Origin of the sequence: Neorhizobium fuzhouense (genome assembly GCF_042611105.1) — a bacterium.
In the GTDB taxonomy this organism is placed as follows: domain Bacteria; phylum Pseudomonadota; class Alphaproteobacteria; order Rhizobiales; family Rhizobiaceae; genus Neorhizobium; species Neorhizobium galegae_A.
The window spans coordinates 226,148-279,188 of the sequence record NZ_JBHFFP010000007.1 but is presented as its reverse complement, the minus strand read 5'-3'; the positions used below and the strand labels follow the sequence as shown (position 1 = coordinate 279,188).

The window sequence follows — 53,041 nt, the reverse complement described above, 5'->3', positions numbered from 1 at the left end:
CGCCGACAAGGCTTTCGATAGCAACACCATTGTGGCCGATCTCAACGAGCGTGGCGCGAAAATTGTCATCTCGCAACATCCACGTCGATCAGTGCCTCTCCAAATCGACACTGAGATTTACAAATGGCGACACCTGATTGAAAATTTCTTCTGCAAACTCAAAGAGTTCAAGCGCATCGCTATGAGAGCCTGTAAAACGGATCAGAGCTTTCAGGCCATGATCTATCTGGCAGCGGCTGTGATCAACTCACGATGAATCCCCACGGCCCCTAAGCCGCTCGGGTAAATCCTCCCCAAAACGTCAATATTAGCGACCTGCGCTGCGCACGCCCGCCTCATAGGCAAGCCGTGCCCAGCGCGTCATCTCGTCGGGATCGTCAAAGGCTTCCTCGGGAATTGACCAGTAGGGCATCAGCACCGGCTTGCCGGTCTTGCCCTCATAGGTCCACTGTCTTGCGCCGGCCTCTTTAAATTTTGGCGCGCTTTCAGCATCCGCCTTCAGCATCAACTCGCCCCGCAGGTCGATGGCGAAGATGACGCCGTGATGGTAGATGCCCTTGCCGCCGAACATGCGCCGAATGGTAATGGCACCGAGCCCGGAAAACAGATCTTCGATATCGGGCGTATCCATCCTAACCCCGCAAGAGGCCGCCGGCCGCCACCACAGCGTCCGGGGTATCCACATCAATGTGGGCGGCCTCCCCGATCTCCACGTCGATGATCGGCAGGCCGCAGGTTTCAATCACGTGGCGGGCACCGACATCGCCCTGAAGCAGCATCAGCTCGCCGAAGGTGGCGCGCGGCAGGATGACCGGATTGCCGCGCTTGCCGCCGGCGACCGCCCGCACAATGGCGCGCCCTTCCGCCTTGCGGAACGCGTCCTGCAGCGTCTGCAGATCGTGCGCGGAAACCGCCGGCATGTCGGCGAGAAGCACCATCACGCCCGACACGTCCGACAGCGCGGATGAGGCAAGGCCGGCCTTGATCGAGCTTGCCATGCCGCTTGCGTAATCGGGATTGTCCACCAGCGTGAGGTCAAGCCCGCTCAGCGCCTGCGAAACATCGGTGCCTCGATGACCGGTGACAACGACGAGAGGTTCAGGCACCTGCTCCTCTCCCCGATTGTCCGGTTGCCCATCGGCATCATGAGAAGCCGCAGCGGCAAGCGCCCGCTCGGCCACGCGGCGCACCAGCGGCACGCCATCGAATTCGGCCAGCAGCTTGTGGCCGGCGTCACCCATCCGGCTCGCGCGGCCAGCGGCAAGCAGCAGGGTTCCGATGACCAGCGCCCTGCCCTTGGTGGCGGCAAGCTCTCGGGGCTGCGGGCGGCCTGGAATTTCCATCAGCAATCCTCCCACTCCAAGCCCCGTCAGGTCCTGCGCCCGCGGGCGCTCGCCCGACAGGATCCGGTTCAGCACCCAGTCAAAGCCATTTTCCTTGGGCGAGCGGGCGCATCCCGGCGCGCCGATCAGCGCCACATCGCCCTGATAGCCGAGCACCAGAAGATTGCCCGGATCGACCGGCAGGCCCACCTGCTCCACTTTGGCGCCTGCAAGCCGCATGGCCTCAGGCAGCACGTCCTCGCCATCGCAGACGGCAGAGGCGCCGAACAGGATGACCATGTGGGGCGCGCCGTTCTCCGGCCTGGTCAGCGCTCTGCGCACCGCTGCCGCCACCGCATCTGCCCGATGCGGCACGCGCTCCTCGCGGATGATGACGCTGCCGGAGGGCGCAAGCCTACGCGACAGGAGGTCTTTGGTCTTGTCCAGCACGGAGGTTTTCAGCACCGGCAGTTCCGTCTGGATCAGCGTGACGGCAAAGGGCCGGTAGGGCGCGATCGACACGGCCTTACCCTTCGCAGCCACGGATTTAGCAGCCTCCACCTTGTCGCCCGCCACGGCAAGCGGAATGATTTTCACCGTTGCCACCATATCGCCGGCTGCAACCGGGGCCCGGTCGGCCAGACAGGCGAGCGTGATGGCCGGATCGACCCGGTTGAACCGGTCGATCAGGTCGCGATCAGCGCGAAACAACCCGTTTCGTAGCGCGTAGATATTCACCCGGCCCGTGCTTGCCGCCGAAAGCCGAACGTCGCTGCTCTTAAGACAGGCCGCAAGCTGTCCGGCGGCCACATCCTCCGTCAGGTCGCCCGGCTGAAGCCGTGCCACCACCACCTCGGACAAGCCCGCCTGCTTGAGGAGCGCGATATCCTGCGCCGAAAGGATCGTCCCTTTTGACACGCGGCCGCCCGGATGGCCGACGCTGTGGGCGAGGATCGCCTCTTGCGCTTCATCAATCGGCACCGACCCGAAGATCATGCCGCACCGCCCGACAGCGACCGGCGCCGGAACGCCGCGACGATCTGCGCCAGGATCGCGAGCGCAATTTCTTCCGGGCTCGAGGCGCCGATATCGAGCCCGATCGGCGCGTGGATCTTGTCGATCTGCTCCTGCGTCAACCCGCTCTCCAGAAGCCGCTCGACGCGGCGCCCATGGGTCTTGCGGCTGCCAAGCGCGCCCACATAGAAACAGTCGCAGCGCAGTGCTTCCGCCAAGGCAAAATCATCGATCTTCGGGTCGTGGGTCACGGCCGCCACCGCCGTATAGGGGTCAAGCACCCGCTCCTTCAGCACATCCTCCGGCCAATCGGCGACGAGATCGACGCCCTCAAAGCGCTCCGGCGTGGCAAAGGCCGTGCGCGGATCGATGATGGTGAGGTCATAGCCGACAACCGGCGCCAGCCGCGCCAACCCTTGCGTGATATGCACCGCCCCGATCGCGACGATCCGCGGCGGCGGCAGGTGCACGTTGAAGAACAGCGGCCGGCCGTCGATGTCGATGAGCCCGGATTTTCCGCTGCGGAACGCCTTTTCCGCTGCCTCGGCCAGCTGTGCCGGCACCGGCTGCCCTTCCACCAGAACCTCTGTCTCGCCGGATGCCGTATCGGTAATCAGGATGACGGCCTTGCGGGAGCGTCGCGCGGCATTGACGTCTGCCAGATGATCGAGCCGCATCAGTTGAGTTTCTCCACATAGACGCGGATGCGCCCGCCGCACGAGAGGCCGACCCGCCAGGCCGTTTCATCCGCGACGCCGAAGTCCAGCATCTTTGGTGCGCCCGAAGTGATGACGTCCAGCGCTTCGGTGATGACCGCACCCTCGACGCAGCCGCCGGAGACGGATCCTTCGAAATTGCCGTCGCCGTCGATCACCAGATGGCTGCCTGCCGGGCGTGGGGCCGAACCCCAGGTTTCCATCACGGTGGCAATGGCGACCGAGCGGCCCTCGCGGGCCCAGGTTTCTGCGGTAACAAGCGGATCCAGCATGATGCTCATGCGACAGCCCTTTCCTTGAAACGGCGGTAGTTCGCGCCGGCCGTCGCCTTGCCCGACAGCGCCTGCGCCAGATCCGCCAGCGAATTCAGATTATGCACGGGGCGAAACTCGTCCACATGCGGCAGCATGGCCCGCACACCGCGGGCGCGGGGCTCGAAACCCTCAAAGCGCAACAGCGGGTTGAGCCAGATCAACCGGCGACACGAGCGGTGCAGCCGATCGATCTCGATCTCCAGCTCCGTTACGCCGTCCCGCTCCAGCCCGTCGGTGATCAGGAGGACGACGGCGCCGCCCCCCAGGACCCGGCGGCCCCAGAGACGGTTGAAGGTTTTCAGCGTCTCGCCGATGCGCGTTCCGCCCGACCAGTCGTTGACGGACCGGGTGCAGGCATCGAGCGCCTCGTCCGGATCCCTTTGACGTAAGCTGCGCGTGACATTGGTCAAGCGGGTGCCGAACAGAAAGACATGCGTGCGCCGCCGTTTTTCCATCAGCGCATGGGCAAAATGCAGAAAGATGCGGCTGTACTGGCTCATCGAGCCGGAAATATCGGCAAGCACCACCAGCGGTGGCTCCTGCCTCTGCAGCCGGCGGAATTTCGGCAGCATGATGTCGCCGCCGCTGCGCATCGCCTGCCGCAGCGTGGCGCGCGGATCGATGCGGCCGGGATGGTTTGCCGCCTGGAACCGGCGTGTCACGACCTCGTCGAGCGGCAGCACGAGCTTTGCCATTTCGAGGCGCGCAGCCGCCAGTTCCGCGGCCGACATCTGGGCGAAATCGGTGCGCCGCAAGACTTCCGAGGCGGACGCGGTAAAACGCGCATCGGCCTCCACCTGCGGCGGCGCCTGCGGCTTTTGCGGGCGTGCCTGTTCTGCGACCAGGCTATCGCCCACCCGCGATGCAGCCGGCTTCGGCTTCTCCGGCTCGCGCTGCTCGGCGATTTTCGGCGACATCATCTGGATCATCTTTTCAACGAGATCGCGCTTGCGGAAGAACAGGCGGAACGCCTCATCGAACACGGCCATGTCCTCGCGCCGCTTGACGAAGACGGCGGCAAGCGCTGCCCGAAATTCTTCTCGCGCGCCAATACCCACGGCCTCTGCCGCCGCCACCGCATCAAGCGTTGCTTGCGGCGAGGTCTTGAGGCCGGCGCGACGCAGAACCCGGGAGAAATAGAGAATGTTTTCGGCAAGCCGTCCCTCCGGGTCGGTGCCGCTGCCTTCTCGCAAATCTTCGCCGTGGCCTGTCATCATCGCCCTATCCCGCCGCCAGCAGGTCCGCTTTCACTTCGGCGAGAAGCGCACCACCCTCGCCGCCGCGGATACGGGCGATATCGTCCTGGTATTTGAGGAGCGTGCCGAGCGTGTCGGAAATCGTCTCCGGATCGAGCGCCAGCCGGTCAAGCTCGGTCAGTGCCGTTGCCCAGTCAATGGTTTCGGCAATGCCGGGGTTCTTGAAGAGATCCACCGTACGCAGCTTCTGCACATAGGCCACCACCTGGCGCGACAGCGCTTCACCGGCCTGCGGTACCTTGCGCTTCAGGATCGCCAGTTCCTGCGCGGCATCGGGATAATCCACCCAGTGATAGAGGCAGCGCCGCTTCAGCGCATCATGGATTTCGCGCGTGCGGTTGGTGGTGATGATGACGATCGGCGGCTCGGCGGCCCTGATCGTGCCAAGCTCCGGGATCGTCACCTGAAAATCGGAGAGCACTTCCAGAAGGAAGGCCTCAAAAGCCTCGTCGGTGCGGTCCAGTTCGTCGATGAGGAAGACGGGCGCCGCTTCGCCCTGCCGCGCCAGAGCCTGCAGCACCGGCCGGCGGATCAGGTGGCGTTCGGAATAGAGATTGGCTTCCAGCCGCTCGCGGTCTTCAAGGCCTGCCGCCTCCGAAAGCCGGATATCGAGCATCTGCGCCGGATAGTTCCATTCATAGACGGCCGAGGCGACATCCAGCCCCTCATAGCATTGCAGGCGGATCAGCGGGCGGTTGAGGCCTTTTGCCAGCGCCTTGGCGATCTCGGTCTTGCCGACGCCCGCCTCGCCTTCCAGAAACAGCGGCCGCTGCATGCGAAGCGCCAGGAAGATCACCGTCGCAAGACCCCGCCCGGCAAGATAATCCTGTTCTCTGAGCAAGGTAATGGTTTCATCGATCGATGCCGGAGGCCGGCGCGCATCCTGATCTGTCATGACTCCCCCCCGTTTCGGTGAGACTACAGCGCGTGAAATGCGCGGTCCAGATAAATGAGGGGCGGATTGGGCGGACCGAAATGCATGGCCACCACCTGCCCGAACAGAACCAGATGGGTCGCCATCCGGCGGATTTCGAGGAGCGTGCAATCGAAGGAGACGAGCGCGTCGGATAGCACCGGCGCGCCGGTTTCTAGCACCGTCCACTCCGCCAGCGCAAACCGCTCCTCCACCGGCAGCCGATCAAAGCCCGCAAGCGCCTTGGCAAGAGCCTGATGATGCCCCGCCAGCGCATTCAGCGCAAAGATGCCGCTCTGTTCGAAGAGCGCATTGCTGGCATTGCCGGCATTGAGGCACACAAGAACCATGGCTGGATCGTCCGACACCGAACAGACAGCCGTTGCCGTCACGCCGCGCCGGACGCCCTGCCACTCGGTCGTGACGGCCTGCACGTGGCCGGCATAGCGCGCCATGCCGTTGCGATAGAGAGCCGGATCGACGGGTTGCCGCAGGGAGTGCGCGTGTTCTGGTGTGTCGGAAACAGTCACGCGGTTCCTCCCCCGTCCTTGCGGACCTCGACAGCCGCCCCGGCTGCCTTCACCCTTTCCATATGGGAAGGCGGCCTGTGCTTGTCCACGCCGTGGCGCAATTTGGCCCCGTCTCTGCGTCTGCCGCGCAATTTGCTTTGACGGGCGCCAAAGGCCGGCTAAATGTGCGCCATGAGCGCTCATTCGATCCCATCCGTCCCCCGCCACGGTGCAGTTCTTGCCGCCGCTATCGCTGTTTGTCTGGCGGCCGCGCCGGTGTCTGCCGCGACCATCGGGGTGGTCGCCCCGACCGTCGGCCCCTATGCCATGCTTGGCCAGCAGATCCTTCGGGGCGCAAAGGCCGCCGCCGCAGCGGGCGACACCCTTGTTCCGATTGCCGAAAGCTGCGAACAGGGCGCCGGCAAGGCGATCGCCGACAAACTGAAGCAGGCGGGCGCCACCGCTGCCATCGGCTTTCTCTGCGTCGAAACGCTGTCGGAATCGCTGCCGCAGCTGAAAGAGGCGGGCATTGCGGCGATAACCGTTTCGGTCCGCTCCAAAATCCTGATGGAGGATGCCACGCGCTACGGCTGGCCCTTCTTCCGGCTCGCCCCCGTCGACGGCGAGGAGGCGAGCAGGCTTGCCGAGATCGTGCTGTCGAAATTCCAGAACAAGTCCATTGCGCTCGTCGATGACGGCACGATCTATGGCCGGGAACTCACCGGTGCGATCCGCCAGAAGCTGGAAGCCGGCGGCATCAAGCCCGCCTTTGCCGACACGTTCCGCCCCGGTCAGGAGCAGCAGCTGGCGCTGGTGCGTCGCCTCGTCAAGGCGGGCGTCTCGCATGTGGTGGTCGGCGGAGACCGGGCCGATGTGTCCGTCATGGCGCGCGATGCGGCTGCCGAGAAGGCAGCCCTCACCTTTATCGGCGGCGATGTGATGCGCGCGGCAGACCGACCCGTCCCGCTCGCCGACGGCGTCCTTGCGGTGGCGCTTGCCGATTACGCGACCCTGCCCGCAGCCAGCGCGGCCGTGGCGGCCCTTCGCGCCACGGGAAGCGAATCCGATGGCTACACCCTGCCTGCCTATGCGGCCGTTCAGTTGGCAAGGGCCGCAAGCGTCAAGGCTGCCAGCGGCAAGACCTCAATCGTGCAGGTGCTCCCCGGTCTTGCGGTCGATACGGTGCTGGGTCCCCTGACATTCGGTGCCGATCACGAACTGGCCGAGAACCCGTTTCGCCTGCAGGAATGGCGCGGCGGCGCCTTTCAGCCGGCAAACGTCGAGCGGAAATGACGGTATTCCCATCGATCCGGTCATTGTGCCACCTAAGGCGGAATGTTAAGCGGAGCCGAAATCGGCCGCCGGGCGCCTGATCCTTTCACCGGAAGGACGGGCCTTTGCGGCAAGCCTTTCTGCCCGGCGCCTGTGGCTCCTTAAACGGATCCCGGCGCCGTCCCTGACCCGCCGAAGGAACCCGTTGATGTCCCAGTCCCTGCCCATCCGCATTGCTCCATCCATCCTTGCTGCCGATTTTTCCAAGCTCGGCCAGGAGGTGCGCGATGTCGTGAACGCCGGCGCCGACTGGGTGCATCTCGATGTGATGGACGGCCATTTCGTGCCGAACATTTCCTTCGGCCCCGATGTGATCAAGGCGCTTCGCCCGCACACCACCGCCTTTTTCGATTGCCATTTGATGATTACGCCGGCCGATCCCTATCTGGAAGCCTTTGCCAAGGCCGGCTGCGACAGCATCACCGTGCATGCGGAGGCCGGTGTTCACCTGCACCGCTCGCTGCAGACCATACGCTCGCTCGGCAAGAAGGTCGGCGTCACGCTCAATCCGGCAACGCCGCTGTCGGTGATTGAAAACGTGCTCGACGATGTCGACCTCATTCTCATCATGAGCGTCAATCCGGGCTTTGGCGGCCAGAAATTCATTCCGGCTATGTTCGACAAGATCCGCGCCGCCCGTGCGCTGATCGCCAGCCGTCCGATCGAGCTTGAAGTGGATGGCGGCATCACGACGGAGACCATCGGCGATGCGGCCCGGGCCGGCGCCAATGTCTTTGTCGCAGGCTCGGCCATCTACAAGGGTGGCGATACCGAGGCCTATCGCACCAATGTAACGGCCTTGCGCCACAATGCCGAGGCAGGCGCGGCCTGACGCTGTTGTCTCGCGCTGGCCCGCCTGGCGTGCCACCCGAAGACTTCTCAGTGCGTCCTGCGTTGAGATTGCGGGTGGTTCTTGCTAAAGCGAGCCAAATTTTGCTGTCTCCTTGAGGAAATCCGCCGATGATCCCGCGTTATTCCCGGCCTGAAATGGTCGCCATCTGGTCGCCCGAAACGAAATTCCGCATCTGGTTCGAGATCGAGGCACATGCCTGCGATGCTCTGGCGGAGCTTGGCGTGATCCCGAAGGATGCGGCGAAAACCATTTGGGAAAAGGGCGGCGCTGCCGAATTCAACGTGGCGCGCATCGACGAGATCGAGGCCGTCACCAAGCATGACGTGATTGCGTTTCTGACGCATCTTGCCGAGTTCGTCGGCCCCGACAGCCGGTTCGTCCACCAGGGAATGACTTCGTCGGACGTGCTCGACACCACGTTCAACATCCAGCTGGTGCGCGCGAGCGATATCCTCATCGCCGGCATGGACCGGCTGCTGTCGGCGCTGAAGACCCGGGCCTTCGAGCACAAGGACACGGTGCGCATCGGCCGCAGCCACGGCATCCATGCCGAGCCGGTAACCATGGGCCTGACCTTTGCCCGCTTCTACGCCGAAATGCAGCGCAATCGCGCCCGGCTTGTTGCCGCCCGCGCCGAGATTGCCACCGGTGCCATTTCCGGCGCCGTCGGCACGTTTGCCAATATCGATCCGCGCGTCGAAGAACATGTCTGCGAAAAGCTCGGCCTGACGCCGGAGCCGGTCTCCACGCAGGTCATTCCGCGTGACCGTCATGCCATGTTCTTTGCGACGCTCGGCGTGATTGCCTCGTCGATTGAAAACGTCGCCATCGAAATCCGCCACATGCAGCGCACGGAAGTTCTGGAAGCGGAAGAGTTCTTCTCGCCCGGCCAGAAGGGTTCGTCGGCCATGCCGCACAAGCGCAATCCGGTGCTCACCGAAAACCTCACCGGCCTTGCCCGCCTTGTGCGCATGTCCGTCGTGCCCGCCCTGGAAAACGTCGCCCTCTGGCACGAGCGCGATATCTCCCATTCGAGCGTCGAGCGCGCCATCGGCCCGGATACCACCGTGACGCTCGATTTCGCGCTGCATCGTCTCGCCGGCGTCATCGAGAAGCTGGTGATCTATCCTGAGAACATGATGAAGAACCTCAACAAGTTCCGCGGACTTGTTCACTCCCAGCGTGTACTTTTGGCTCTCACGCAAGCCGGTGTGTCGCGCGAAGACAGCTATCGTCTCGTGCAGCGCAATGCTATGAAGGTGTGGGAACAGGGCAAGGACTTTCTGGAGGAACTGCTCGCCGACCAGGAGGTGCGCGCCGCCTTGTCGGAAGAGGTCATCCGCGAAAAGTTCGACCTTGGCTATCACACGAAACATGTCGACACGATTTTCCGGCGCGTTTTCGGCTGAGGCCTCTCCAATATGATTCAGATCGTCAGCCGGTGCGGGTAACTGCGCCGGCTGATTGCGTTTTATCGCTCTCTTGACGGGACGGCCAAACGTCTGTTGTCGCCCGCGCCGTGCCCGAGGAACCGGTGAGGTTCCTGCGCGATAGCCTCGCATCTTCAGGCGAAATAGGACGCGTTGCTTCGTGATTTTGCGCACCTTGCATGCGCTCTTCTCTTGACGAGGAACCCGGCCGCTAGCAGATAAGGGGGCATGAAGGCTTCCGACGCAGATATTCTCATCATTCCCGGCTACACCAATTCAGGCCCTGCCCACTGGCAGACGCGCTGGGAGGGCAAGTTGCAGACCGCGCGCCGGGTCGAGCAGGCCGAATGGTCGAAACCGGTGCGCGAAGACTGGGTGGCGCGCGTGGCCGACGAGGTGAACGCCTCGTCGCGGCCGGTTGTGCTGGTTGCCCATTCGCTGGGCGTTGCCGCGGCCATCCATGCCATTCCGCAATTTCGCCAGAAGGTCGCCGGCGCCTTTCTGGTCGCACCGCCCGATGTCGCAAATCCCGGCATTCGCCCCAAGCATCTGATGACGTTCGGACCCTATCCGCGCGATCCCCTGCCGTTTCCCTCGCTGACGATTGCCAGCCGCAACGATCCCTTCGGTTCTTACGAGCATGCCGACGATATCACCAATGCCTGGGGTTCCCTGCTGATCGATGCCGGCGAGGCCGGCCATATCAACGCCGAATCTGGTCATGGCCCATGGCCGGAAGGGACGATGGTCTTTGCCAAGTTCTTGTCGGGGCTGAAGCCTTAGACAACGATAAAATAAGGCGAGATTTTAGCAAATTGTTCGCCTCACGTCGCGCAAGTCCGCTAAGCTCATGCCCGAGCGTTGATCAGACTGCGGGGGAAGTGCGCTGGTGAAGCCCGACGACGATGTTCATGTCCTGTCTGCGAAGCGGACCGCTGACGATGTGCCCGCATCTCTGGCGGACATCGTTCACCGGATGCCGTTTCCGACCGTGCTCATCGACAGGGCGAGCAGTCGTCTGTTGCATGCCAATGGGGCTTTCGAGGCGGCGTGGCAGCGCCCCTCGGCGGCCCCTGATGCGTTGACCCTTTCGGCCCTGCTGGATCCAAGGGATCGCCCTGCGCTAGAACTGATGCTGGCGCAGGCCGGTTTGCCGCAAGCCGTCGTGCCCTCCGGTGTCGAGCTTCGCCTGCCGATGGCCGATGGCGTATTGAAATGGGCGCTTGCCACCTGCGCCCGACCGGAGACGGAGACCGCAGACGGAGCGCTCATCCTTCTGCAGCTTTGTGACATCACCCGGCAAAAACGCGCCGAGGAGGATATTGCGGCGCGCGAAACCCGCTGGAACAGTGCCCTTGTCAGCTCCGTTTCCGGTGTGTGGGATCACAACTATGGCATCGGGCAGAAATACTATTCCCCGACCTGGCGGCTGATCCGCGGCATGGCGCCGGACGATCCGCTGCCGCCGAGCAAGGAAGCCTGGCTGACGCTCCTGCATCCGGACGATGTCGATTTCACGCTGCATGCGATGGAGCGCCAGGAGGCGGGAGACCCGGAATACCAGATGTTCCAGTACCGCGAGCGCCATGCGGACGGCCACTGGATCTGGATCGAATGTCGCGGCGCCTGCATCGAACGGGCGCCGGACGGACGGGCGCTGCGCGTGGTCGGTACCGATACGGACGTGACGGACCGCAAACATGCCGAACATGGTCGCGCGCAGATGTCGCGGCGGCTCGAAATGGCGCTCGCCATTTCTGGCATCGGCGTTTACGAGGCCGACCTGGTGACCGGGGACGTCTACTGGGATGAGCGCATGTACGACATCTACGGGCTTGATCCGGCAATGCCGGTGGCTGTCGGCCAGACCTGGGAAAACTTCCTGCATCCTTCGGATCGCGAGCGTGTGCTGAACAATGTCGCGGTCAACACACAGCAGAACGAGCGTTACTGGGATCAGTACCGCATCATCACCGCAAGCGGCGGTGAACGGGTGATCCGCAGCTGCTCGATGACCTTTGTCGATACCGACGGGCACCTGAAGATGGTCGGCGCCAACTGGGACATCAGCAAGGACGTGACGCTCCACCAGGAACTGGAGCGGGCAAGGCTTCTCGCCGAAGCCCGCAACCGCGAACTGGAATCGGCCCGTGTCAATATCGAACACAATGCGATGCATGACTATCTGACCGGTCTGCCCAACCGTCGCTATCTCGATGCCGTGCTGGTGGAGCAGGCCCGCACCTGCGGGCGCGAGGGGCGCTCGCTTGCGGTCCTGCATATCGATCTGGACGGCTTCAAGCAGATCAACGACACGCTGGGCCACAATGCCGGCGATTCGATCCTGCGCCATGCGGCGCTGGTGTTGCGCGACAATGCCGGGCCTGACCAGTTCGTGGCGCGCATCGGCGGAGACGAATTCGTGATCCTGACACCGGCGACCGGCGGCACGCGAAAGCTGTCCAGCCTTGCCAACCGGATCATCCGGCAAATGCGCAAGCCCGTGGTGCATGAGGGGCGCGAATGCCGTTTCGGCGCCAGCATCGGCATCGCCTGGACCCAAGGCATGGCGGTCGAGCCCAAGCAATTGCTGATCAATGCCGACATGGCGCTCTACCGCGCCAAGAATGCCGGGCGCAACCGCTACGAATTCTACTCGCAGGAGACCCACCTGGAGATCGTGCGGGCCAAGCGCACGGCGGATGATATCCTGGCCGCCATCGAGGAGGGCCAGTTCCAGGCGGCCTATCAGCTGCAGTTCGATGCTGTAACGCTTGAAGTCTGCGGCGCCGAAACGCTCGCCCGCTGGCAGCACCCCCGCCATGGCCTGCTGACACCCGACAGCTTTCTGTCGATCGCCGAAGACATCGATGTGGTGGCCGCAATCGACGGCATCATCCTCGACCAGGCGCTGCAGGATTTTGTGAAATGGGAGGCACAGGGTGTCCCGGTCCCAAAGATCTCGGCCAATGTGTCCTACCGCCGGCTGCTCGATCCGGCCCTCTTGCGCAAGCTGAGGAGAAAGAACATCCCGACCGGATCGCTCTCCTTCGAGCTTCTGGAATCCGCCTTCCTTGATGACTGCGGCGACGACGTGCTGCAGACGCTGGAGCAGTTGAAATCGCTCGGCATCGAGATCGAGATCGACGATTTCGGCTCGGGCCATGCCTCCATCGTCAGCCTGCTGCGGCTCAACCCGGCCGCCCTGAAGATCGACCGCCAGCTTGTCCGGCAGCTGCCGCAATCGGCAAGCCAGAGAAAACTGGCCCGTTCCATCGTCGAGATCGGCAAATCCCTCAACATCAAGGTCATCGCCGAAGGCGTCGAGACCATGGATCATGCGCGAATCCTGCGGGAACTTGGCTGCGATGTCCTGCAGGGTTTTGCGCTTGCGCGGCCGATGCCGTTCGAGGAGATCGGGCCGTTCATCCGGGCCGGGAGCTGGCACGCCATCTGCTGCTGACGTACCAGAGCATTTCGTCGGTTTCGTTTGCCGGGTCAGGCCCCGCGAAAGAGCGGATCAGTCCGCGCGCATGTCCTCCAGCACTTCGGCAAGCATCTGGTTCAGCCGGCCGGCCAGGTCCACCTCGTCAAAACGCACTTCGGCGGCGGCAAATTCGTCGCGCAACCGGTTGAGCAGGTGCTGGTCGTTCGGGTTCTCCACGGCCCAGATGGCGAATTCCTCGGCATAGGCGATGGGATTGTCCTTGCCCAGCAATTGCCCCGCCCATAGGCCCAGCAGCTTGTTGCGCCGTGCTTCAGCCCGAAACTGAAGCGTCTGCTCGAAGGCATACCTGTTTTCGAGCGCGCGCGCCCTGTCACGTAATGTAATCATTCCCCGTCCCCGCTGAGATACGCTATGATCGTGGCGCTCCGGCCAGACGATGCGAAACTGCCCGAGAAAATTTGCCAAAGCGTGTAGGGTCACGGTGAACGATTCCTTCCCCCCTGGCTTCATCCCGCACAATGTGCCCCCGGCCCGCATTGTGAAACGGACCGTTTTCCGTTATGGGACCGCTCAAACGCCATCCACGGCGTCACACAGACGCCCAACCAGACGAGATAAGAACCCATGAACCGTCGCCGCCGTATCTACGAAGGCAAGGCCAAGATCCTGTATGAGGGCCCGGAACCGGGCACGCTCATCCAGTTCTTCAAGGACGATGCGACCGCCTTCAACAAGAAGAAGCACGACATCATCGATGGCAAGGGTGTGCTCAACAACCGGATTTCGGAATATATCTTCACGCACCTGAACAAGATCGGCATTCCCACCCATTTCATCCGCCGGATGAACATGCGCGAGCAGCTGATCAAGGAAGTGGAGATGATTCCGCTCGAGATCGTCGTGCGCAATGTCGCCGCCGGCTCCCTGTCGGAGCGGCTGGGCATCGAGGAAGGCGTGGTCCTGCCGCGCTCGATCATCGAATTCTACTACAAGTCGGATGCGCTCAACGATCCGATGGTGTCGGAAGAGCACATCACCGCCTTCGGCTGGGCAAACCCCGCCGAGCTTGACGACATCATGGCGCTCGCCATCCGCGTCAACGATTTCCTGTCGGGCCTCTTCCTCGGCGTCGGCATCCAGCTCGTCGATTTCAAGATCGAATGCGGCCGCCTCTTCGAAGGCGACATGATGCGCATCATCCTTGCCGACGAGATCTCGCCCGACAGCTGCCGTCTCTGGGACATCGAGACCAAGGAGCGCATGGACAAGGACCGCTTCCGCCGCGACATGGGCGGACTTGTCGAAGCCTATTCCGAGGTGGCTCGCCGTCTCGGCATCATCAACGAAAACGAACCGATCCGTGGCACCGGCCCGGTTCTCGTCCAGTAAAGCCGTCAGGAGCAGTCAGTGATCAAGGCACGCGTAACCGTCACGTTGAAGAATGGCGTTCTGGATCCGCAGGGCAAGGCCATCGAAGGGGCGCTCGGCAGCCTCGGCTTCGAAGGCGTCCACCAGATCCGCCAGGGCAAGGTGTTCGACCTCGAACTCGACACGTCCGACCGCGTCAAGGCGGAAGAGGACCTGAAGGCCATGTGCGAAAAGCTGCTGGCCAATACGGTCATCGAGAACTATTCTATCGCTCTGCTCTAGGGAGCATCAGCGGAGACATTTCGCATGGCCGATATTTCCAACGACCTCATGTACGAGCTTTTGAAGCGAATGCATGCGGATATTGCGGATGTGAAACTGGGCCAGCGCGAAATAAAGGCCGAAGTGAACGCGATGCGGGGCGCAATCGTGGCCCTGCATCAGGATATCCATAACCTTCACACGACTTTGGCGCGACACGAGTTGCGTCTCGACCGTATCGAAAACCGTCTCGAACTTCGAGAACTGGCAGAAGCACAAGCAAGGTTTGAGCCCCACCCATGAAGTCCGCCGTCGTCCAGCTCCCCGGCCTCAACCGTGACCGGGACATGATTGCCGCCCTCACCCGCATTTCCGGCCAGGCGCCGGTCACCGTCTGGCAGACCGAGACGGAAATCCCGGATGTCGATCTCATCGTCATTCCCGGCGGCTTTTCCTATGGTGATTACCTGCGCTGCGGCGCGATTGCCGCGCGCATGCCGGTGATGCAGGCCATCCGCGAAAAGGCAGAAAAGGGCGTCAAGGTTCTGGGCGTCTGCAACGGCTTCCAGATCCTCGTCGAAGCCGGCATGCTGCCGGGCGCCCTGATGCGCAATTCGTCGCTGAAATTCGTCTGCAAGCAGGTCAAGCTCGAGGTGGTGAATGCCGAGACGGATTTCACCCGCGCCTATGCTCCGGGCCAGATCATCCGCTGCCCCGTTGCCCACCATGACGGTAATTATTTCGTCGAGGCCGAGACGCTGAAGGCGATGAACGACCGCAGTCAGGTGGTCTTCCGTTATGCCGAAGGCACCAACCCGAACGGGTCGATGCTGGATATTGCCGGCGTCGTCAACGAGGCGGGCAATGTGCTTGGCATGATGCCGCATCCGGAAAACCTGATCGAGGCCGCCCATGGCGGCACGGACGGTCGCGGCATCTTTGCCTCGGCTCTCGACGTCATCGCCGCCTGAAGCAGCAGCCGGGCGCCCTTAAAAAATCCGCCAGACGCCCTGGGGCCGGACATCCTTTTGACATGTCCGACGCACAGGGTTTTGTCACACGCGACACGCCGTTGGACCGGGTCCGGTTTGCGGCGCGTCCATCCGCACTTTTCTTCAACCGGACCCGATCCCCGATGAAAACCAGAACAGCCTTTGCCCTTCTAGCCACAGCCCTTGTCACCCTGTCCGGCTGCAAGCCGGAACGTCCGGCACCCGTTGCGGTGAACCGGGGCGCCCTGCCGACCATGGAGCGCGTGGCGATTGCCGCCAATGGCTGCTGGTTCAAGTCCGCCGACCCGGCCTTTGCCGCCTATCGGATGGCGCCGGAACTCAATTCGTTTTCGGGCCGCCCGCGCATTCTGGCCGTGCCGAAGCACAGCCCCGAATCGCGCCCGCTTCTCGTCGTACAGGCCGAAGGCAATCCGGCGCGCGTCGATGCCTTCGGGCCGATGGTGGACGGCGCCCATGGCGCACGCATCCGGCGTGACGTGCAGCGCTGGGCCGCCGGCGGCAAGGGCTGCTGAGGCCGCGCGAGCACCTGCCCCTTGCGCCGATTCGGCATCGGCGCCTGTTGATCGGCGGACGCAGTCCGTATCGCTTTGCCAAACCGGCACGGATGGCGCAGAAGCGCCATCTCCGGTCACTGAAAAGTTCCGCCTTACGTTCCGATCTTGCAACACCCTGCCCCATTCTTGCCTCGAAAGGATGCAGCCGGCGCTTGTTGCTTGCTTTTCCTTAAAACCCGGCAATACCTTCCGTCCGGTGCTTCGGTTTGCCGTTGCGCCGCTGATCTTAACGGAGTTGCCCCCATGGCCCCTAATGCGGTTGTCCGGCTTGCGATGGTGCTCGCTGTTTCCACGAGCGCGCTTGTGTCTTCTATTACCTCTTCGCTTGCTGAGGAACCGATCTTCGACGAAGCCCGCTTCGGCTCGCTGGTTGCGATCGACAAGACCTATACGAATGACGAAAAGGGCGCCTTCATCAACGGCATGCTGTTCTTTGATCCCTGGGATCATGACAACACACCCGGCTGGCGCAAACTCATCCGCCCGCGCATCCATGTCGGCGCTGATATTTCCACGGCCGGCGAAGCAAACCAGGTCTATGCCGGTTTTTCCTGGACGGCCAATCTTGGCGAACGTTTCTTCCTCGAAGCCGGCTTCGGCGGCAGCCTGAACGATGGCAAGCTTGATCCGGATGGCGGTCGCGGCCCGTTTGTCGGCTGCCACACGCTGTTTCACGAATATGTCGCCGCCGGCGTCAATCTGGACAAGAACTGGCGCGTCATCGCCATGGCCGAGCATTCCTCCCATGCCAATCTCTGCGGCGACACCAATAACGGCCTGTCGCGCGGCGGCGTGATGCTGGGCTACAAGTTCTAAGGCCGAGACACCGGTAACGGTTTGAAAATGAGTTGGGCGTGACCGGAAATTTCCTGTCGCGCCCATGTGTCTTCTAGGCTAAAGAGACGCCAGTCTGGACCGCCACTAGAGAAGACGATGACCATTTCCAATACGATCGCGATCACGCCCGACCTCATTGCCGCCCATGGCCTGAAGCCCGATGAATATCAGCGGATCCTCGATCTGATCGGCCGCGAGCCGAGCTATACCGAGCTTGGCATCTTCTCGGCGATGTGGAACGAGCACTGCTCGTACAAGTCTTCCAAGAAGTGGCTGCGCACCCTGCCCACAAAGGGACCGCGCGTCGTTCAGGGGCCGGGCGAAAACGCCGGTGTCGTCGATATCGATGATGGTGACGTCGTGGTCTTCAAGATGGAGAGCCACAATCACCCCTCCTATATCGAGCCGTACCAGGGGGCTGCCACCGGCGTCGGCGGCATCCTGCGCGATGTCTTCACCATGGGCGCACGTCCGATTGCCGCGATGAACGCACTGCGCTTCGGCGCGCCCGATCACGCAAAGACGAAGCATCTCGTCTCCGGCGTCGTCTCCGGCGTCGGCGGCTATGGCAATTCCTTCGGCGTGCCGACGGTTGGCGGCGAGGTCGAGTTCGATGCGCGCTACAACGGCAATATTCTCGTCAACGCCTTTGCCGCAGGCCTTGCCAAGGCCGATGGCATCTTCCTGTCGGAAGCCAAGGGCGTCGGCCTGCCGGTCGTCTATCTCGGCGCAAAGACCGGCCGTGACGGCGTCGGCGGCGCCACCATGGCCTCTGCCGAATTCGACGGGCAGATCGAGGAGAAGCGCCCGACCGTGCAGGTCGGCGACCCCTTTACCGAAAAATGCCTGCTGGAAGCCTGCCTCGAGCTGATGGCCACAGGTGCCGTCATCGCCATCCAGGACATGGGGGCCGCGGGGCTCACCTGTTCGGCGGTCGAAATGGGCGCCAAGGGCGATCTCGGCATCGAGCTGCAGCTCGACCGCGTGCCGGTGCGCGAAGACCGCATGACCGCCTATGAAATGATGCTGTCGGAAAGCCAGGAGCGCATGCTCATGGTTCTGGAACCCTCCAAGGAAGAGATCGCCAAGGCGATCTTTGTCAAATGGGGTCTCGACTTTGCCATCGTCGGCAAGACCACCGACGACCTGCGCTTCCGCGTCATCCATCAGGGTGAGGAAGTGGCAAACCTGCCGATCAAGGAACTGGGCGACGAAGCGCCGGAATATGATCGCCCCTGGCGCGCCTCCGACAAGCGTGCAGCTCTGCCGGCCGAACAGGTCGCAGAGCCTGCGGATTACAATGCCGCTCTGCTGTCTCTGGTCGGCTCGCCGAACCAGTCGAGCCGCCGCTGGGTCTACGAACAGTATGATACGCTGATCCAGGGCAATTCGCTGCAGCTTCCGGGCGGCGATGCCGGCGTGGTGCGCATCGAGACGCATCCGACCAAGGCGCTCGCATTCTCCTCCGACGTCACGCCGCGCTATGTCGAGGCCGATCCGGTGGAAGGCGGCAAGCAGGCGGTCGCCGAATGCTGGCGCAACATCACGGCAACCGGCGCCGAGCCGCTGGCTGCAACGGACAACCTGAATTTCGGCAATCCGGAAAAGCCGGAGATCATGGGCCAGCTGGTCGGCGCCATCCAGGGCATCGGCGAAGCCTGCCGCGTACTCGACTTCCCGATCGTTTCGGGCAATGTCTCGCTCTACAACGAAACCAATGGCGTCGCGATCCTGCCGACCCCGACCATTGCCGGCGTCGGCCTCCTGCCCGACTGGTCGGCCATGGCGCGGATCGGCACGGCACGGGACGGCGACGTGCTGATCATGATCGGTATCGACGGCAGCCATCTCGGTTCCTCGATCTACCTGCGCGATCTCCTCGGCTCGACCGCTGGCCCCGCGCCGGTGGTCGATCTGGCGGCCGAACGTCGTCACGGCGATTTCGTGCGTGCAGCCATCCGCAACGGCCAGGTCACCGCCTGCCACGATCTTTCGTCCGGCGGCCTTGCTCTGGCGCTTGCCGAAATGGCCATGGCTTCTCAGAAGGGCGCACGTCTGTCGCTGAATGATTGCCGCGGTCTGCCGCATGCTCTGCTCTTCGGCGAAGACCAGGCGCGCTATGTGATTGCCGTTCCGGCCGATCTCGCCAATTTCGTCCGTGCCAGTGCCGAATCGGCCGGCGTTCCCTTCCGCACCCTCGGTCCGGTCGGCGGCGAAGCGCTCATCATTGATGACATCGTCAACGTCACCGTGACCGTGCTGGTCAATGCCCATGAAAGCTGGTTCCCGACCTTCATGGCATGATCATGCCAGCTTGACCTCTCTCATCCGGCACTGTCATCGGTGCCGGACAGGATCCTGCCATCTCACGACTGAGCGTTAAACTCTTCAGGATTTATGGGGCAGGTGCTTTGACAATTGCGTGCTTTTTGGCACTCTTCTGGAAAGGCATGAACAGACTGCAATGGAAGGAACCAGCTGATGGCGATGCGACCCGGGGAAATCGAAGACATGATCAAGGCCGGCATTCCGGGTGCCCGGGTCACCATCCGGGACCTGGCCGGTGATGGCGATCATTATGCCGCCGAAGTGGTGGCGGAAGCCTTTCGCGGCAAGACCCGCGTGCAGCAGCACCAGATGGTCTACGAGGCGTTGAAGGGCAATATGGGCGGCGTTCTGCACGCGCTTGCGCTGCAGACATCGGCGCCGGCCGAGTAAACCACTGTCACAATCGGCGGCTAAAGCACGGTGATCGGACGGAATTGATCACGTCACCGTCAATGCGGTGCTGGAATTTCCATGCGTGCGTGTTATCTAAGGCCCTGAGACACTCCGGACCTTTACTCCGGACAGACAAGGATAGAAACGATGAGCGGCATTTCGGACTTGATTGACAGTGAAGTGAAGGGCAACGATGTCGTTGTCTTCATGAAGGGCACCCCGCAGTTCCCGCAGTGTGGCTTTTCCGGGCAGGTTGTGCAGATCCTCGATTACCTCGGCGTGGACTACAAGGGCATCAACGTCCTTGCAGATCCGGAAATCCGCCAGGGCATCAAGGATTATTCCAACTGGCCGACGATTCCGCAGCTTTACATCAAGGGTGAATTCGTCGGCGGCTGCGATATCGTGCGCGAGATGTTCCAGTCCGGCGAGCTTCAGTCCCACTTCCAGGAACAGGGTATCGCCGTTCGCGGCGCCGCCTGACGGCCCCTCCGGTCTGTGTCAGACCAAATTCGATCATGATCGAGGCGCCGCATCAAGCGGCGCCTTTCGTATTTTCAGGATATTCGTGTGACCCCCGACATCAACAATCCGCTTGCCCGCCTCAAAGGCATGGGCAAGGTCGAATTTATCGCGCTCATGGCCATGCTGATGGCGCTCAATGCGCTCGCCATCGATATCATGCTGCCGGCTCTTCAGGAAATCGGCGCTGCCCTTCAGGTCGAGGATGAGAACGCCCGCCAGTATATCGTCTCGTCTTATCTCTTCGGCTTCGGTTTTGCGCAGCTGCTCTATGGCCCGCTGTCTGACCGGCTCGGGCGCCGCCTGCCGATGATCGTCGGCCTGGTGATTTACATCATCTGCTCGTTTGCCATCGTTGCCACGCCGTCCTTTGCGTTGCTGCTGGCGCTGCGCTTCATCCAGGGCGCTGGAGCGGCCTCCACGCGCGTCATCACGGTCTCGATCGTCCGCGACGTGTTTGGCGGGCGCGCCATGGCGGAAGTCATGTCGCTTATCATGATGGTGTTCATGATCGTGCCGATCATCGCGCCGGGCACCGGCCAGCTGATCATGCTGGGTGGCGATTGGCACATGATCTTCCTGTTCATCGGTGTCATGGCCATCCTGCTTCTCATCTGGATGTGCATGCGCCTGCCGGAAACGCTGGCGAAGGAAGACGTGCGCCCACTGACGTTGACCTCTGTTGTCGCCGGCTTCCGCATCGTCCTCACCAACCGCGTGGCGCTCTGCTACACGATTTCGGCCACGTTCATCTTCGGCGCCCTGTTCGGTTTCATCAACTCCGCCCAACAGGTCTATGTCGGCATCTATCAGCTGGGGCACTGGTTCCCGGTGGCCTTTGCAGCCGTTGCTGCCTTCATGTCGCTTGCCTCCTTCATCAACTCGCGCATCGTCGGCCGCTTCGGCATGCGCAAGCTCTCGCATGCCTCCCTGCTCTGCTTCATCCTCGTCACGTTCGTATGGATGCTGGTGCAGATCTTCGGCCCGCAGCCGATGCCGTTCCTGCTGTTTCTGAGCTTCTTCGGTTGTGCCATGTTCATGTTCGGCTGGATTGGCGCCAACTTCAATTCGCTTGCCATGGAGCCGCTCGGCCATGTCGCCGGCACTGCGTCCTCCGTCCTCGGCTTCATGAGTACGGTCGGCGGGGCAGCAATCGGCGCCGTCATCGGTCAGGCCTTCAACGGAACGGCGCTGCCGATGGTTCTCGGCTTCTTCACCGTGTCGATCATCGGGCTGGTCTTTGTGCTGATCGCTGAAAAGGGCAAGCTCTTCCAGGCCCACAATCCTCGCGCCTGAGGCGCCAGACGCTGTTGAAAAAAAGGCCCCGATGCATCGCGCCGGGGCCTTTTTCTTTGGGATGAGAAAGCTTTATGCGATGATTTCATCGCGGAGGTGGTGCCAGCTGTCGCGATCGCTTGCCACCAGCAGCCCACCTTTCAGGTCCGTCGGACGATAGGTGCTCCCATCGAATTTTGCCGCATGGGCGCCCGCTTCCTGCGCAATCAGCGTGCCGGCCAGATGATCCCACGGCATCAGCTTGTTGTAGAGGGCAAAATCCACATGCCCGCCGACAAGCGTGCGGTATTCCTGCGCGGCGCAGCGATAGCAGGCAAACATCCTGACCTTGGCGAGATTGGAGAGGATTTTCCGACGCTCCTCGCCGAAGAAGAAGCCGGTGGAGGCAAAGCCGATCATCGCTTCGATCGGCTTTGGTGCGGCAACGGAGAGGCGGATCGTCTCGCCGTCCGGCCGCCGCCGGAAAGCGCCGGACCCCTTCTCCGCCAGAACCCAGTCATCGCCCATCGGATCGTAGATGATGCCGGCAATCGTCTCGCCCTTGTGGACGACCGAGGCCATCACGCCGAAGGCGGGAACGCCCGAGGCGAAGTTGAACGTACCGTCAACCGGATCGACAATGATGGCAAGCGGCGCATCGGCAAGGCGCGGCAGGAGCGCGGGATCGGCAGCCACCGATTCCTCGCCGACGAAGAGCGCATCGGGAGCGAGCGTCTGAAGCTCGGCGCGGATCATCCGTTCCGCCTCGACATCGGCTTCCGTCACAAGGTCGCTTGCCTCGCTCTTGGCGCGAATATCCTCGGCATTGAGGCGGCGAAACCGCGGCAGGATTTCGGCCTTGGCGGCGCGACGCAACACGTCGGCAAGCGCCATCACATCAATCGACATCAGCAACCTCACTCTTTGGCACGGGGACAAGCGCGGAAAAATCAAACAGGGCAGGATCGAGTAGATGCGAGGGATTGACGTGGGACAGCGCGCGCAGCATGCGGTCCTTGCGCCCCGGCATCTGCGTTTCCATCGTCGTCAGCATCGCCTTCATCGCATTGCGCTGCAGCCCATCCTGGGAGCCGCAGAGATCGCAGGGAATGATCGGGAACTGCAGGGCGCTTGAAAACTTTTCGAGATCCTCTTCGGCGCAATAGGCAAGCGGCCGCAGCACCATCAGGTCGCCGTCATCATTCAGAAGCTTTGCCGGCATTGCGGCGAGCCGCCCTCCATGAAAGAGATTCATGAAGAAGGTTTCGAGAATATCGTCGCGGTGGTGGCCGAGGACCAGCGCCTCGCAGCCTTCCTCGCGCGCAACCCGGTAGAGGTTGCCGCGGCGCAGCCGCGAACAGAGCGAGCAATAGGTGGCGCCCTGCGGCACCTTTTCCTTCACCACGGAATAGGTGTCGCGATATTCGATGCGATGGGCGACGCCGATCGAGGTGAGATAATCCGGCAGCACATGTTTGGGAAAATTTGGCTGGCCCTGATCGAGATTGCAGGCCACAAGCTCCACCGGCAACAGGCCGCGCCATTTCAGATCCATCAGCAGCGCCAGCAGCGAATAGGAATCTTTTCCGCCGGAGAGCCCGATCAGCCAGCGCTTCTGGCCGTTCAGCATGCTAAAATCATCGAGCGCCTGGCGAACCTGACGCAGCAGGCGCTTGCGCAGTTTGTTGAACGCCGTCGTCTGCGGCGCGTGCGCATAGATCCCGTTCAGGAAGCCGTCTGCCTGCGGCAGGACGTCCTCGCTCTCGTCGATTGCCGCTGAAAGCGTCACGTCCGTCTCCCGTCCGATTGCCGCACTGCCTCAGCCGAAGCGGCATTGCATAAGTTGTCGGTGTGGCGCGCCATAGAGGGCGGCTCGGCGGCGCATAGTCGCTGACCTGCCAAAGCCCGGCGCGCCCTCAAAACCGACCAGCAGCCCAACCGCAGTTTCTTGCCGTCCATTCGCGGCGAAAAATACCGCAACGACACCGGTCAAAAACCCGCGCGCAAGAACTTTGCCGCGCGCGGGAAAACAGGACGGTTAGCCGGCCAGCGTCTGCGCCACCGCGGCAATGGCCGCATCGGCCTTTTCGCCGTCCGGGCCACCGGCCTGGGCCATGTCGGCGCGTCCACCGCCGCCCTTACCGCCGAGCGCCACGGAGGCGACGCGCACCAGATCGACGGCGCTGAAGCGCTCCGTCAGATCGGTCGTCACGCCCACCACGGCGCTGGCCTTGTTGTCGGCGCCAACACCAATGAGCAGCACGACACCCGAGCCGAGCCCAGTCTTTGCCTCATCGACCAGCCCCTTCAGATCCTTGGCATCGATTCCGGCCAGAGTCTTGCCGAGGAATTTGATGCCGCCGAGATCCTGGACCTCATCGGCGGAGGCACCCTGCGCGCCGCCCATGGCGAGCTTGCGGCGTGCGTCCGCCAGTTCCTTTTCGAGCTTCTTGCGCTCGTCCAGCAGGCTTTCGACGCGCGAGACGACCTCGCCCGGCTGAACCTTGAGCGCGCTTGCCAGTGCCTTCACCCGTTCGTCCTGCTCGGCAAGATAGTCGCGCGCGCCTTCGGCGGTCACCGCTTCCAGGCGGCGCACGCCGGAGCCGACTGCGCTTTCGCCCAGAATGCGCACCAGCCCGATATCGCCGGTCTTTGCCACATGCGTGCCGCCGCAGAGTTCAACCGAATAAGGCTTGCCGGCCTTCTGGCCCTCAATTCCGGTGCCCATGGCGACGACCCGGACCTCATCGCCGTATTTTTCGCCAAACAGCGCCATGGCGCCCTCGGCAATCGCATCGTCGACGCTCATCAGGCGCGTCGTCACCGGCGCATTCTGCAGGATGATGGCATTGGCCATGTCTTCGACCGTCTGCAACTCCTCGGCCGACATCGGCTTCGGATGCGACACGTCGAAACGCAGCCGGTCCGGCGAAACGAGCGAACCCTTTTGCGCCACATGGGTGCCGAGCACTTCGCGCAGCGCCTCGTGCAGCAGATGCGTGGCCGAATGGTTGGCACGCAGTTTCGAGCGACGGGCGTGATCGACGGTCAGGACGACCGGCTCGCCAGCCTTCAGTGCGCCTTCAGCGACGATGGCGGAATGGACGAACAGGCCCTCGCCTTTCTTCTGCGTATCGGTGACGGTAAGCTTTGCGCCGTCCGTCGAGATGACGCCGGTATCGCCCATCTGGCCGCCCGATTCGCCGTAGAACGGCGTCTGGTTGACGACGATCTGCACGGTGTCTCCGGCCTCTGCCCGCTCGATCACGGCGCCGTCGCGCACGATCGCCTGCACGACGCCTTCGGCGGTTTCGGTGTCATAGCCCAGGAATTCGGTCGCGCCGTGCTTTTCCTTGAGTTCGAACCAGACGGATTCGGTGGCCTTGTCGCCGGAGCCGGACCAACTGGCGCGGGCTTCGGCCTTCTGGCGCTGCATGGCATCGTTGAAGCCGGTGAGATCCACGCCGATACCACGGGCGCGCAGTGCGTCCTGCGTGAGGTCGAGCGGGAAACCATAGGTGTCATAGAGCTTGAAGGCGGTTTCGCCATCCAGGCTGTCGCCCTTGTCGAGGTCCGACGTTGCATCGGACAGGAGCGTCAGGCCGCGCGCGAGTGTCGCGCGGAAGCGGGTTTCCTCGAGCTTCAGCGTCTCGGAAATCAGGCTTTCGGCGCGCAGCAGTTCCGGATAGGCGCGGCTCATCTCGCCAACCAGTGCCGGAAGCAGCGTCCACATCAGCGGTTCGCGCGCACCGAGCAGCTGCATGTGGCGCATGGCGCGACGCATGATGCGGCGCAGCACATAGCCACGACCTTCGTTAGACGGAAGCACGCCATCGGCAATCAGGAAAGCGGAGGAGCGCAGGTGATCGGCGATAACCCGGAAGCTTGCCGCCACATCGCCTTCCGCCTTCACGCCGACCACCTCTTCGGTCGCAGCAATCAGCGTGCGGAAGAGGTCCGTGTCGAAGACGCTGTGGACGCCCTGCAGGATGCAGGCCATGCGCTCGAGGCCCATGCCGGTATCGATCGACGGGCGCGGCAGCGGCGACCGCTCGCCGGGCGCCGACTGGTCGAACTGCATGAAGACGAGGTTCCAGAATTCCAGGAACCGGTCGCCATCCTCTTCCGGGGAACCGGGAGGACCGCCCCAGACGCTCTCGCCCTGGTCGATGAAGATTTCCGAGCACGGACCGCAGGGCCCGGTATCGCCCATCTGCCAGAAATTGTCGGAGGTCGGGATGCGGATGATCTTGTCGTCGGAAAAACCGGCGATCTTCTTCCAAAGAGCCGCCGCCTCGTCGTCCTCGGCATAGACCGTCACCAGCAGCCGGTCCTTGGGCAGATCAAAGCCCTTGGTCACCAGGTTCCAGGCCAGTTCGATGGCGTTTTCCTTAAAATAGTCGCCGAAGGAAAAGTTGCCGAGCATTTCAAAGAAGGTCAGGTGGCGGGCGGTATAGCCGACATTGTCGAGGTCGTTGTGCTTGCCGCCGGCGCGCACGCATTTCTGCGAGGTGGTGGCCGTTGAATAGGGACGGCTTTCAAGACCGGTAAAGACGTTCTTGAACTGCACCATGCCGGCATTGGTGAACATCAGCGTCGGGTCGTTGCGCGGCACGAGCGGGCTCGAGGAGACCACCTCGTGACCGTTCTTGCGAAAATAGTCGAGGAAGGTCGACCGGATCTCATTCACGCCACTCATGCCATGCCCTTCTAAGCCGCCCCAGCAGCCTTTCCGCTAAAAAATCCATTGGCTTTTATCGTCGGAACGGAACCCTGTCCAGCACGACGAAAAACGGCCGTGCATCTTTGCCACATGCACGGCCGCCATCCAGTTATCAATCGTCAGGCCATGCGCCCTTCAGGGGCTCAGGCGTCCGGCTCCGTGTCACCGTCATCGGCTTCCGGGCCGCCGTTCTGCAGGAAGCGGTCGGCAATCAGGCCGGCGTTCTGGCGCAGCGACATCTCGATCTCGCGGGCCAGTTCCGGATTATCGCGCAGGAAGCTCTTGGCGTTTTCACGCCCCTGGCCAAGGCGCTGGCTGTTGTAGGAGAACCAGGCGCCCGACTTTTCGACAATGCCGGCCTTGACGCCGAGATCGACCAGCTCGCCGGTCTTCGATACGCCTTCGCCATACATGATGTCGAATTCCACCTGCTTGAAGGGCGGCGCCATCTTGTTCTTGACCACTTTCACGCGGGTCTGGTTGCCCACGACCTCTTCGCGCTCCTTCACCGCGCCGATGCGGCGGATGTCGAGACGCACGGAGGCGTAGAATTTCAGCGCGTTGCCGCCTGTCGTGGTTTCCGGCGAGCCGAACATCACGCCGATCTTCATGCGGATCTGGTTGATGAAGATGACCATGCAGTTGGACCGCGAAATGGAGGCGGTGAGCTTGCGCAGCGCCTGGCTCATCAGGCGGGCCTGAAGACCCGGCAGGCTGTCGCCCATCTCGCCTTCGATTTCGGCGCGCGGCGTCAAGGCCGCAACCGAATCGACGACCAGGACGTCGACGGCGCCCGAGCGCACCAGCGTATCGGTGATTTCCAGCGCCTGCTCACCTGTGTCCGGCTGTGAGATCAGGAGGTTCTGCAGGTCAACGCCCAGCTTGCGGGCATAGACCGGGTCGAGCGCATGTTCGGCATCGACAAAGGCGCAGATGCCGCCCTTCTTCTGCGCTTCTGCAATCGTCTGCAGCGCAAGCGTCGTCTTGCCCGAGCTTTCCGGCCCATAGATCTCTACGATACGCCCCTTCGGCAGGCCGCCGATGCCGAGCGCGATATCGAGGCTCAGAGAGCCCGTCGACACGGTTTCAATCTCGACCACGCTCTCGTTTGCGCCAAGCTTCATGATCGAGCCTTTCCCGAAGGAACGTTCGATCTGCGACAGTGCCGCTTCCAGCGCCTTGCTCTTGTCCACTGTTTTATCCTCTACGAGCCGCAATGAATTCTGTGCCATCCGATCCACCTTTAGGTTAAAGCAGCCGCGCTCGCAATGAAGCAGCTCTTGATCGGTATGTACACTTTTTGTTCTCACATTGCAAGAGGGATCATCCTCTTGTTAATGCACCGTAATCCGGTGCGTGTTCTTTTTGTGTTCCGTGCGCCTAAAAACTCGCCTGCGGAACCGCCTCAGGCCGGTTATCGGGCGATCAATCCTCCCGGTCGAGCATCTCGCGCACGGCCACAGCAAGCTGCTTCAGCGAGAAGGGCTTTGGCAGGAAACCGAACTTGGCGTCGGCCGGAAGGTTTCTCGCAAAGGCATCCTCCGCATAGCCCGACACGAAGATGAACTTGAGGTCGGGATAGGTCTTGCGCAGTTCCCGCAGGAGCGAGGGGCCATCCATTTCGGGCATGACGACGTCGGACACGACGATATCCACCTTGCCGCCCAGTTCCTCCATGATGTCGAGCGCCTCGGTTCCGGAGCCCGCCTCATGCACGGTGTAGCCCCGTGTTTCGAGCATGCGCTTGCCGCCGCGGCGCACGGCCTCCTCGTCTTCGACGAGAAGCACGACCGCGGAATTGCCGGTGAGATCGACATCGTCGGCGGCGGCCTTGGCAGAGGTTGCCGCTTCGACGCGGGCAGCAGCCGGCGCCTCGGCCGGCGCGTGGCCCGTCCGTTCCGCCACGGGTTCCGGAATATGGCGCGGCAGGAAGACGCGGAAGGTCGTGCCTTTGCCCAGCTCCGATTCGGGATAGATGTAGCCGCCGGACTGCTTGACGATGCCATAGACCATGGAGAGGCCAAGCCCCGTGCCCTTGCCCACTTCCTTCGTCGTGAAGAAGGGTTCGAAGATCTTGTCCATGATGTCCGGCGCAATGCCCGTGCCATTGTCGGATACTTCCACCATGACGAAATCGTCAGACGGCAGGCGTGCGCTCGGGAAAACCGCGGCTTCGGCGGCCGTCACGTTGCGGGTGCGGATGCGGATCTGCCCGCCCTGCGGCATGGCATCGCGCGCATTGACGCAGAGGTTGATCAGCACCTGCTCGAACTGCGAGAGGTCTGTGCGCACCGGCCAGAGATCGCGGCCGTAATCCACGTCCAGCTTCACATTGGTTCCGGAAATCAACCGGTCCACCAGCATGCGCAGGTCGCCCACCACGTCGGTGAGGTTCAGCACCGCCGGCCGCATGGTCTGCTTGCGCGAGAAGGCCAGCAGCTGGCGCACCAGAACCGCGGCGCGGTTGGCATTGCGCTTGATTTCCATGAGGTCGGCAAAGCTTGCGTCGGAGGGCCGCGCCTGCAGCAGAAGGTGGTCGGAGGAGAGCAGGATCGCCGTCAGAACATTGTTGAAGTCATGGGCAATACCGCCGGCAAGCGTGCCCACCGCATTCATCTTCTGCGTCTGCGCCATCTGGGTCTCGAGCGCCTTCTGCTCGGTCGTCTCCACGGCATAGACGATGGCCACTTCTTCCGGCGCCTCGTCGCTTTCGTCGATCACGGCATTGACGTAGAAGCGCACGTGGCGCGTCTCGTCGCCGGGATAGCGGCAATCGATCGGGGCGATATCGCCCTGGCGATCCTTGGCATCGGCAAGCGCGCGCTCCAGTTCGGTGCGCGCACTTTCATGCACGATCACGTCGAGCTTTGCCCCGGCCTCCACGTCATCGCGTGACACCACGCCGGCAAAGAGGCGCAGGAACGGCGCATTGATGCGCAGGATCTTGCCGTCGCCGTCGATGGAGGCGATCGCCATCGGCGTATTGTTGAAGAAGCGGGTAAAGCGCATGGCGGACGCCGACTGGTCGCCGCCCTCGCCCTTGGATCTGGCCAAAACGATGGTGCGGCTTTCGCCCGGCGCGCCGTCGCGCATGGACGATACGCTGTGCACGAGGCGCACCGGCAGGCTCTGGCCGTTGCTGCGGCGCAGATCGAGATCCAGCGTTTCCGTGCGCTTCTGGCCGGGCCCTGCCTGCACGGATTGGATAAGCGCCATGCCCTCGCCCGCCACCATGTCGGAGATCGCCATGGAGCCGGGCACGAATTTTGTAAGATCAAGGCCCAGCCATTCGGCAAGTGTGGCGTTGAGGTAAAACACCTCGCCCTTCTTGCCGGCGGAAAAGAAGCCGGCGGGGGCGTGGTCGAGATAGTCGATGGCGTTCTGCAACTCGCGGAAAAACCGCTCCTGCTCCTCGCGTTCGGAGGTAATGTCGGCAATCTGCCAGACATCGAGCGGGATCGGCAAAAGCGGCGAGACGAGGATGCGGGCCTTCAGCCGATACCAGTGCGCCCCGGAGCCGTTCGCCGTGCCGCGTCCGAGCGGTTTTAGCAGACGAAACTCCTCGTGTCCCTCGCGTCCGTCGCGCAGTGCCGCGGTCAGGCGGTAGAGCGCCTCGGTCGCCTCGCGGTTTTTCGATAGAAGCGCTTCCAGCGATTGCGCATTGCTCGCCTTGGTCGCGCCCGTCAGCTTGCCATAGGCGGCATTGGCATAAAGAATACGCCCCCGCTCGTCGGTGATCAGAATGCCATCGGCATGGCCTGCCAGATAGCTGGCGGCAAATTCGTCGGAGCGGGATTTCGGCATCACCTCGACGAGACCGATCATCGAGGAGACGATGAAAAAGATCCCGACCATGGCCAGCACGCCGAGCACGCCCAGCACGATCTCGTTGTCCATGGCTTCCTTGAAGACGACGAAGGCGATGGCGACGCCCACCAGAACCAGTGCCAGCAGCAGAAGCCTGAGCACAGTTCCGCCGCGCGTTCCCCGGTCTACCAAAGGCGCGTCATAACTGCCGATCGGTCGCGACTTCGTCATTCCACCTCGCATTTCGACCGGTTACTGAACACTCGCGGCCATGGAATCGGTCCATTCCTCTTCCATAGCAACTTGCGGACCCTGCAAAAAGCGCCCGGCGCCAGAAACCCGTTGACGACATTCATATTCCTATTGCCGATTACCCGCATCCGTCCATATCTGCCATAATGGACGACGCAAGGCAGTGCGTGCGGCCGATGGCCGGCACACCTTGTTTCAGCCCGCATGCTTGCCGCGGGCTTGCCGGCTGGCTAGCGTGCGACCAAACGACAGGCGTCGAAGCGCGTTGGCAGATCCGGCCAAAGCCGGACCAGCAGAGACGAAAGCGCGAAGGAGCAGCAGAGACATGGAATTGATGAGCGGTGTAAATCCCTACAACCTCATGCTTGCCGTGGCAGCCGTCGGCCTTGGCCTTGTCTTGCTGGTGGTCGTGCTGTGGCTCCTGCGCCGGCGCAGCGGCCCGTCGCCCTTCCTGCGCGGCGGCAAGAATCGCCAGCCGCGCCTGCAGGTGCTGGATGCGGCCGCTGTCGATGCGCGCCGCCGTATCGTGCTCGTGCGCCGCGACGACGTGGAACATCTGGTGATGATCGGCGGGCCGACGGATGTGGTGATCGAAAGCGGCATCCGCCCGCTTGCCGAACAGCAGGCGCTGCGCGCCCCGCAAGCCCTTGATGAGCCTTCGGACCCGCGGCTGGAGGCCACTTCCCGCCAGCCGATGATTGCCGCCCCGCCGCGCCAGCTTGCAAGCCAGCGCGCAGAACCTGCACCGCAAAGCGCTGCAACGGCGCGACCGGAACCGGCAAAACCCCAGGAGGAGGTGCGCGCCGCACCTCGCGCGCTTAACACGGGTGTAGCAAGCGAAGCGCAGGCGGACCGCGAGGAGAGAGTGAGCGATCGCGACCGCGCGCGTGCCGCGCCCTCCGCCAAAGCCGCTTCGGAACCGGCCGCGCCCGTGATGGCGACCGCCGGCGTTGCGGCCGCAGCCTCGCCTGCAAGCGCCCCCGTCGCCGGCGGCACTGCACCTGCCGGTCTCGATGCGGCAAGCGATGCGCTGGACGCTGCCCGTCGCCGCGTGTTTCAGCCGACGCCGGAGAGGGAGCCGGTTGTCACGCCCGAACCGGCCCGTGCGCCGTCCGCCGCTGCGATTGCGCCAGCGGCTTCGGCAAATCCCCAGCCCTTGTCCGCCCCATCGGTACCGGCCAGCACTGCGGCAAAGCCCGTTTCGCCGACGTCTCCAGCCGAACGTCCGCTCGGCAGCGCCTTTGACCGCATTCTGGAAGAGGAAATGGCCAATGGCCTGGCCGCCGGTCCGGATGACCGCGCCAACCCGCCCGCCCCCGGAACGCCGCCGATGACGGCCAGGCGCGATCCGGCCATGGCGCGCGTGACAGGTGCGACGCCGGACCCCTCGCTGCAAACCGAGATCGCCCGCATTTTCGGCGAAATGTCCCTCACGCGCGACAACCGATAGGCCCCATTCGGCCAAAAAACGGCTTGGATGTTTGACGTGCGCTGATCAGTCCGGCGTCAGCGCCGCAGACACGCTCTCAGACGCCACACCACAAGAGACAAAAAAAGAGGCACGCAAAAAATGCGTGCCTGGAAATCTAAGTCCCTGATACCCCAAAAGGGGCAGGATGTCTCACTCGTCGCGATAGACCTTTTCGCGGCGCTCGTGACGTTCCTGTGCCTCAATGGACAGCGTGGCGATCGGCCTTGCGTCGAGGCGCTTCAAGCCGATCGGCTCGCCGGTCTCTTCACAGTAACCATAGGTGCCGTCATCGATCCGCTGCAGAGCCGCATCGATCTTGGAGATCAGCTTTCTCTGGCGGTCGCGAGCACGAAGCTCGATGGCACGGTCGGTTTCTGACGAGGCTCGGTCTGCAAGATCGGGATGATTGGCGCTTTCTTCAGCAAGGTGGCCGAGCGTTTCCCGCGCTTCACGGAGGATATCATTTTTCCAGGCAATGAGCTTGGCTCGGAAGTATGCCTTTTGATTGGCATTCATGAATTCGTCTTCTTCCGAGAGGACGTAGCTGCTAAGGTCGATCTTCTCACTCAACGCGATTCTCCTGAAGAACAGCTCTCACGCCGGGTCTATACTCCATTCCTCTATGCTGATTCAAGCCTTGTGGTCGCGCATAAGGCATTTTTAAAATTGACACAAAAATCGGCTAAATGGCTATTCCTTATGCGTTTTTGAGAAGGGTGCCAGAAGCCGGCGCCAGCCGGGTCACGGGTTGGCGCGTCCGCTGTGCCGTGCGACGGAACAGTTGACGCCGCCGCGCATGGCAGGATACTCGATCATCTTGAGCAACGATCCGATGGTCCCCCGCCGGCCCATCCGATCCCCAGCGCGGACTGCCCATGATCATTGTTTCACCACCGCCCTCCCGGATTTACCTGATGCGCCATGCCCGTTCCGGCTGGCCGGAACCGGGCGGACGCGATTTCGATCGCACGCTGGACGACCATGGCTATGCGGAGGCCGAACTGGTCGCCTCGCTTGCCGCCGACAAGCGCTACCGGCCGGATCTCCTGATCTCCTCGACGGCCGTGCGATGCCAGGAAACGGCCGATGCCATGCACCGGGCCTTCGGCGGTGAGATCGACCTGGTGATGATCGACGAGCTCTATAACGGCCCGCTGGAGACCTATCTGTCGGTGCTGTCGGCCCAGACGGAGCAGCAGTCGGTGATGCTGATCGGCCATAACCCCACCATGGAGGAATTGCTGGAGGCGATGATCGGCCCGGACCGCGCCAGCGCCGTCATTCCGAGCGGCTATCCGACGGCAGGCCTTGCGGTACTCGATCATGGCGGGCCGGTCGCAGCCCTTGCCGGCAGCTGGTCGCTGCGCGATTTCCTGACGGCCTGAAGGCGCCGGTTTCCCGCAGGAACGGTTGCCCGCGGCGCGCCTATGGGCAGCGCCGTGAGCCAAGCATCCCCTTTATCCGCGGGCCGGGATGCCTATATGCGAAATACGAAGCATCAACGGGTTCCTGCCTTGGCCACATCCCTCACCTCTTTTCGCGACGACGCGCTGATTGCGCTGGACAATCTTGCCGACCGGGCAAGCGGCCTCGTTCATCCGACGGTCCGGCTCGGCGTCACCGGCCTGTCGCGGGCAGGCAAGACGGTGTTCATTTCCTCGCTCGTGCACAATCTGCTGCACGGCGGTCGCCTGCCGCTATTTGAGGCGGCCCGCTCCGGCAGATTGTCATCTGTGCGTCTGGAGCCGCAGCCGGACGATGCCATTCCGCGCTTCCAGTACGAAGATCACATCCAGGCGCTGGTGCGCGAGCGCATCTGGCCCGATTCGACCCGTGCCATTTCTGAGCTGCGCCTGACACTGCAGTTCCAGAGCGCGTCCGGCTGGGGCCGTTTCTTTTCCGCCGGAAAACTCTCGATCGATCTCGTCGATTATCCCGGTGAGTGGCTTCTCGACCTGCCGCTGCTCGGCCAGGATTACCGCACGTTTTCCAACAAGACCGTGGAGCTGGCGCGTGGCGGCATTCGTCACGAACTGGCAAAGGACTGGATGGCGCTGGCTGAAAGCGTCGATCCGGCAGCGCCCGCCGACGAGATGACGGCGCGGCGTCTGGCGGAGGCCTTTGCCGCCTATTTGAAGGCCTGCAAGTCCGACGAACGCTCGCTGTCGACGCTTCCCCCCGGCCGTTTCCTGATGCCGGGCGATCTCGATGGCTCGCCGGCGCTCACCTTTACGCCGCTTCCCAACCTCGGTGAAACCCGCTTCGAGAAGGGCACGCTCGGCGCCATGATGGAACGCCGTTTCGAGGCCTATAAGTCCGTGGTGGTGAAACCGTTCTTCCGCGAACACTTTGCCCGTCTCGACCGGCAGATCGTGCTCATCGACGCGCTGCAGGCGTTGAACCGCGGACCCGAAGCCGTGCAGGATCTGGAACGGGCGCTGTCGGATGTGCTGGCCTGCTTCCGGCCCGGCAGCAATTCCCTTCTGTCGTCACTGCTCGGAAGGCGGATCGACAAGGTGCTGGTCGCCGCCACCAAGGCCGATCACCTGCATCACGAAAGCCATGACCGGCTGGAGGCCCTGACGCGTCGGCTGGTCGACCGGGCGGTTGAGCGCATCGGCATGGCCGGCGCCGGGATTGATGTGATGGCCATCGCCTCGGTGCGAGCAACCCGCGAGGCGACCGTGCGTCAGGATGGCGAGGTGTTGCCGGTGATCACGGGAACGCCGATGGCCGGGGAGAAAATCAATGGGGAGATTTTTGACGGCAACCGCAAAACCGCGATCTTTCCCGGTGACTTGCCGGTCAAACCGGATTCATTTTTCAAGGAACCTCCGGAAAATCCTGAAGAGGGCGCGCCGCCGCCGATCAATATCGTGCGGTTTCGCCCGCCCTCCGTCGAGGAAAACACGGGCGGCATCCAGCTGTCCGTGCCACATATCCGTCTCGATCGCGCCCTGCAGTTCCTGATCGGAGACAGGCTTGCATGAGAAGAGACCGGCAAGCCCCTGATTGTGTGAATAAAGCCGCAAGGACCCGCCGATGAGCGACCCATTGTCCCCCGTCCCGCCGCGGCGCCCCGGCGCCTTCGTTCTGCCGGAAGACAGGCCACAGACGCCTCGCGCGCCGCGCAGTTTCGACGACGGATTTACCGTAACGCCCGACGAGGAGGATCCGTTCGTGACGCCGCAGGCGCTCGATGCTGTGGAACTCGAGGTCGCGGTGCCACGCAAACGCCGATTCTCCTGGGGCAAGCTTGCGCTTGGCGCGCTTGGCACCTTCCTGTCGCTCGCCTTCTGGCTCTGGGCCGATCAGGTGGTGCGCGATCTGTTTTCGCGGGCCGATTGGCTGGGCTATACGGCCGTTGCGGTGCTTGCCGTGGCCGTGCTGGCGCTTGCCGTCGTCGTGGCGCGCGAAATCTTTGGCCTCATGCGGCTTTCGGCGGTGCAATCGCTGAAGGCGGAGGCGCAGGAGGCACTGAAGGCGCCGGGCGCCAAGGCTGCCCGCGCGCTGGTGGCGCGGCTGGAAACGGTGCTGTCCCACCGGGCGGAAACCGCGCGTGGACGCGCTGCGCTGAAGGCAACGGAAGACGATATCATCGACGGGCCGCAGCTGATCGAGTTTGCCGAGCGCGAGCTTTTGGGGCCGCTCGATATCCGTGCCCGCGCACTGATCCTCGGCGCCTCCAAGCGGACATCGGTGGTCACCGCCATCAGTCCCCGCGCGGTGGTGGATCTCGCCTATGTCCTCTTCGAAGTCACCCGCCTCGTGCGCGCCATGGCCGAGCTTTACGGCGGACGCCCGGGCACGATCGGCCTGCTGCGCCTGTTGCGTGACGTCGTTGCGCATCTTGCCGTCACCGGATCGATTGCCGTCGGCGACGGTATTGCCCAGCAGGTGCTGGGGCATGGACTTGCGGCAAAACTGTCGAGCCGGCTTGGCGAAGGCGTCATCAACGGGCTGCTCACGGCGCGAATCGGCATCGCCGCCATGGATCTCTGCCGACCCCTGCCCTTCAGCGCGCTGAAGCGTCCCGGCATCGGCGATTTCCTCTCCGATATCACCGCGACCGGCAATCGCTCCTGAACAGGCCGGCGCAAGGCTGGCCGGCACACACCGCAGCCTGCCCGCAAATACCATAAATAAACCGCTCGTTAACCATTCGCGATATAAAATCACCTTGTTCAGGACGCTGCTCGCCCAAGGAAAGTTTTATGGTCTCGCGCATCTCTTCCCTCAAAGGTGGGTTTTTTGCCGCCATCTCCGTCGCCCTTCTGGCGACGATGAACACGGCCGCCGCGGGCCCGCGCGACAAGGCCTTTTTCGAAAGTGCCGCAGGCGCCTGGAAAGGTCCGGGTGAAATCGTCGCTGGCAAGTACAAGGGCACCAAGTTCACCTGCAATCTGACGGGCGAGCCTTCCACCGACAGCGATGCCGGCTTGAAACTCGACGGCATCTGCCGCGTGGGCGTCTTCAAGCAGCCGATGTCGGCGGTCATCTCCCAGACGGGCGGCAGCTATACCGGCAAGTTTCTCGATGGTGCCGATGGCAAGGGTCTCGACATCGTGTCCGGCGCCATCAATGGCGACAAGATCGTGCTTGGCATCAACCGCGCCAAGCTCAACGGCGCCATGGTTGCCCGCATGCAGGACAGCAATTCGATGAACATCACCATTTCGGTGAAGGTGGAAGAGACCATGGTGCCGGTGATCGGCCTGTCGCTGACGCGCGACATGGATCAACTGGCCGTCGGCTCCATCGAATAGTAGCCAAACACCAAGACGCTGCGCGCGGAAAAAATGCGCTCAGCGCCACCAGTCGTTGCTGTCGTCCGCCACCTCTATTCCCGTCGCATCGGAGAGTGCCGCCCATGCGGCAACGGTCTTGCCGTCAACCGTCATGGTCGCTGCAATGTCGGACAGCGGCAGGAGAACGAAGGCGCGTTCCACCATGCGGGGATGCGGCACGTCCAGCCCCTCCACATGGATTTCCCGGTCGCCGTAAGTAAGCACGTCGATATCGATGGTGCGCGGCCCCCAGCGCTCGATGCGCACCCGCTTCATCCCCCGCTCGATCGACAGACAGAGATCAAGGAGGGCCTCCGGCGCAAGCTGCGTTTCGATGAGCGCACAGCTATTGAAAAAGTCCGCCTGATCGGTCTTGCCCCAGGGCGGCGTGCGGTAGAGTCGAGAGACCGCCCGCACGCGGCAGTCCTGTCTCGCATCGAACTCGCGAAGGGCATTCGCCATGTTCTGGCGCGGATCGCCGAGATTGCCGCCAAGGCCGATGGCGGCAAGGGCAGGCGATGCTGTGTCAGGGGCGATGCTCAACACGCACCTCCACATGATCGAGAATGCCGACGATCGGAACGCTCGGCTTGCGAACGGTAATGGCAACCCGGCGGATCATCGGGAATCTGTCGCAGAGTGCGAGCGCCACGTCATGAGCGAGCGCTTCGATCAGGGCGCGGCGTGTCGTGGTCACCACCTTTTCGATCACCTCGAAGGCATGGCCGTAATGCATGGTGGCGCTCAGATCGTCGTCGCTGAGGGCCCGTCCTGCCGGCAGCTCGAACTCGGCATCGACGAAGAAACGCTGTCCGAGAACGGCCTCCTCCTGCAGGGCGCCGTGGCGCGCATAAAAGGCGCAGTTCTTCAGGGTGATGGTATAAACACTCACACGTCTGTCTCCCGTCGCGCGGCAAGCACCGCATCTGCGATGCGCAGGGCATCCCGGTTGGTTGCCACGTCATGCACGCGAAAAATCGAAGCCCCGGCCAGCCGCAGCAGCGCCGTGGTCGCGGCAGTGCCGACATCACGATCGCTTGGCTGTTCACGCCCGGTGGCGCTGCCGATGAACCGCTTGCGCGAGGTGCCGATGAGGAACGGGAATCGCAGTGCGTGCAATTCCTCAAAGCGGGCCATCAGCGCAAAATCTTCCGTACGGTTCTTGGCAAAGCCGAAGCCTGGATCGAGCACGATGGTTTCGCGCGCGATGCCGGCCTCCTCGGCCGTCTTCAGCGCATTTTCAAAGAACCACAGCTGGTCCTCCACCACGTCGGCGCGCTTGTCTTCCTCGCGCCCGCGCCCGGTATGCATCATCACGAGACCGGCGCCGGTATCGGCCACCACCTTCGCCATCTGCGCATCATGGCGCAGCCCGTAGACGTCGTTGACGATATGGGCACCGGCAGCGATAGCAAGGCGCGCCGTCTCGGCCCGGTAGGTGTCGATGGAGATCAGCGCATCGGTCTGGCCCGAGAGCGCTTCGATGACGGGCAGCACGCGAGCCTGCTCCTCGGCCGGATCGACCGGTTCGGCCCCCGGCCGGGTCGATTCGCCACCGATGTCGAGAAGAGAGGCGCCGGCCTCGACGCAGGCGAGCGCATGGCGCACTGCCGCCTCTACCGACAGATGCCGGCCGCCATCGGAAAACGAATCGGGCGTGACATTGATGATGGCCATCAGGTGGCCCTGCGTGCCAAGTGTCAGCGAACGCCCGCCGCCAACCTGCCAGATGGTGTTGCCGCCCGATGTCACGTGAAAGCCAATCCCGTCGCTTGCGAATAATTTCGCAAAGCATCTGTTGCGATGCAAAGGCCTATGCCCCAAGCTCTCTCCAAACTCAATGACACAGGCACCAGAATGTCTTCAATGCGCCATCGCACCCTGTCTCTGAAGGCATGCCTGGTCTTTCTCGTCGTTCCCGTCATGCCGAGCGATGCGGCGCAGATCACCAAGACCTATTCGTATTTCTCCATCAGCGGCCGCACCGCCGAAGATCTCGATGCCGAACTGTCGCGGCGCGGACCCTTGACCGGGGCGACCGGTTTTCGCCACCCCGGCGCCACGGAGATCAAGTTCGGCGGCGATATAACCTATCACGAAAGCGAGGGACGCTGTTCGATCGGCGATGTCAATGTCACGCTGTCGACCCGCATCACCCTGCCCCGCTGGAAGAACCGCCAGCGCTCCGATCCCTCGCTCGCACTGATCTGGGACACACTGTCGGCCGATATCAAGCGGCACGAGGAGCGCCACGCGGAAATTGCCCGCCAGCATGCCCGCACCCTGGAGCAGGCGCTGCGCGCTCTCCCGTCTCAGCGAAGCTGCGCGGTGCTGGAAAGGCAGGTCGGCGACACCAGCCGGCGTGAGATCGACGCCCATGACGCAGAGCAGCTGCGATTCGACATGGTCGAGGCAAAGAATTTCGAGGCGCGCATGATGCGCCTTCTCAAGCACCGCACCGGTGCAACAGAGTAAGCTCTTCAAACATCAAGACGATTTTCCGCCGGAAACTGGATGCCGCCGTTCGATCCGTCCTGTCCCGCGTCCGGGCCGGCCTCGAGGCTTGCGTGGGGCTTGCGCAACCTGTGGTGAATAACTGGTTATTTCTTCCAGTATCGTATGTGCCGGAAACCTTATATAGTCAAAATCACTGAGGGGGCTGGACGATACGAGGTTCCCTGAAGTTCGGTCACCGTTGTCGCTGGCGTGGCGGCGCATCCGACAACGGTGACCGCCCTTAGACCGGTCCGGCGCCTGGCGCCACCGATGCAGTCACAGGCGCATATCGCATGCATGCCAGCGCAGGCTGGAAGCTGAATAGACTGGCCTTTGAAATTTCGATGTTTTTCCGGTGTTCTCCTGGCGTATCGACAAGCTGTAAGCGGTCCCTCCCTCGCTCGACAGTGATACGCCCGCCTTCGCCTCGCTCGCAGCTCTTGCGCGAGCGGGGCGTCTTTTTTCGCTTGGTCCCAGAGGCCCTGGCGCCTGGTCAGCCCTGACGCACGTTCAGCCCTGGCGCTCGGGCACATTGACCACCAGCCCGTCGAGCGCGTCGGTGATCTTGATCTGACAGGAAAGTCTGGAAGTGGGGCGCACGTCGAAGGCGAAATCAAGCATGTCCTCCTCCATCGGCGCCGGGCCGCCGACGGCTGCCGTCCAGGCATCATCGACATAGACATGACAGGTGGCACAGGCACAGGCGCCGCCACATTCGGCATCGATGCCGGGGACGGAATTGCGGACGGCATTTTCCATCACGGTGGAGCCGGGCTCCGCATTGATGTCGAAGCGCGTTCCGTCGAAGGCGACGATGGTGAGTTGCGTCATGGCGGGTCCTTGCAAACTGAACTCAAAAACGGCGTTGTCTTCCGACAAATCGCCGCATCAGTCAACGTTTTGACCCGTTTTAACAGACGCCTTCGCCGGCGCGGAGCCGAATGAGCGCAGGAGGTGGTGGCCCACCCTGCCCGCTTCTGTTGTCCGGTCCTGTTAACGCGACAGTTTCAGGATGAAGTTTTCCGCCTCGATCACGGTTGCGGCAACGCCCACGCGGGCAGCGGCATTGTCCGGATCGGTCTCCACGGCAAGCGCTGCCGCGGCAACGGCAAACGCGCCGACCGCATTGGCGGCGCTGCGCAGCCGGTGGGCTGCGGCAACCACCTCATCATTCGCCCCGCCCGCCATTTCCTGAAGTGCTGCCCGCGCCTGACGGGCAAACAGATGCAGTACTTCCGCTTCCAGCTCCTTGTCGCCCATCGTCTGCACCGCAAGATGGGCGAAGTCGATCGGACGGGATTCGCTGGAGTGGCTGTTGTTTCCGTTATCGGGCATGTCGAAAGCAATACTGACCGCGGTCATGAACCGGTCCATCCTCTGTTGCCATATGGAACAGACGGGCCTTTGCTGCAAGCGCGCAGTACCAGGCAGTCGGCTCCCTGTCTTGCAGGATGCGTCTCAGCCGGGGTCGTGTCCCCGAGCCGTGCATCCGGTCCCCGATCCTGCCGGGGACAGTTCGCTATCCGGTTAAATTCCGGCGCATTCGCGGCGAATTTTCTTCCCGTATGGTTAATTTCCCGTAAGCCACACGAAAGCAAGAGAAAACTCGTTAAATTGCCGTTTAAAATCTGTTAACAAAGGCAATGCGTCCAGACCGCGCCATTGGCCCGAATTGTGTCTGGATAGCGAATGTGCCACTACAGTACGACTGAAACTGGTGTGGGCAATGCGCCCGGAGCCGGTTCTGGAGCCGGACAAGCCTTTCTTATGACGTCTTTGCGACAGAAGGCTCTCCGGGTTGATAGTGAACGGGTAACCTCGCCGGCTGTATGTCCGGTGCGTTTCCCGGTACGGCCGGATCGAGAGTTTCGCCTCACGCGGCAGGGTGGGACCCACGATCAGCCGGACGAGTATGGTAACGAGGCGTAACCGCATGGCGAAGAATCCGAACAACGAGTCGATCGACGAAACGGCGTTTCAGGCGCTGGAAGACGCGCTGAAGATCGACTTCGAGGAAGCGATGCAGCCGGCAGCGCCGAAAAAGCCCGTTCCCCCTGCCCGGGAGGCCATCAAGGTGCCAGAAACGCCGACGCAGCGCGCAACCCCGTCATCCGGCCAGTCTTCCGCTCCGCGCGCTCGTCCGCCGGAGGCGAGCCGCCCGGCGGTGCCGCCGGAACCGAGCGCGCCGAAATCGCCGAGTTTCGAGCCTGCCAATGACAGCGGACGCCGCAGCACGCCGGCGATCCTGCGGTCGCTTGACGGCGGTTCGATGCGCTCTTCTCTGCGCAATGCCGGTATCGTCTCGCTGCTCTGGGCCATTGGCGGCGCGGGCCTTGCCCAGCTGCTCTATGGCGGGCAGATCTGGCGTGTGTCCTCCGTTGCCGATCTCGTCGCCATGCCCGGCGTTGTTGCCGTCTTCATCGGCGTGCTTGTGCCGGTCATGCTGTTCTTTGCCTTCGCCATCATGATGGCGCGCGCGCAGGATCTGCGCAATGCTGCCCGCTCCATGGCCGAAGTCGCACTTCGCCTGTCGGAGCCGGAAACCATCGCATCGGAACGGATCATGAGCGTCGGCCAGGCCGTGCGCCGCGAAGTTTCAGCGATGAACGAAGGTATCGAGCGCACCATTGCGCGCGCCACCGAACTGGAAACGCTCGTCCATTCCGAGGTCAATGCGCTGGAGCGCAGCTACGCCGACAATGAAATGCGCGTGCGCGGCCTCGTGCATGAACTGGGTTCGGAGCGCGATGCCATCGTCAACCATGCCGAGCGCATCCGCAGCTCCATCGTGGGCGTGCACGAGAACATGAAGGAAGAGCTGTCGCTCGCGACCGAAGAAATCGCCGTGCGTCTGGCTACATCCGGCGAGGCTTTTGCCTCCATGATCGACACCCGCGCCGCTGTCCTGATGGCCAAGACCAATGCGGCCGGCGATGCGCTCGGTTCGCTCCTGTCTGCCAAGACCGATGGCCTGATCGAGGCCCTCACCGCGTCTGGCTCCTCGCTTGCCATCGAATTCGATACGCGCCTGGAGCAGCTCGGCTCGACGCTCTCTCAGCGCGGCAACGAGATCCTCGGCCAGTTCGAAACCCGTGCCTCGACGCTCGACGCCAGCACCGACAAGCTGAATGCCGCGCTCAACGAGCGCACCCGTCTCCTCAACGAGACCCTTCTGGCGCGCACCCGCGAAATCAACGAGACGTTGACCGATGGCGAGCGCACCATCACCAGCTCGCTTGGCACTGTGCTCAGCACGCTAAACCGCTCGCTGGACGACAAGGGCGCGAGCTTCCGCCAGACGCTGCAGAACGCCGCCGATGACACCGTCATGGATTTCGAGCTGCGCACCGGCCTCTTTGAAGAACGCCTGCAGGGGACGATCGGCCAGCTCAGCGCGACCTTCGATACCGGTCTGGAAGAATTCACCACGGCGTTTGACCAGCGCGCTGGCACGCTCGGCTCGAAGCTGACCGAAAGCCTGTCCAGCATCCGCGACACGGTTTCGGGCGGCTCCGATGCGCTGGAAGGCATTTTGTCGACCAGCATCGAACGCATCGGCTCGGCCTTCACCGACCATTCGCTGACGCTCGCAACCACCCTCGGCACCAGCCAGGAAATTCTCGAAAACACGCTGGAAACGAACACCAGCCAGTTGGGGGAGGTGCTGGACAGCCGCACCCGCCGCCTGACGGCAGAGCTCGAAGAGCGCAACCGCGTCCTCAATGAAGGCCTCGACAGCCGCAGCAGCCGCCTCGTCGAGGATCTCGACGGCCGCAGCCGCGTGATCTCCGATACGCTCGATGAACGCACCCGTGCACTTGCCGAGACCATGGATGCCCGCACCCGTGAGCTCACCGAAGGCTTCGACACCCGTGCCCGCGGGTTCGAGGCAAGCATCGACAGCCGCAGCCGCACGCTCGATGAGACGCTGGGTGGCCATGCCCGCACGATCGCCGACAATCTGGACGAACGGGCGCGCACGCTTGCCGACACGATGGATGCGCGCACCCGCCAGCTCACCGAAGGCTTTGACGCCCGCGCCCGCGTGCTCGACGAAAGCCTCGACAACCGCAGCCGCATCCTGATCGAGGATCTGGACAGCCGCAGCCGCACGCTGGACGAAAGCCTCGATACCCGTGCCCGCGCCCTCACAGAAAATCTCGATCAGCGCAGCCGCAGCCTTGTCGAGGATCTCGATACACGCAGCACGGCGCTTGACGAAGCGCTTGGCATGCGCGCCCGCTCGCTCACCAACAGCATCGACCAGCGCAGCCGCGGCCTTGTGGACGATCTCGACGCCCGCACAACCGCTCTCGACGAAACGCTGGGTGCCCGTGCCCAGACGCTTGCCGAGAGCCTTGACCAGCGCAGCCGCCAGATCTCCGGCGCCATCGAGCAGACGACGCGCGAATTCACCGACACGATGGACGAGCGCACCCGCCAGCTGACCGAAGGGTTCGAACAGCGCAGCCGCGATTTCAACGACGATCTGGAAATTCGCAGCAGCATCTTTATCGAAAGCTTCGATACCCACGCTCAGGACCTGATCGAAGGTCTCGATGGCCGCCATGCCGCCATGTCAGGGACCTTAAGCGAGCGCACCGCGGAAATCACCGGCAGCCTCGGCCAGGCCCATGAGCGCATGGATGCGGTTCTGAGCGAACGCAGCAGCCAGCTCGCCAATGCCCTTGCCGAAAGCCAGGGCCGTTTCGAAGAACGGCTGACGGACCGGTCAGTCTCGCTTATCCAGTCGCTCGAAGCTGGACATGAGCGCTTCCAGTCGGTCATCGTGGAAAAGGCCGACGCCATTGAGCAGACGGTCGCCGGCGCACCGGAGCGCCTGTCCAGTCTCCTCGACAGCCGCATCGACACGATGGCGCAGACGCTGTCCGACGGGCACCAGCGCATCGACAGCGATCTTGGCCGCCGCGTCAACGAATTTGGCGAGATGGTGAGCGGTGCCGGCACGCGCCTCGGCGACATGCTCGATGATCAGGCCATGGCGCTCAGCACCACCATCTCGCTCAGCGAGGACCGCCTGTCCAACCTCTCGGAGACGATGTCGCGCACGCTGTCCGAAGGTCATCAGCGCATCGATGCCGATCTCGGCCGTCGCGTCAACGAATTCGGCGACATGGTGAACAGCGCCGGCAACCGCCTGGGCGAAGTGCTCGATGATCACACGATGGCGCTCAGCGCCACGATCTCGCTCAGCGAAGACCGGCTGTCGAGCCTTGTCGACGAGAAGGCCGCAGCGCTCATGGCAACGGTCGAACAGGCCGATCAGCGCATCGGCGACAGTTTTGCAAGCCGCACCGAAACGCTGCGGGCGACCTATGGCGAGAACCAGCAGCGTCTCGACCAGACGCTGGAAAGCCGCCATGCCGAACTCGCGCGCACCATCGTCATCGGGCATGATGCGATCGACCGAACCATCGGTGGCGCGGCAGAGCGTATCGGAACAAGCCTTGCCGACAGCACGCAGCGCTTCGAGGAAACGCTCGGCCAGGGCATCGGTCGCGTCGAGGGCGTGATCGGTTCCGGCCAGCAGCGCTTCGCCGACCTGATGGATACCGGTAGCCAGCGCCTGTCCGATACGGTCGACACTGGCCACGAGCGCATGCGCGCAACACTTGCCGGTGGCACCGAGACGCTGTCGGCCACGCTCACCGATGCGCAGGCACAGTTGAGCGATCTCCTGCTTGACCAGGCGACCTCGCTTGGCACCACGATCGCCACCAGCACCGGCATGCTGGAAATGTCGCTGGAAAACCAGCAGGACGCCCTGCGCGGCGTCATCGACACTGCCGGCATCGAGCTGGAGACACGCCTGCGCGACACCGCCGGCAATATTGCCGACCGGCTGGGCGACGCTGCCCGCGACATTACCGCATCGGCCGACCAGTTCTCCAGCCGCGTCGAGGAAACCGTCGGTGGTGTATCGGCGACGCTCGACCGGACCGGTCACCGTATCGAGGATACCTTCGTCGGGCTCGAGGACCGCATCCGCAACCAGATCGGCAATGTATCCGGCATGGTGGAAGGCGTCGGCATGAGCCTGTCGCAGACGCTTGCCGAACGCACCGCCGAGCTGGAACGGGTCAATACCGAAAGCGTCGCGCGCATCGCAGATACCCTCACCCAGGGCACCACTGCGTTCGAGCGCCTGAGCGCGGAAGCAACCGACCGCATTTCCGGCAGCTTCGAGGCCGGCACCGCCCGCGTCGATGAGCGTCTGTCCACCATGGACCGCGCCATCACCATGGGTCTCGACAATGTCAGCCGCACCATCGAAGGCAAGGCTTCGGCGCTTGCCACGTCGCTGCGCGACGCCGTCACCACAGCCGCTCAGGAATTCGACAGCGAAGCCATGCGCTCCGCCGAGACCCTGAACACGGCCGGCGCGAAGTTTGCCGAAACCGTGGACCAGCGCCACCAGGACTTTGCCCGCGCGCTGGAAGAGCGCTCCAACGAGATCGCCGGCCGCGTCAGCGAAACGCAGAACCGGCTGGCCGGTCAGGCGGCAGCTGTCGCCCAGGCCTTCTCGGAGGCCGGTAATTCGATCATGCACAAGGTTTCGGAAGCCGAAACGGTGGTGCAGCGTCAGATTGGCGGGATCACCGAGGCGCTGGGCGAAGCCGAGCGCACGCTCGAGGACCGTGGCTCTGCCATCCGCTCTTCGCTGGCGCAGACCGCCGGCAGCATCGAGGAGACGCTGAAGTCCGTCGACCAGACGGTTGCAGCCCGCAGCGACAGCTTGCGTGCTGCACTCAGCGAAACCACCGGCGATCTCAATGCCGCGCTTGAAGCCGTCGACAAGGCGCTTGAAGCACGCGGCGAAGCGATCCGGTCGAGCCTCGACACCCGCTCCCGCGATCTGAACTCCATGCTCTCGGCCCGATCGGCGGAACTGTCGCGCCTCATCGACGAGAAAGCCCGTCCGGTGGTCGAACAGTATGCCGAAACCGGTCGCACCGCTGCGGAACGTCTTGCCGCGGCGGCGAGCGACAGCGCGGAACGTCTCATTGCAGCGGCAGAGCAGAATGCACAGCGCCTGCGCACGGAAAACGGCTCGCTCGTCGAGGCGATCTCCTCGCGCACCAATGAAACGCTGGCTGCCATTTCCGAGCGCACCCAGCAGGCTGCCGGAACGATCCGCAACAGCGAACACAGCCTTGCCACCAGCGTCAACGATCTGATCACGCGTCTGGAAGACAGCAATTCGGGCATTGCAAGCCTTGTCGAGCATGCCGCGCGCGACATCGGCCTCTCGGTTGCCCAGGCGGCCGAAAAGCTCGGCCAGGCCGACCAGCGTCTTGAGCAGACTGCGTCCCGCTTTACCGATGCCAGCACGCGGGCGGCCGACATGGTGTCGAGCTCCAGCCGGCTTCTCGAAAACAATGTCGATCGCCTCAGCCAGATTTCCGGAGAAACCCTGTCGCAGGTCGGCGGCATCGTCGGTCGCTTTGACGAATATACCTCCGTGCTCAATCAGGCGTCCTCGCTTCTCGGCGCTGCCCAGTCGAACCTTGCCAGCACGCTTGCTGAACGCCAGGATGCGCTGCGTGCGCTGTCGGTCGGGCTCGTCAAGCGCTCGGAGGAAATTGAAGCCAATATGCGCAACCTTTCAGGTGTCGTCGATGGCGCCTTCCAGCGCGCCGGCGAACGCTCTTTGGAAATGGGCACCCTGCTGCGCGAACACCTGACCGGCTCGCTCGCCGACATCGACCAGCAGCTTTCGCAGACGCAAGACCGTGCCGAGCAGACGGCAGACGGCATGCGGGCAGCCCTGATGGGGGCCAGCCAGGAAGCCAGCCGTGCGCTCGAAGGCACGATTGCCGACGCCGAACAGCGCGCCCGGGGTCTGGCCGAGCGCATGCGCGGTGGCATTTCCGGTTCGCTGTCGGATGTCGAGCGCATGCTGGCCGAAGCCGCCGGAAAATCCGACCAGGCCGCCGACCACCTGCGCAATACCTTGCGCAAGTCGGTCGAGGAGGCCATTGGCCGCTTTGCCGATGCAACCGACGAGATCCGTCGCTCGGCAAGCGAAATCCGCAAGGAACTGGACGACACCCGTTCGGAACTGAAGCGCGGCGCCTTCGACCTGCCGGAAGAGGCCAAGGAAAGCGCGTCCGCCATGCGCCGGGCCGTCGCCGAACAGATCAAGGCCCTGCAGGATATCTCCGCCCTCGTCGGCCGCTCGGCGCAGACGCTGGAAATTTCCGAGGCAACGGCACCACGGGCGGCAGCGCCGCAGCCGGCGCCCCGATCTGTCGCCCAGACGCAGGCTCCGCAGACGATGCGGGCACCGGCAACCCCGCTGCCCGCCGCCGCCCAGCCGGCCCGCCAGCCGCTCCCGCAGGCGGCACCCTCTGCCCGTGGCGAAAGCTTTGCCGGCGGTCTTCGTGGCGCGCTGCCGACGGAACGCGCCCCGGCCGTTGCTCCCCGCGCCGCGGAACCGGCCCAGCGCGGCGAAGGTGGCGGATGGATCAGCGATCTCCTGCGCGGTGCCTCGCGCGACGAGACGGAGGCTGCTGCCCCCGCCCGTCAGCAGGCTGCACGGCCGGCCGAAACGCAAACCCGCGCCGGCGACAGCCGTAATCCGCGCCACATGGTGGAATCACTGAACTCGCTGTCGGTCGATATTGCCCGCGCCATCGATCACGATGCCTCGGTCGATCTGTGGCGCCGCTACCAGCGCGGTGAACGCGACGTCTTCACCCGCCGCCTCTACACGCTGAAGGGCCAGCAGACGTTTGATGACATCAAGCGCAAGTATGACCGCGAGCCGGAATTCCGCACCGCCGTCGATCGCTACATCGCCGATTTCGAAAAGCTGCTCGCCGACGTTGCCCGCACCGACCGCGACCGCAGCGTCACACAAAGCTACCTGACGTCGGATACGGGCAAGGTCTACACCATGCTCGCCCACGCCGCCGGCCGCTTCAGCTAAGCGGCGGCAGACAGGCAGGACATCGGAAGCTGCGGGATAAGGCGTCCCGCGGCTTTTTTGTTTGACATGGGATAACGCGGCGCCCCGCCGCCCCGATGCAGCGTGCCGCCCTGCATCACCCCCGGTGGTGCTTCTTCAGCCGCAGCGCAGAAGAATATCGTCAACGACATCCGCAATCGGACGGGTTGCATCGATTGGCGTGGCATTGGAGGGGATGTCGGCGCGGCTTGCGTGCTGGCGCAGGATGAGGGCGCGTTCCGCAGGCTTTGAACCCCATTCATCCTGCCGGCTGTCCAGACGGCGCTTGAGCGTCAGAAGATCGATCTCGAGCACCAAGACAGCGTCGAAGCGGTGGATGAAGCGGAAAAAGTTGCGCGAGCCGCCGCAAAAGAAGGTGATCGGGATGGTCCGGTCGGCGATCAGGGCCTCCACCCTTGCCACATCCCAGATGTGGTGCCTCGAGATGAAGTCGGGATCGTGCCGGTGGCGGAGAGCCACGGCAGCCGAAATCCTCTCGCCCGTTTGAGGATCGCCCTGATAGGCCAGCACCCGATCGCCGTGGATGGCGTGATAGCCGCGGCGCTCCAGTTCTGTCGCAATCGTGGTCTTGCCGGTCCCGGAACCGCCTTCGATCAGGATGTTCCTGATTGCCATTTGAGCCACCTTTGCCGAGAGGAAGATGGCGTCCTCTAGGCAGCTGTCATGACATCAGCAAGACAGCGCCGAGATCCGGTCCTGATCCGCGATGACGACAGGATCCTATGCGAGCCATGGACAATGCCCGCGTGCCCGCCCAACAGTCCTTGCGAAAGCGCGCGTCAGAGCGAGCGCAGCGTCCAGTCGACGATGTCGGCGCCGACCTTGGCAAAGGCTCGGTTGATGCCGGCGATCAGCTGGGTATTGCCCTCGCCCGACACCGGCACGCTGGCGCGAAAGACGTTCTGGGCCTTCACCGAGCCGTTGCGGTCGTTGAGGATCTTTACCGAGATCTCGACATTGGCCGTGCGCGGGCCGGTGGAGTTGATCTCGAAGGCGCGGATGTCGGTCACCACCTGATAATCGATGGCCAGTCCCTGGCCGGGCTTGCCGACGCCGGCGAGCTTGCCGGTATTTTCAAACGCCTGCACGAGCTTCGACTGCACCATGCGCGGCAGGCGGTCACCCCACTGCGAATCCGCCAGATACTGGATCTCCGAGGGCGAGACGCGCACCACCACCTGTTCGCTGTCGAGTGACTTCAGCGCCGTCGGTTCGGGCACGAGGATCTGCTTGTTGCGGGCCGTGGGCGCATCGGCCATCGGCGTCAGCGACAGGTCGAACGTGTCATTGTTCGCCTTGCTGCCGCAGCCTGCGAGAAGGAGCGCCATCAAGGGAAGGGTGAGAAAGGTTTTGGCTTTCACGGGGCGCTTGAACATGGTTGTTTCCATCATTGGGTTTTACTCGCTCCCGTCAGCGCCGCGTACGGCCGTCATATTCCTTCACCGTGTCGCCCCCGAAAATCAGCCGCTGCGGATTCTGGTCGAAATTGGTGATGGTCTGGTTGAGGTTGTCCACGGCGCGGCGGGTGTCGCCCACCAGCGTCTGCACGTCGCGCAGGCCGGTACCGGAGAAGCGGGTAAGATTGTCGGCAATCGGGCCGATGCGGGCGTTGAGATTGTCGGCGGTGGCGCGGATCGATTGCAGCGTCTTTTCAGCTTCCGCAAACAGTCCCTTGGAATCCTCACCGCTCACCATGGTATCGACCTTCACCAGAATGGTGTCGACTCGGGTCGAGGCCTGATTCAGTTTCTGCGCCATTTCCGTGAAGTCCCGGATGGCATTGTTGATTTCGTCGCGGCGCGCCGAGACGTTATCGACCACCTGACGGGCTGACGAGATCGCGCCGCGCGCATCGGCGGAGGCGGCGGTGATATTGTTGACGGCAGCGCCGATCTGCGAGGAATCGACGGCGGCGAGAAGCGCGTCGGCGCGCCTCAGCACCGATTGCGCTTCGACGCTTGCCTGGTTGAAGCCGCCGGCGGCTTCCTTCACCTGCTCCATGATCGGACCGATCTGGCCGGTGGACTGGGCGATGTCGCCGGTCACCTTTTCGGCATTGGTGATGACGTTGTTGATCTTCTGCGCGTCCACCGCCCGCACCAGACCGTCAACCGCCTCGAGCGTCGAATCGACACGCTCCGATACGCGATTGAAGGTGACGGACAGCGTCGACAGGCTGCGCAGGAAATCGTCGATCGCGTCGGAATTGGCGCTGAGCGCGCCGGTAAAGGCTTCCGCATGCTCGATGGTGCGGGTGAGCGGTCCGCGCGCATCGGTCACGAAGCCCTGGATCTGGCCGATCGCGTCATCGGCCCGCTGCAGGATCTTGTCGGCGGTGGCGAGAAGATTGGTCACGCTCGACTGGTCGGCAATCAGGACGGCCGGTCGGCCGGTCTCTTCCGCCGTCTTCAGAAGATTTTCCTCGTCCGTGCGCCCGCCCGACATTTCGATATAGGCAGCACCCGTCAGGCCCTGCACTTCCAGCACGGCCTTGGTCGAGGGGTAGATCGGCGCGGATGTTTGCACCTCGGTGAAGGCGATCGAGTAGCGCGGATCTTCCGGATCGATCGTCAGGCTGCGCACGGAGCCGATCGGAATACCGTTGAAGCGCACGGCCGAGCCCACCGAAAGCCCGTTTGCCGAGCCCGGAATGCGGATGGCCACTTCAGCCGTCGGCCCGCTGCGGCCATACTGTGCCATCCAGTAGACGAAACCGAAGGCGGCAGCCACGACCAGCAGGGTGAAAAAACCGACGATGGCGTAATTGGCTCTTGTTTCCATGGCTTAAGACTTTCCTGGCACTGTGCCGGTTGCGCCGTCGTCGGTGACGATGGACCGGGCCCGCTTTCCGCGAAAATAGGACTGGACCCACGCATCGTCGCAGGCCAGCATGTCATCCAGCGTTCCCTCGACAAGAACCCGCTTCTGGCCAAGCACCGCGATGCGGTCGCAGACGGAAAACAGGCTGTCGAGGTCGTGGGTGACCATGTAGACGGTAAGGCCCAGCGTATCACGCAGCTTTGCAATCAGCATGTCGAATTCGGCGGCCCCGATCGGATCGAGGCCGGATGTCGGTTCATCGAGAAAGACCAGCGCCGGATCCAGCGCCAGCGCGCGCGCAAGGGCGGCCCGCTTGATCATGCCGCCGGAGAGCTCGGACGGGTATTTGTCCGCCGCATCGGCGGCAAGCCCCACCATCTCGATCTTCAGATAGGCGAGTTCATCCATCAGCGCCTGCGGCAGGTCGAGATATTCGCGCATCGGCAGCTGGATGTTCTCCTTCACCGTCAGCGAGGAAAACAGCGCGCCCTGCTGGAAGAGAACGCCCAGCTGCATGTCGAGCGCCATGCGCTGACGGTCGTCGGCTTTCTCGTAATCGACGCCGAGGATTTTGATCGAACCGGACCGGTGCGGCAAAAGCCGCAGAACTGTGCGCATCAGCACGGACTTGCCGGTCCCCGATGCGCCCACAAAGCCCAGAATTTCGCCGCGATAGATATCGAGATCGAGGTTTTCGAGCACGGTCTTTGACCCGAATGCCACCGTGAGGTCGCGCACGGACAGGATGACGCTCCCGGGCTCCGGATGCTCGATCTCATCAATCACAGTGTCCTGAACGGCCATACCCATCCTAAAAATCGATTGCGGAGTAGAAGATTGCAAAAATCGCATCCATCAGGATGACCACGAAGATGGACTTCACCACGGCAGCCGTGACATGGGCGCCGAGCGATTCGGCGCTGCCGCCCACTTTCATCCCCTCGACGGCCGACACGATGCCGATGGCAAGCGCCATGAACGGCGCCTTGATCATGCCGGACGCGACGGACGAATATTCGACAGCCTCGTGCAGGCGGCCGAGAAACGTCTCGAATGTGATGCCCGAATACAGCCATACCACGATTGCTGCGCCGAAGAGCGCGGAAAAATTCGCGACGATGGTTAGAAGCGGCAGCGCGATGGTCAGCGCCACCAGTCGCGGGAAGACCAGGACGCCGACCGGATTGAGACCGATGACGGTGAGCGCGTCGATTTCCTCGCGCATCTTCATCGAACCGATCTCGGCGGTGATGGCGCTGCCGGAGCGGCCGGCAATCATGATGGCGGTCAACAAGACGCCGATTTCGCGCAGCTGCAGGATGCCGACGAGATCGACGACGAACAGTTCGGCGCCGAAATAACGCAGCTGGAAGGCGCCCTGCTGGGCAATGATGGCGCCGATCAGGAAGGACATCAGCATGATGATCGGCACGGCGCGCACGCCCATCCGGTCGATATGGGTGACGACGGAGGCCGGCGAGATGCCGGTGCCGCGGCCAAGCTTCAGCTGCGCACCGCCAACGGCAGAGCCCAGGATGTTCATTGCGGCCACCGCATCCTGCCACAGCTCCACCACGGCACGACCGGGCGGCGTAAACACGCGTTCGAACAGGGAGGCATTGGCGGCGGTCTTGGCAGGCGGCGCCGGCGTTTCCTGCGGCATGACGTCGAGCAGTTCCTTCAACTGCTCGCTTGCGCCCACCACGACGGCATCGGCGCCGTGGGCCCGGCGCGCATTGATCAGCCGCCGGATGAGCCAGCCACCGGAGGTATCCACCTGCTCGATCGCCGAGACATCGATCTCCAGCCGCCCGCCCGCGGTTTCCTGCTCCAGCGCCGAAAGATCTTTCAGGACCCCGGCAATGCCGCGATTGCGCCAGTCCCCCGACAGGAGATAGCGTTGCCCCTCGCCAGCAGTGTCATCTTTTTCGATTGTGGCGGACCGGTCGTCGACGGGCTTCGGCTTCATGGGCATCTGTTACTGCTCGAACGCACGGTTGATCCCGCGGTTAAGAGCCGCAATATAGCCGCGCCC

General features: G+C 63.2%; 47 protein-coding genes. 23 read left to right on the top strand and 24 right to left on the bottom strand.

Annotated features, from left to right (window positions below):
* A partial coding sequence (locus ACEXP3_RS14950; protein ID WP_377297991.1) for a transposase occupies positions 1–256 on the top strand: 256 nt, incomplete at its 5' end.
* Between the two features lie 51 nt (positions 257–307).
* Here the strand turns inward: ACEXP3_RS14950 and ACEXP3_RS14945 are convergent.
* Genes ACEXP3_RS14945 through ACEXP3_RS14915 form a run of 7 tightly spaced genes read right to left on the bottom strand, consistent with a single transcriptional unit; the run spans position 308 to position 5,990 of the window.
* Positions 308–631, bottom strand: a complete 324-nt coding sequence (locus ACEXP3_RS14945; protein ID WP_377297990.1) for a TfoX/Sxy family protein — start codon at positions 629–631, stop codon at positions 308–310.
* 1 nt (position 632) lies between these two features.
* Positions 633–2,318 (bottom strand): NTP transferase domain-containing protein, encoded by a 1,686-nt coding sequence (locus tag ACEXP3_RS14940; RefSeq protein ID WP_377297989.1) that lies wholly within the window; start codon positions 2,316–2,318, stop codon positions 633–635.
* Positions 2,315–3,013 (bottom strand): XdhC family protein, encoded by a 699-nt coding sequence (locus tag ACEXP3_RS14935; RefSeq protein ID WP_377297988.1) that lies wholly within the window; start codon positions 3,011–3,013, stop codon positions 2,315–2,317. Before ACEXP3_RS14935 ends, ACEXP3_RS14940 begins: the two co-directional genes overlap by 4 nt.
* Positions 3,013–3,333, bottom strand: coding sequence for an XdhC family protein (locus ACEXP3_RS14930; protein WP_377297987.1), 321 nt, complete (start codon positions 3,331–3,333; stop codon positions 3,013–3,015). Before ACEXP3_RS14930 ends, ACEXP3_RS14935 begins: the two co-directional genes overlap by 1 nt.
* A complete protein-coding gene (locus ACEXP3_RS14925; RefSeq protein ID WP_377297986.1) occupies positions 3,330–4,583 on the bottom strand; it encodes a vWA domain-containing protein in 1,254 nt (417 codons plus the stop codon). The genes ACEXP3_RS14930 and ACEXP3_RS14925 overlap by 4 nt, the downstream gene beginning before the upstream one ends.
* Positions 4,584–4,587: 4 nt before the next feature.
* A complete protein-coding gene (locus tag ACEXP3_RS14920; protein ID WP_377297985.1) occupies positions 4,588–5,517 on the bottom strand; it encodes an AAA family ATPase in 930 nt (309 codons plus the stop codon).
* 23 nt (positions 5,518–5,540) lie between these two features.
* Complete coding sequence (locus ACEXP3_RS14915; RefSeq protein WP_377298002.1) at positions 5,541–5,990, bottom strand: flavin reductase; 450 nt, start codon at positions 5,988–5,990, stop codon at positions 5,541–5,543.
* 246 nt (positions 5,991–6,236) lie between these two features.
* Here ACEXP3_RS14915 and ACEXP3_RS14910 point away from each other — a divergent pair, with 246 nt between their 5' ends.
* From ACEXP3_RS14910 to ACEXP3_RS14890, 5 genes are all read left to right on the top strand, one after another.
* Positions 6,237–7,337, top strand: coding sequence for an ABC transporter substrate-binding protein (locus ACEXP3_RS14910; RefSeq protein ID WP_377297984.1), 1,101 nt, complete (start codon positions 6,237–6,239; stop codon positions 7,335–7,337).
* 187 nt (positions 7,338–7,524) lie between these two features.
* Positions 7,525–8,208: a ribulose-phosphate 3-epimerase gene (gene rpe, locus ACEXP3_RS14905; RefSeq protein WP_377297983.1), complete on the top strand. Its 684-nt coding sequence runs from the start codon at positions 7,525–7,527 to the stop codon at positions 8,206–8,208.
* Positions 8,209–8,336: 128 nt separating this feature from the next.
* Positions 8,337–9,638 (top strand): adenylosuccinate lyase, encoded by a 1,302-nt coding sequence (gene purB, locus ACEXP3_RS14900; protein WP_377297982.1) that lies wholly within the window; start codon positions 8,337–8,339, stop codon positions 9,636–9,638.
* A gap of 249 nt (positions 9,639–9,887) precedes the next feature.
* Complete coding sequence (locus ACEXP3_RS14895; protein WP_210104950.1) at positions 9,888–10,442, top strand: RBBP9/YdeN family alpha/beta hydrolase; 555 nt, start codon at positions 9,888–9,890, stop codon at positions 10,440–10,442.
* 106 nt (positions 10,443–10,548) lie between these two features.
* Positions 10,549–13,122, top strand: coding sequence for a sensor domain-containing protein (locus ACEXP3_RS14890; protein WP_377297981.1), 2,574 nt, complete (start codon positions 10,549–10,551; stop codon positions 13,120–13,122).
* Positions 13,123–13,179: 57 nt separating this feature from the next.
* On the opposite strand, the gene ACEXP3_RS14885 is transcribed toward ACEXP3_RS14890, so the two are convergent.
* Positions 13,180–13,494 (bottom strand): ATPase inhibitor subunit zeta, encoded by a 315-nt coding sequence (locus ACEXP3_RS14885; protein ID WP_245365729.1) that lies wholly within the window; start codon positions 13,492–13,494, stop codon positions 13,180–13,182.
* A 237-nt stretch (positions 13,495–13,731) separates the two neighbouring features.
* Here ACEXP3_RS14885 and purC point away from each other — a divergent pair, with 237 nt between their 5' ends.
* The 10 genes from purC (at position 13,732) to ACEXP3_RS14835 (ending at position 21,679) form a co-directional block, all read left to right on the top strand.
* Positions 13,732–14,496: a phosphoribosylaminoimidazolesuccinocarboxamide synthase gene (gene purC / locus ACEXP3_RS14880; protein WP_210104948.1), complete on the top strand. Its 765-nt coding sequence runs from the start codon at positions 13,732–13,734 to the stop codon at positions 14,494–14,496.
* Between the two features lie 18 nt (positions 14,497–14,514).
* Positions 14,515–14,757, top strand: coding sequence for a phosphoribosylformylglycinamidine synthase subunit PurS (purS, locus tag ACEXP3_RS14875; RefSeq protein WP_210104947.1), 243 nt, complete (start codon positions 14,515–14,517; stop codon positions 14,755–14,757).
* Between the two features lie 24 nt (positions 14,758–14,781).
* Positions 14,782–15,039 (top strand): hypothetical protein, encoded by a 258-nt coding sequence (locus ACEXP3_RS14870; RefSeq protein ID WP_210104946.1) that lies wholly within the window; start codon positions 14,782–14,784, stop codon positions 15,037–15,039.
* Complete coding sequence (gene purQ, locus ACEXP3_RS14865) at positions 15,036–15,707, top strand: phosphoribosylformylglycinamidine synthase subunit PurQ (protein ID WP_377297980.1); 672 nt, start codon at positions 15,036–15,038, stop codon at positions 15,705–15,707. Before ACEXP3_RS14870 ends, purQ begins: the two co-directional genes overlap by 4 nt.
* Positions 15,708–15,871: 164 nt before the next feature.
* Positions 15,872–16,261, top strand: coding sequence for a hypothetical protein (locus ACEXP3_RS14860; protein WP_210104944.1), 390 nt, complete (start codon positions 15,872–15,874; stop codon positions 16,259–16,261).
* A gap of 285 nt (positions 16,262–16,546) precedes the next feature.
* Positions 16,547–17,119 carry an acyloxyacyl hydrolase gene (locus ACEXP3_RS14855; RefSeq protein WP_245365728.1) on the top strand — a complete coding sequence of 191 codons (573 nt, stop codon included), beginning with the start codon at positions 16,547–16,549 and terminating at the stop codon, positions 17,117–17,119.
* Positions 17,120–17,236: 117 nt separating this feature from the next.
* Entirely contained in the window at positions 17,237–19,444 is a 2,208-nt protein-coding gene (gene purL, locus ACEXP3_RS14850; RefSeq protein WP_377297979.1) for a phosphoribosylformylglycinamidine synthase subunit PurL, read from the top strand.
* Between the two features lie 177 nt (positions 19,445–19,621).
* Positions 19,622–19,858, top strand: coding sequence for a BolA/IbaG family iron-sulfur metabolism protein (locus ACEXP3_RS14845; protein ID WP_210104942.1), 237 nt, complete (start codon positions 19,622–19,624; stop codon positions 19,856–19,858).
* Positions 19,859–20,008: 150 nt separating this feature from the next.
* A complete protein-coding gene (grxD, locus tag ACEXP3_RS14840; protein WP_210104941.1) occupies positions 20,009–20,344 on the top strand; it encodes a Grx4 family monothiol glutaredoxin in 336 nt (111 codons plus the stop codon).
* A gap of 129 nt (positions 20,345–20,473) precedes the next feature.
* Positions 20,474–21,679, top strand: coding sequence for a multidrug effflux MFS transporter (locus ACEXP3_RS14835; protein WP_377298001.1), 1,206 nt, complete (start codon positions 20,474–20,476; stop codon positions 21,677–21,679).
* Positions 21,680–21,751: 72 nt separating this feature from the next.
* Here the strand turns inward: ACEXP3_RS14835 and ACEXP3_RS14830 are convergent, their stop codons facing one another.
* The 5 genes from ACEXP3_RS14830 to cckA form a co-directional block, all read right to left on the bottom strand.
* On the bottom strand, positions 21,752–22,567 hold the full coding sequence (locus ACEXP3_RS14830) for an inositol monophosphatase family protein (protein ID WP_377297978.1): 816 nt from the start codon (positions 22,565–22,567) through the stop codon (positions 21,752–21,754).
* Positions 22,557–23,408, bottom strand: a complete 852-nt coding sequence (gene ttcA / locus ACEXP3_RS14825) for a tRNA 2-thiocytidine(32) synthetase TtcA (RefSeq protein ID WP_377298000.1) — start codon at positions 23,406–23,408, stop codon at positions 22,557–22,559. The genes ACEXP3_RS14830 and ttcA overlap by 11 nt, the downstream gene beginning before the upstream one ends.
* 288 nt (positions 23,409–23,696) lie before the next feature.
* Entirely contained in the window at positions 23,697–26,357 is a 2,661-nt protein-coding gene (gene alaS, locus ACEXP3_RS14820) for an alanine--tRNA ligase (RefSeq protein WP_377297977.1), read from the bottom strand.
* Between the two features lie 167 nt (positions 26,358–26,524).
* Positions 26,525–27,613 (bottom strand): recombinase RecA, encoded by a 1,089-nt coding sequence (recA, locus tag ACEXP3_RS14815; RefSeq protein ID WP_210104937.1) that lies wholly within the window; start codon positions 27,611–27,613, stop codon positions 26,525–26,527.
* A gap of 193 nt (positions 27,614–27,806) precedes the next feature.
* Positions 27,807–30,419 carry a cell cycle histidine kinase CckA gene (gene cckA / locus ACEXP3_RS14810; protein WP_377297976.1) on the bottom strand — a complete coding sequence of 871 codons (2,613 nt, stop codon included), beginning with the start codon at positions 30,417–30,419 and terminating at the stop codon, positions 27,807–27,809.
* Positions 30,420–30,765: 346 nt separating this feature from the next.
* On the opposite strand from cckA, the gene ACEXP3_RS14805 reads away from it, so the two are divergent.
* Positions 30,766–31,890, top strand: coding sequence for a flagellar biosynthetic protein FliO (locus ACEXP3_RS14805; RefSeq protein ID WP_377297975.1), 1,125 nt, complete (start codon positions 30,766–30,768; stop codon positions 31,888–31,890).
* 171 nt (positions 31,891–32,061) lie between these two features.
* On the opposite strand, the gene dksA is transcribed toward ACEXP3_RS14805, so the two are convergent.
* Entirely contained in the window at positions 32,062–32,481 is a 420-nt protein-coding gene (gene dksA / locus ACEXP3_RS14800; RefSeq protein WP_210104934.1) for an RNA polymerase-binding protein DksA, read from the bottom strand.
* Between the two features lie 344 nt (positions 32,482–32,825).
* Between dksA and ACEXP3_RS14795 the strand changes: the two genes are divergently transcribed.
* From ACEXP3_RS14795 to ACEXP3_RS14780, 4 genes are all read left to right on the top strand, one after another.
* Complete coding sequence (locus ACEXP3_RS14795) at positions 32,826–33,296, top strand: SixA phosphatase family protein (protein ID WP_377297974.1); 471 nt, start codon at positions 32,826–32,828, stop codon at positions 33,294–33,296.
* A 129-nt stretch (positions 33,297–33,425) separates the two neighbouring features.
* Positions 33,426–34,901 (top strand): YcjX family GTP-binding protein, encoded by a 1,476-nt coding sequence (locus ACEXP3_RS14790; RefSeq protein ID WP_377297973.1) that lies wholly within the window; start codon positions 33,426–33,428, stop codon positions 34,899–34,901.
* A 52-nt stretch (positions 34,902–34,953) separates the two neighbouring features.
* Positions 34,954–35,997 (top strand): YcjF family protein, encoded by a 1,044-nt coding sequence (locus ACEXP3_RS14785; protein ID WP_377297972.1) that lies wholly within the window; start codon positions 34,954–34,956, stop codon positions 35,995–35,997.
* 128 nt (positions 35,998–36,125) lie between these two features.
* Entirely contained in the window at positions 36,126–36,677 is a 552-nt protein-coding gene (locus tag ACEXP3_RS14780; RefSeq protein ID WP_210104930.1) for a hypothetical protein, read from the top strand.
* 39 nt (positions 36,678–36,716) lie between these two features.
* Here ACEXP3_RS14780 and folK read toward each other — a convergent pair whose 3' ends face one another.
* Genes folK through folP form a run of 3 tightly spaced genes read right to left on the bottom strand, consistent with a single transcriptional unit; the run spans position 36,717 to position 38,450 of the window.
* Complete coding sequence (gene folK, locus ACEXP3_RS14775; RefSeq protein WP_377297971.1) at positions 36,717–37,241, bottom strand: 2-amino-4-hydroxy-6-hydroxymethyldihydropteridine diphosphokinase; 525 nt, start codon at positions 37,239–37,241, stop codon at positions 36,717–36,719.
* Positions 37,225–37,590 (bottom strand): dihydroneopterin aldolase, encoded by a 366-nt coding sequence (gene folB, locus ACEXP3_RS14770; RefSeq protein ID WP_377297970.1) that lies wholly within the window; start codon positions 37,588–37,590, stop codon positions 37,225–37,227. Before folB ends, folK begins: the two co-directional genes overlap by 17 nt.
* Positions 37,587–38,450: a dihydropteroate synthase gene (folP, locus tag ACEXP3_RS14765; protein WP_377297969.1), complete on the bottom strand. Its 864-nt coding sequence runs from the start codon at positions 38,448–38,450 to the stop codon at positions 37,587–37,589. The genes folB and folP overlap by 4 nt, the downstream gene beginning before the upstream one ends.
* A gap of 114 nt (positions 38,451–38,564) precedes the next feature.
* On the opposite strand from folP, the gene ACEXP3_RS14760 reads away from it, so the two are divergent.
* On the top strand, positions 38,565–39,173 hold the full coding sequence (locus ACEXP3_RS14760; RefSeq protein WP_377297968.1) for a DUF922 domain-containing Zn-dependent protease: 609 nt from the start codon (positions 38,565–38,567) through the stop codon (positions 39,171–39,173).
* 531 nt (positions 39,174–39,704) lie between these two features.
* On the opposite strand, the gene ACEXP3_RS14755 is transcribed toward ACEXP3_RS14760, so the two are convergent.
* Both ACEXP3_RS14755 and ACEXP3_RS14750 read right to left on the bottom strand, forming a co-directional pair.
* Positions 39,705–40,025, bottom strand: coding sequence for a 2Fe-2S iron-sulfur cluster-binding protein (locus ACEXP3_RS14755; RefSeq protein WP_210104927.1), 321 nt, complete (start codon positions 40,023–40,025; stop codon positions 39,705–39,707).
* A gap of 162 nt (positions 40,026–40,187) precedes the next feature.
* On the bottom strand, positions 40,188–40,556 hold the full coding sequence (locus ACEXP3_RS14750) for an Hpt domain-containing protein (protein WP_377297967.1): 369 nt from the start codon (positions 40,554–40,556) through the stop codon (positions 40,188–40,190).
* Between the two features lie 571 nt (positions 40,557–41,127).
* On the opposite strand from ACEXP3_RS14750, the gene ACEXP3_RS14745 reads away from it, so the two are divergent.
* Positions 41,128–48,147 (top strand): apolipoprotein A-IV repeat region-like domain-containing protein, encoded by a 7,020-nt coding sequence (locus ACEXP3_RS14745; protein WP_377297966.1) that lies wholly within the window; start codon positions 41,128–41,130, stop codon positions 48,145–48,147.
* A gap of 135 nt (positions 48,148–48,282) precedes the next feature.
* Here the strand turns inward: ACEXP3_RS14745 and ACEXP3_RS14740 are convergent, their stop codons facing one another.
* The 5 genes from ACEXP3_RS14740 to ACEXP3_RS14720 all read right to left on the bottom strand — a co-directional run bounded on the left by ACEXP3_RS14740 (position 48,283) and on the right by ACEXP3_RS14720 (position 52,975).
* A complete protein-coding gene (locus ACEXP3_RS14740) occupies positions 48,283–48,801 on the bottom strand; it encodes a nucleoside/nucleotide kinase family protein (protein WP_377297965.1) in 519 nt (172 codons plus the stop codon).
* A 164-nt stretch (positions 48,802–48,965) separates the two neighbouring features.
* Complete coding sequence (locus tag ACEXP3_RS14735) at positions 48,966–49,562, bottom strand: ABC-type transport auxiliary lipoprotein family protein (RefSeq protein WP_377297964.1); 597 nt, start codon at positions 49,560–49,562, stop codon at positions 48,966–48,968.
* A gap of 34 nt (positions 49,563–49,596) precedes the next feature.
* Positions 49,597–50,967 (bottom strand): MlaD family protein, encoded by a 1,371-nt coding sequence (locus tag ACEXP3_RS14730; protein WP_377297963.1) that lies wholly within the window; start codon positions 50,965–50,967, stop codon positions 49,597–49,599.
* Between the two features lie 3 nt (positions 50,968–50,970).
* Entirely contained in the window at positions 50,971–51,810 is an 840-nt protein-coding gene (locus ACEXP3_RS14725) for an ABC transporter ATP-binding protein (RefSeq protein ID WP_377297962.1), read from the bottom strand.
* 7 nt (positions 51,811–51,817) lie between these two features.
* Entirely contained in the window at positions 51,818–52,975 is a 1,158-nt protein-coding gene (locus ACEXP3_RS14720) for an ABC transporter permease (RefSeq protein WP_377297961.1), read from the bottom strand.
* Between the last annotated feature and the right edge of the window lie 66 nt (positions 52,976–53,041).

What these genes read in the sequence shown, in the direction of transcription:
- ACEXP3_RS14720 (WP_377297961.1), bottom strand. Translation starts at nt 52,975, where the DNA reads ATGAAGCCGAAGCCCGTCGACGACCGGTCCGCCACAATCGAAAAAGAT.
- ACEXP3_RS14870 (WP_210104946.1), top strand. Translation starts at nt 14,782, where the DNA reads ATGGCCGATATTTCCAACGACCTCATGTACGAGCTTTTGAAGCGAATG.
- recA (WP_210104937.1), bottom strand. Translation starts at nt 27,613, where the DNA reads ATGGCACAGAATTCATTGCGGCTCGTAGAGGATAAAACAGTGGACAAG.
- ACEXP3_RS14855 (WP_245365728.1), top strand. Translation starts at nt 16,547, where the DNA reads ATGGCCCCTAATGCGGTTGTCCGGCTTGCGATGGTGCTCGCTGTTTCC.
- alaS (WP_377297977.1), bottom strand. Translation starts at nt 26,357, where the DNA reads ATGAGTGGCGTGAATGAGATCCGGTCGACCTTCCTCGACTATTTTCGC.
- ACEXP3_RS14925 (WP_377297986.1), bottom strand. Translation starts at nt 4,583, where the DNA reads ATGATGACAGGCCACGGCGAAGATTTGCGAGAAGGCAGCGGCACCGAC.
- ACEXP3_RS14830 (WP_377297978.1), bottom strand. Translation starts at nt 22,567, where the DNA reads ATGTCGATTGATGTGATGGCGCTTGCCGACGTGTTGCGTCGCGCCGCC.
- purL (WP_377297979.1), top strand. Translation starts at nt 17,237, where the DNA reads ATGACCATTTCCAATACGATCGCGATCACGCCCGACCTCATTGCCGCC.
- ACEXP3_RS14885 (WP_245365729.1), bottom strand. Translation starts at nt 13,494, where the DNA reads ATGATTACATTACGTGACAGGGCGCGCGCGCTCGAAAACAGGTATGCC.
- ACEXP3_RS14935 (WP_377297988.1), bottom strand. Translation starts at nt 3,013, where the DNA reads ATGCGGCTCGATCATCTGGCAGACGTCAATGCCGCGCGACGCTCCCGC.
- ACEXP3_RS14945 (WP_377297990.1), bottom strand. Translation starts at nt 631, where the DNA reads ATGGATACGCCCGATATCGAAGATCTGTTTTCCGGGCTCGGTGCCATT.
- ACEXP3_RS14780 (WP_210104930.1), top strand. Translation starts at nt 36,126, where the DNA reads ATGGTCTCGCGCATCTCTTCCCTCAAAGGTGGGTTTTTTGCCGCCATC.
- ACEXP3_RS14805 (WP_377297975.1), top strand. Translation starts at nt 30,766, where the DNA reads ATGGAATTGATGAGCGGTGTAAATCCCTACAACCTCATGCTTGCCGTG.
- ACEXP3_RS14930 (WP_377297987.1), bottom strand. Translation starts at nt 3,333, where the DNA reads ATGAGCATCATGCTGGATCCGCTTGTTACCGCAGAAACCTGGGCCCGC.
- rpe (WP_377297983.1), top strand. Translation starts at nt 7,525, where the DNA reads ATGTCCCAGTCCCTGCCCATCCGCATTGCTCCATCCATCCTTGCTGCC.
- ACEXP3_RS14920 (WP_377297985.1), bottom strand. Translation starts at nt 5,517, where the DNA reads ATGACAGATCAGGATGCGCGCCGGCCTCCGGCATCGATCGATGAAACC.
- ACEXP3_RS14735 (WP_377297964.1), bottom strand. Translation starts at nt 49,562, where the DNA reads ATGTTCAAGCGCCCCGTGAAAGCCAAAACCTTTCTCACCCTTCCCTTG.
- ACEXP3_RS14785 (WP_377297972.1), top strand. Translation starts at nt 34,954, where the DNA reads ATGAGCGACCCATTGTCCCCCGTCCCGCCGCGGCGCCCCGGCGCCTTC.
- ACEXP3_RS14750 (WP_377297967.1), bottom strand. Translation starts at nt 40,556, where the DNA reads ATGACCGCGGTCAGTATTGCTTTCGACATGCCCGATAACGGAAACAAC.
- purQ (WP_377297980.1), top strand. Translation starts at nt 15,036, where the DNA reads ATGAAGTCCGCCGTCGTCCAGCTCCCCGGCCTCAACCGTGACCGGGAC.
- purB (WP_377297982.1), top strand. Translation starts at nt 8,337, where the DNA reads ATGATCCCGCGTTATTCCCGGCCTGAAATGGTCGCCATCTGGTCGCCC.
- ACEXP3_RS14915 (WP_377298002.1), bottom strand. Translation starts at nt 5,990, where the DNA reads ATGGCGCGCTATGCCGGCCACGTGCAGGCCGTCACGACCGAGTGGCAG.
- purC (WP_210104948.1), top strand. Translation starts at nt 13,732, where the DNA reads ATGAACCGTCGCCGCCGTATCTACGAAGGCAAGGCCAAGATCCTGTAT.
- ACEXP3_RS14795 (WP_377297974.1), top strand. Translation starts at nt 32,826, where the DNA reads ATGCGCCATGCCCGTTCCGGCTGGCCGGAACCGGGCGGACGCGATTTC.
- ACEXP3_RS14910 (WP_377297984.1), top strand. Translation starts at nt 6,237, where the DNA reads ATGAGCGCTCATTCGATCCCATCCGTCCCCCGCCACGGTGCAGTTCTT.
- ACEXP3_RS14860 (WP_210104944.1), top strand. Translation starts at nt 15,872, where the DNA reads ATGAAAACCAGAACAGCCTTTGCCCTTCTAGCCACAGCCCTTGTCACC.
- ACEXP3_RS14835 (WP_377298001.1), top strand. Translation starts at nt 20,474, where the DNA reads ATGGGCAAGGTCGAATTTATCGCGCTCATGGCCATGCTGATGGCGCTC.
- ACEXP3_RS14940 (WP_377297989.1), bottom strand. Translation starts at nt 2,318, where the DNA reads ATGATCTTCGGGTCGGTGCCGATTGATGAAGCGCAAGAGGCGATCCTC.
- ACEXP3_RS14725 (WP_377297962.1), bottom strand. Translation starts at nt 51,810, where the DNA reads ATGGCCGTTCAGGACACTGTGATTGATGAGATCGAGCATCCGGAGCCC.
- ACEXP3_RS14755 (WP_210104927.1), bottom strand. Translation starts at nt 40,025, where the DNA reads ATGACGCAACTCACCATCGTCGCCTTCGACGGAACGCGCTTCGACATC.
- ACEXP3_RS14760 (WP_377297968.1), top strand. Translation starts at nt 38,565, where the DNA reads ATGCGCCATCGCACCCTGTCTCTGAAGGCATGCCTGGTCTTTCTCGTC.
- grxD (WP_210104941.1), top strand. Translation starts at nt 20,009, where the DNA reads ATGAGCGGCATTTCGGACTTGATTGACAGTGAAGTGAAGGGCAACGAT.
- ACEXP3_RS14740 (WP_377297965.1), bottom strand. Translation starts at nt 48,801, where the DNA reads ATGGCAATCAGGAACATCCTGATCGAAGGCGGTTCCGGGACCGGCAAG.
- cckA (WP_377297976.1), bottom strand. Translation starts at nt 30,419, where the DNA reads ATGACGAAGTCGCGACCGATCGGCAGTTATGACGCGCCTTTGGTAGAC.
- ACEXP3_RS14730 (WP_377297963.1), bottom strand. Translation starts at nt 50,967, where the DNA reads ATGGAAACAAGAGCCAATTACGCCATCGTCGGTTTTTTCACCCTGCTG.
- ACEXP3_RS14895 (WP_210104950.1), top strand. Translation starts at nt 9,888, where the DNA reads ATGAAGGCTTCCGACGCAGATATTCTCATCATTCCCGGCTACACCAAT.
- ACEXP3_RS14845 (WP_210104942.1), top strand. Translation starts at nt 19,622, where the DNA reads ATGGCGATGCGACCCGGGGAAATCGAAGACATGATCAAGGCCGGCATT.
- ACEXP3_RS14745 (WP_377297966.1), top strand. Translation starts at nt 41,128, where the DNA reads ATGGCGAAGAATCCGAACAACGAGTCGATCGACGAAACGGCGTTTCAG.